Genomic DNA, 55,586 nt, shown 5'->3' with positions numbered 1-55,586 from the left:
GCGCGGCAGGCGAATTTGCCAGACGAAGAGCTGCCCGTCCGGCCCCCACCAGCTTTCAGGCCCTATCCATCGGTCTCCGGCACAGAGGCTCACGGCCGCGGCGATAATGAGCAATAGCACCAGCAAAAGCAGGCGACGCTTATCGGAACGGTGCTGGCGATGGGCATAATCAAGCATGTGTACGGTTTTAGTAGCGTGAGATGTAATTGATTTTACGGCGGGTTTGCCGGAGAGCGCAAAGAAAAAAGGCCGCGTGGGCGGCCTTTTTAGTTAGTTCATATTACTCTGCTTTGGGCGTTGCGTTTTCGACACGGCTTTTTAACTTCTGGCCGGGTCTGAAGGTCACCACGCGGCGGGCTGTAATGGGAATATCTTCCCCCGTCTTCGGGTTGCGGCCCGGACGTTGGTTTTTGTCTCGCAAATCAAAATTGCCAAAACCGGAGAGTTTTACCTGCTCACCATTTTCCAGAGCACGACGGATCTCTTCGAAAAACAGCTCTACCAGCTCTTTGGCATCCCGTTTGCTAAGCCCAAGCTTATCAAACAGATATTCTGACATTTCAGCTTTTGTAAGCGCCATAGGTTCAATCCCTCAATGATGCCTGGAATCGCTCTTTTAATGCCTCTACACATTTGGCGACGGTAGCGGCAATCTCCTCTTCTTCGAGTGTACGGCTGGTATCCTGAAGGATAAGGCTAATAGCGAGGCTCTTGAAACCTTCTGCTACGCCCTTGCCGCGGTACACGTCAAATAAGTTTACGCCAACTACCTGATTTACGCCAACTTTCTTACATTCGGCCAAAATATCTGCTGCGGGCACATTTTCCGCGACCACAACCGCGATATCACGGCGGTTTGCCGGGAAGCGGGAGACGTCCTGAGCCTGAGGAATAACGCGGTCAGCCACCGGGTTCCATTCCAGCTCAAACACGATGGTACGGCCGTTCAGGTCCAGCTTGCGCTCCAGCTCAGGGTGAACAACCCCAATAAAACCAACGCGTTTGCCGTCTAAATAGATAGCTGCGCTCTGGCCCGGATGCAGTGCCGGGATGGCTTCTGCGCGGAATTCAATTTCAGATAATTTACCGGTCAGATCCAGAATTGCTTCCAGATCGCCCTTCATATCGTAGAAATCAACCGTGCCTTTTGCCAGGTCCCAGTGCTCTTCATAGCGGTTGCCGCTGATGGCGCCAGCCAGCATGAGATCCTGACGGATGCCTAAATTTGCCTGATTATCCGGTACAAAGCGCAAACCGCTTTCGAAAATTCGCACGCGGTTTTGCTGACGATTCTGGTTATAAACGACAGTGCCCAGCAGGCCCGTCCACAGAGACAGACGCATCGCGGACATTTCGCTGGAGATTGGGCTTGGCAGGATCAGCGCCTCCTGGCCCGGGTGGATCAGCTGCTGCAGCTTTGGATCCACAAAGCTGTAGGTGATCACTTCCTGGTAGCCTTTGTCATTCAGCATGGTTTTCACACGCTTCAGGGACAGGTCGGCTTCACGGTGGGTGCCCATCACCAGACCTGCCTGGACAGGCTCATCAGGGATGTTGTTATAGCCGTAAACGCGGGCCACTTCTTCCACCAGATCTTCTTCAATTTCCATGTCGAAACGCCATGATGGCGCAACGGCTTTCCACTCGTCCTGGCCTTCGGTCACTTCGCAACCCAGACGCGTCAGGATATCGGTCACCTGCGCATCGGCAACGTGGTGACCAATCAGGCGATCCAGCTTGCTGCGGCGCAGGGTGATGGTGGCACGCTTCGGCAGGGTCGCTTCGTGGGTGACGTCGATAACCGGGCCCGCTTCACCGCCGCAGATGTCGATCAGCAGGCGAGTCGCACGTTCCATCGCTTTGTACTGCAGCGCCGGGTCAACGCCGCGCTCGTAGCGGTGAGAGGCATCGGTGTGCAGGCCGTGACGGCGTGCGCGACCGGTGATAGAGAGCGGGCTGAAGAACGCGCATTCCAGCAGGACGTTTTGCGTCTCGTCGTTCACGCCTGAATGCTCGCCCCCGAAAATACCGCCCATTGCCAGCGCTTTGCTGTGGTCAGCAATCACCAGGGTGTCGGCGTTCAGTTTCGCTTCGCTGCCGTCCAGCAGAACCAGGGTTTCACCCTCTTTCGCCATGCGCACAACGATGCCGCCGTCGATACGATCTTTATCGAACGCGTGCATTGGCTGGCCCAGCTCCAGCAGAACGTAGTTAGTCACGTCAACCACGGCGTCGATAGAGCGGATACCGCAGCGGCGCAGCTTCTCTTTCATCCACCGCGGGGTTGGCGCTTTTACGTTAATGCCTTTCACCACGCGACCGAGGTAGCGCGGGCAGGCATCCGCAGCGTCAACCTGAATAGGCAGCACGTCACTGATGGTCGCTTCAACCGGCACAATGTCTGGCGCGTTCAGTTCGGTCTGGTTCAGCACGGCAACATCGCGCGCCACGCCGATGATCCCTAAGCAGTCGGCACGGTTTGGCGTGACGCTGATTTCGATGGTGTTGTCATCAAGCTTCAGGTACTCACGGATATCGGTGCCAATTGGCGCATCCAGCGGCAGCTCAATGATGCCGTTGTGGTCGTCAGAAATACCCAGCTCGGAGAAGGAGCACAGCATGCCTTCAGACGGCTCGCCGCGCAGCTTAGCCGCTTTAATTTTGAAATCGCCCGGCAGCACCGCACCGACGGTCGCCACCGCCACCTTCAGGCCCTGACGGCAGTTTGGCGCACCGCAGACGATATCCAGCAGACGGTCACCGCCCACGTTCACTTTTGTTACGCGCAGTTTGTCAGCGTTAGGGTGCTGGCCGCACTCTACCACTTCGCCGACGACCACGCCGTTGAAGGCACCGGAAACCGGCTCAACGCCGTCCACTTCCAGACCCGCCATGGTGATCTGGTTAGAAAGCGCTTCGCTGTCCAGCGTGGTGTTCACCCACTCGCGTAACCACAGTTCACTGAATTTCATTGTTCTGTCCTGCCCTTATTTAAACTGTTTGAGGAAACGCAGATCGTTTTCGAAGAATGCACGTAAGTCGGTCACGCCGTAACGCAGCATAGTCAGACGCTCCATGCCCATGCCGAAGGCAAAGCCGGAGTAAACTTCCGGATCGATACCCACGTTGCGCAGCACGTTTGGATGCACCATGCCGCAGCCCAGCACTTCCAGCCATTTGCCGTTTTTACCCATCACGTCAACTTCTGCAGACGGTTCGGTGAACGGGAAGTAGGACGGACGGAAACGAACCTGCAGATCTTCCTCAAAGAAGTTGTTCAGGAAATCGTGCAGCGTGCCCTTCAGGTTGGTGAAGCTGATGTTTTTATCAACGATCAGACCTTCCATCTGGTGGAACATTGGGGTGTGGGTCTGATCGTAGTCGTTACGATAGACGCGGCCCGGCGCGATAATGCGGATTGGCGGCTCCTGATCCTTCATGGTACGGATCTGAACGCCGGAGGTCTGGGTACGCAGCAGACGCGTAGCGTCGAACCAGAAAGTGTCGTGGTCAGCGCGTGCCGGATGATGGCCAGGAATGTTCAGGGCGTCGAAGTTATGGTAATCATCTTCGATTTCCGGGCCAGTCGCCACGGTAAAGCCGAGCTCACCGAAGAAACTTTCAATGCGATCGATGGTGCGGGTAACCGGGTGCAGACCGCCGTTTTCGATGCGGCGACCCGGCAGAGAAACGTCAATCGTCTCTGCGGCCAGACGCGCATTCAGCACCGCGCTTTCCAGCTCGGCTTTGCGCGCGTTCAGCGCCTGCTGTACCTGCTCTTTGGCTTCGTTAATCACCGCACCCGCAGCCGGGCGTTCTTCTGGCGGCAGCTCACGCAGGGTTGTCATTTGAAGGGTCAGATGCCCTTTCTTCCCAAGATATTCGACGCGGACATTGTCTAACGCGGCAACATCTGAGGCCTGATTAATGGCGGCTGTTGCACTGGCAACCAGCTCTGCGAGATGTGACATGATTTTCCTCATTATGTCGGTGCAGACACCGATTTGGTGGAGTTATTCTCTCAAATTCAGGCACAAAAAAAGCCTCCATCGGGAGGCTTATCTGGCGCTGTTTTTCGTTTCATCTTTCACGCGCTAGCCTCCTGAAGTCAGGTGCTAAAGTAAAAGAAGAAGCGGAAAATAGCAGCATTCATGCTTGCGTTACCTTGTTGGGTAAAAACCGTTAAGACCTTATTGAAAAGCCTGGACGGATAAATGTCAATCTTCTGATGGTGTTAAATGAAAAGAGGGAGCCAGGCCCCCTCTCTCAACTGGCTTATGCCAGTGCTGCTTTCGCTTTTTCGACCAGAGCGGTGAACGCTACTTTGTCGAATACTGCGATGTCAGCCAGGATCTTACGGTCGATTTCAACAGAGGCTTTTTTCAGGCCGTTGATGAATTTGCTGTAAGAAATACCGTTCTGACGTGCTGCTGCGTTGATACGCGCAATCCACAGTTGACGGAACTGACGCTTACGCTGACGACGGTCACGGTAAGCGTACTGACCTGCTTTGATAACAGCCTGGAAGGCAACGCGGTAAACGCGTGAACGCGCACCGTAGTAGCCTTTAGCTTGTTTCAAAATTTTCTTGTGACGTGCACGTGCAATTACACCACGTTTTACGCGAGCCATATGTGCTCTCCTGTATCTATATTCTTAGTAAAAAAATTAAACGTTAACGGCTTATGCGTACGGCAGGCACGCGATAACCAGACCCAGATCGCCTTTAGAAACGAGGCCTTTTGGACGCAGGTGACGTTTACGCTTAGTAGATTTTTTGGTCAGAATATGACGCAGGTTTGCGTGCTTACGCTTAAATCCACCACCACCGGTTTTTTTGAAGCGCTTAGCAGCACCGCGTACGGTCTTAATTTTTGGCATCTTAATAACTTCCACTTCGCATTGTTAAATAAACGAAACATAGGCGAACAAAACCTATGAAACCCGAAGGCTCCACAGATTTTGCTGCTTGAAGGCCTTACTGTTTCTTCTTAGGAGCGAGCACCATGATCATCTGGCGGCCTTCGATCTTCGTAGGGAAGGATTCGACTACTGCCAGTTCACTCAGATCGTCACGGACGCGGTTAAGCACTTCCATACCAATCTGTTGGTGGGCCATCTCACGACCGCGGAAACGCAGTGTGATCTTGGCCTTATCGCCATCTTCCAGAAAGCGAATCAGGCTGCGGAGTTTTACCTGATAATCGCCATCGTCGGTACCAGGACGGAATTTGATTTCCTTAACCTGGATAACTTTTTGCTTCTTCTTCTGTTCCTTAGAAGACTTACTCTTTTCATAAAGGAACTTGCCGTAGTCCATGATACGACAAACTGGCGGTTCGGCGTTAGGGCTGATTTCAACTAAATCTACTCCAGCTTCTTCAGCCTTTTCGATTGCTTCTCTCAGACTCACAATCCCCAGCTGCTCGCCTTCCAGACCTGTTAAGCGAACTTCCTGGGCGCGAATCTCGCCATTGATACGATTCGGACGTGCCGTTTGAACTCGTTTTCCGCCTTTAATACCTTATTCCTCCAGTTGTTGAAGACTGCGGCTGCGAATCTCTTGTTGCAGCTTCTCAATCACTTCACTTACGTCCAGGCTGCCCAGGTCTTTACCACGGCGGGTGCGAACGGCAACTTTGCCTGCTTCCACCTCTTTATCACCACAGACCAACATATACGGGACACGACGTAAAGTGTGCTCGCGGATTTTAAAGCCAATCTTCTCATTTCTCAAGTCTGCTTTTACGCGAATGCCCGCATTTTGTAGTTTCTGCGTCAATTCTTTAACGTAATCCGCCTGAGAATCGGTAATGTTCATCACCACGACCTGCACTGGCGCAAGCCAGGTTGGGAAGAAGCCAGCGAACTCTTCGGTCAGGATGCCGATGAAGCGCTCCAGAGAACCGAGAATTGCGCGGTGAATCATTACCGGTACCTGACGTTCGTTGTCTTCGCCAACATAAGAGGCGCTTAAACGCTGCGGCAGGGAGAAGTCCAGCTGTACAGTACCGCACTGCCATGCGCGATCGAGGCAGTCATACAGGGTAAATTCAATTTTCGGACCGTAGAATGCGCCCTCGCCCAACTGGTATTCGAACGGAATGCCGTTCTCTTCCAGCGCCACGGCGAGATCCGCTTCTGCGCGATCCCAGGTCTCATCGCTACCGATACGTTTTTCCGGACGCGTTGAGAGTTTGACCACGATCTTCTCGAAGCCAAAGGTGCTGTACATATCGTAGACCATACGAATACAGGCGTTAACTTCGTCACGGACCTGATCTTCAGTACAGAAGATATGCGCATCATCCTGCGTAAAGCCACGAACACGCATCAGACCGTGCAGCGCACCTGATGGCTCGTTACGGTGGCAGCTACCGAACTCCGCCATACGCAGCGGCAGGTCGCGGTAGGATTTCAGACCCTGGTTGAAGATCTGAACGTGGCCCGGGCAGTTCATTGGCTTGATGCAGTATTCACGGTTCTCAGACGAGGTGGTGAACATCGCATCTTTGTAGTTGTCCCAGTGGCCGGTTTTTTCCCACAGCACACGGTCCATCATGAACGGGCCTTTCACTTCCTGATACTGGTACTCTTTCAGCTTGGAGCGTACAAAAGTTTCCAGTTCACGGAAGATAGTCCACCCGTCGTTATGCCAGAACACCATACCCGGCGCTTCTTCCTGCATGTGGTACAGGTCAAGCTGCTTGCCGATTTTACGGTGGTCACGCTTCGCCGCCTCTTCCAGACGAAGCAGGTACGCGTTCAGGGCTTTTTTATCGGCCCACGCGGTACCATAAATACGCTGCAACATCTTGTTGTTGCTGTCGCCACGCCAGTAGGCGCCTGCGATCTTCATCAGCTTAAAGTGATGACAGAAGCGCATGTTCGGCACGTGCGGTCCACGGCACATGTCGACGTATTCTTCGTGATGGTACAAGCCAGGCTTGTCATCATGCGAAATGTTTTCGTCAAGAATAGAGACCTTGTAGCTCTCGCCGCGCTTCACGAAGGTTTCACGCGCTTCGTGCCAGCTGACTTTCTTCTTGATGACGTCATAGTTGGTTTCGGCGAGCTCGTGCATGCGTTTTTCGAGCGCGTCGATATCTTCCTGAGTCAGGGTGTGGTCGAGGTCAACGTCGTAGTAAAAACCGTTGTCGATAACCGGACCGATCGCCATTTTGGTGTTTGGCCACAGCTGTTTGATGGCATGGCCTAACAGGTGCGCGCAGGAGTGACGAATGATCTCCAGACCTTCTTCGTCTTTCGCGGTGATGATGGCGAGCGTCGCATCGTTTTCGATCAGATCGGAGGCATCCACCAGCTCACCGTTCACACGGCCAGCGATAGTCGCTTTCGCGAGACCAGGACCAATGTCCAGGGCAACATCCATTGGGCTAACAGCACGGTCGAAATGGCGTTGACTGCCATCAGGAAGAGTAATTACAGGCATTTTATATCCTTATTTGCAGTGATGCCCCACACATAAGAGCATATACAAAGAAAATAATCGTGATTTGACAATAGATTACGACACCATCTGACCAACAATCGTCAAATTGGTTCGTCATCATTCACCTGCCGAATTCAGATTAATGTGGATTTACGGCAAGCGACGTAATGTTAACACTAACGCAAAGGAGATTGCACCCTCTGCGGCCAGATTGATGGGCTGGCACTTTCGTACGAATTTGCGGGTTGCTTCTCCCCTGCGCTCGCATTTCGAAGATGCTGAGCTACTCTTGAACAGGTCCTTAAACCCAAAGGTGCATACCATGAACGTATCCAGCAGAACGGTTGTGATATTGAATGTCCTTTCCGCCACAGGTTTATTGTTGATTCTCGCCGAACGATTCCACTGGTTCTGAGCCGAACCCTATGCTGGCATAACCCAATCGATCCCGAGAAGGGGCATATTTCGGCCCTGTTTGGTAGACTGTGGGTATCAACGAACAAGGATTAGGTTATGCCAACAAAACGATTTGCCGTAAAACACTGGAAAATGGTGCTGGTGCTGATTGCCATCTGCGGCGCAATGCTGCTACTCCGTTGGGCGGCAATGATTTGGGGCTAGGGGCGAAGACAGGTCATCAGAAGGGACGTCAAATAGCCACAGACAATAAACGGGCCGACATCAACATCGGCCCGCTTTTATTACATTCTGTAACCCAGTGAAACCGTGGTTCTGCGGTCGGTATGATCCGGCGCGGTTTCTGGTGGTGAAGAGTTCCAGGTCACGTTGTAGGCCACTTTCAGACCAAAGTGTTCGTTGATAGCCACGTTCAGCGCCGTCTCAGAGTTCAGCGTCGTATCGTCGGCACCAAATACAGAAACACCCTGGGTAAATTTGGTGTTGTCAGTCATCTGCCAGGCATAGGTACCGGAAGCGTAACCGAGCGGTTGGGTTTTGGTATCGCCATTGGTGTACTCGTCATAACGCACACCCGGACCGAATTCAAAACGGAGGCTGTGTACCGGACCGTTCAGGAACTGGCGACCATAACCGGCGGTGAACACATCACGCTGGCGATAACCGTTGTAACGGTCGGTTAACCAGCTTGCCTGTCCAAACAGGTAGTCATAGTCGGTCATGTTGTAACGGCTACGTCCGCCTACCGCATATTTCTCGGAAGAACGTTCGTCATTAGCGGAAGTGTTGCTGGCATTACCCCACAGAGACCAGGCGGTGGTGTTGCCGTACCAGGTAAGCGTACTGTCCGCCGTCAGAGAAGAGCTTTTCGTGTTACCGGATTGTGCCAGGTACCCGGCGTTGAGGTTACCTTCAAACGGTTTTTTCGCGGTGGAAGGATCGTCCATGACAGTAAAAACGGTATCATCAGCGGTCGCGTTCATAGCCGCAAACACGCCACCCGCCAGCATCAGTGCAGCGGGCACTGTCTTTAAAAGCTTCATTTTATTAAGGAGTCCGTACAACAAAAAAAGAGACCACACGGTCCCGGAATCTTTCTTGAGGATCAATGACAAGGCGTCCAGAGAAAGGTAACAAATTATAAAAAGCCGCAAATAACATAGCAATGTTTTCTTATTTCATTTTTTGAATAAGAACGATCTCAAAAAGCGTTTTATTTTATATATCCCCCGCCTCACTTTTTGTCAGTATTCATATTTAAAATCATACTGTTATTTACATTGCCTTCCTGTCAAATGGTGCCAGGCTAATAAGAACCCATACTAAAAGGAGGTAATGATGGTTTCTATCTATACCCTGACGCTCTCCCCTTCCCTGGATTCCGCCACCCTGACGCCGCAGATTTACCCGGAAGGTAAATTGCGCTGTAGCGCCCCGGTATTTGAGCCCGGCGGCGGCGGGATCAACGTGGCGCGCGCTATTACCCACCTCGGCGGCAAAGCCACGGCAATTTTCCCCGCAGGCGGTGCCACCGGTGAACACCTGGTCTCTCTGCTGGCAGATGAACAGGTAGCCGTAGAGACCGTCGAGGCCAAAGACTGGACGCGGCAAAACCTGCATGTCCACGTGGAGTCCAGCGGCGAGCAGTACCGTTTTGTCATGCCGGGTGCGAAACTCAGCGATGACGAGTTTCGTCAGCTTGAAGAGAAAGTGCTGACGATAGAAAGCGGCGCGCTGCTGGTGGTAAGCGGCAGCCTGCCGCCCGGCGTCAGCACGGAAAAATTAACGGCGCTGATTCAGGCGGTACAGAAACGCGGCATCCGCTGCATTGTCGACAGCAGCGGCGAGGCCCTGCAGGCGGCTCTGGTGCCGGGCAATCTTGAACTGGTCAAACCCAACCAGAAAGAGTTAAGCGCGCTGGTCAACCGCGAACTGACGCAGCCTGATGATGTTCGCACCGCCGCGCAGGAGCTGGTACGCAGCGGCAAAGCGCGACGCGTAGTCGTTTCCCTTGGTCCTCAGGGGGCGCTGGCCGTCGATGAAACGTCGTCCGTTCAGGTTGTCCCACCGCCGATGAAGAGCCAGAGCACGGTTGGCGCGGGCGATAGCATGGTGGGCGCGATGACGCTTAAACTGGCGCAAGGTGCATCACTGCTTGAGATGACACGCTACGGCGTGGCGGCGGGTAGCGCCGCAACTATCAATCAGGGCACGCGTCTCTGCTCACTTGCCGATACGCAAAAAATCGTCGATTACCTGTCCCGAAATTAACGCCTTTCCCCTTCGTCTTTACGGAGGGGAATGTCCGCTCTGAGTCGCCAAACGCAAACTATCGACTATGCTAAGAAAACTTCCATGATAACAATGAGGTGAATTATGAGCAGTGGTGACATCACACGTTACGTCGTGACCATCAACCTTCATGAAGCATCGCTGACCGAGCTGAATGAGCTCAACAACGCCTTCACCCGGGCTAATTTTCTCCTCACGCTCACGGATGACGAGGGCAATATTCATGATTTAGGCACCCTGGCATTTGGTCTCATCGGCGCCCTGAGCCAGGAAGAGGTTCATGCGCTGGCCGCCAGTCTGGTAGAGAGCGTGACCGACAAGCCTGCCGAAATTGACGTGAATACCTGGGAAAGCTGGCGGAAAAAAGAACAATAAGTGCGCTGTATGAATTTAAACCGCTCAGGTGTGCGTTAGTTCGTATTTTTTTACCGCAGTTATGCGCTAACTTTATGATCTGGCAGACAACATGGGAGAGACAACATGTGGCAGGCTATCAGTCATCTTTTACGTGAGCAGCTGGGTGAAGGTGAAATTGAACTGCGTAACGAACTGCCAGGCGGTGAGATCCACGCCGCGTGGCATTTACGCTACGCAGGACGCGATCTTTTCGTTAAGTGCGATGAGCGAGAACTGCTTCCGATCTTTACCGCCGAAGCCGACCAGCTGGAGTTGCTGTCGCGCAGTAAAACGGTGACGGTCCCACAGGTGCTGGCCGTCGGTAGCGACCGCGATTACAGTTTTCTGGTCATGGAATATCTCCCCGCCCGACCGCTGGATGCCCATAATGCGTTTATCCTCGGCCAACAGCTAGCGCGCCTGCATCAATGGAGCGACCAGCCGCAGTTTGGTCTCGATTTTGACAACGATCTCTCTACCACGCCACAGCCCAATGCCTGGCAGCGTCGCTGGTCGACATTTTTTGCCGAGCAGCGCATTGGCTGGCAGCTTGAACTGGCCGCCGAGAAAGGGCTGGAATTTGGCAATATTGATGCCATCGTCGAGCACGTTCAACAGCGTCTGGCCTCCCACCAGCCCCAGGCGTCTCTGCTTCACGGCGATTTGTGGTCTGATAACTGCGCGCTGGGTCCCAACGGCCCCTACATCTTCGACCCGGCCTGCTACTGGGGTGACAGAGAGTGCGATCTTGCCATGCTGCCGCTTCATCCGGAGCAGCCGCCGCAAATATACGACGGATACCAGTCTGTTTCCCCCCTGCCGCCCGGTTTCCTCGACCGCCAGCCGGTGTATCAGCTTTATACGCTGATGAACCGTGCCATTCTTTTTGGCGGAGAACACCTGGTTAACGCCCAGCGGGCACTCGAGCGTATGCTTGCCGCCTGAGACGCGAACGGGTGGCCTTGCCGCCACCCTTATCGCTTACAGAAAACCGAGCAGTGAGAAGAAGAAGTATCCCGCCACAATGATGATCACGGGAAGGATATAGAGCGGGAAAATTTGCAGGAAAATGGTGTGACGCGGCACAACAATGCGGGATTCGATCTGCTCCCGACTCATGCCTTCCGGGCCTTTGGCCTGCTCCAGAATCAACTGATCCTCAACGCCTTCGCGTAAAAAGCGCGTCTGGCGGCTCATCCTCGCGCCAGAGGCCTGCAGTGCTAGCGCAACAAAGATCAGGGCGTATATCACCCAAAAGCCGATATTCAGCTGTTGATGAAAATCCGGGGTGGGTGAGTTAAACCAGAAAACATTCAAAAATGGCGTATTAAAACGCATCATCTCAATCATGACATGAGCGAAATCAAGCATTACCGCATTGATACCCGGCTGTTTTTCGCTGTGATCGTACATAAATTTGAGTACAGAAATCAGCGTAGAAATGACGGCAGGAATAAAAATCACCCAGCCAGCAATACGTTTTAAGACCGCAATGCGTCCAGCTTGTTGATACGTCATCAGTTCCTCTTCATAAAGACGCGTTATTTGTGCCTAAGTCTACCTGCTGGCCATCAATTTCGCCCGCTCTTTAAAAGCAATATGCTAAATTGCAGATTGTGCTTAGCACGTATCGTCTGTCGAACACCCTGGATAAGGAGACGTTGTGATGTCGACACCGCGCCAAATTCTTGCCGCAATTTTTGACATGGATGGATTACTGATCGATTCCGAACCGTTGTGGGATCGCGCCGAACTGGATGTGATGGCCAGTCTGGGCGTCGATATCAGCCGCCGTAATGAACTACCTGATACGCTGGGCCTGCGCATCGATATGGTGGTTGACCTGTGGTTTGCCCAACAGCCGTGGGTGGGTCCCGATCGCAATGAGGTGACCGCACGCATTATCAGCCGCGCCATCTCTCTGGTGGAAGAGAGCCGGCCGCTGCTGCCCGGCGTACGTGAGGCTGTCGCGCAGTGTAAAGCCCAGGGGCTGAAGGTTGGCCTGGCTTCCGCTTCACCGCTGCATATGCTGGAAAAAGTGCTCACGATGTTTGAACTGCGCGACAGTTTTGACGCGCTGGCGTCCGCTGAGAAATTGCCTTACAGCAAGCCGCACCCGCAGGTCTATCTGGACTGTGCCGCTAAGCTCGGCCTGGATCCCCTCAGCTGCGTTGCGCTGGAAGATTCCGTTAACGGCATGGTGGCCTCTAAAGCCGCGCGGATGCGCTCCATTGTGGTGCCTGCGGAAGAAGGCCGTCACGACCCCCGGTTTGCGCTTGCCGACGTGAAGCTTAATTCACTGGCAGAACTGACGGCGCATCATCTGCAGGGCGGTTAACGCCCTCCTTCGGTTTGTGACAAACAGTTACACCGTCACCTCTTCCGCCTACTGTATAAAAACCCTATACTGTATGAATTGACAGTTTCGTGGGTTTTATCATGACGGCGGAAGGCCACCTGCTTTTTTCTATTGCGTGCGCAGTATTTGCCAAAAACGCTGAACTTACCCCCGTGCTGGCACAGGGGGACTGGTGGCATATTGTCCCTTCCGCCGTATTGACCTGTCTGCTGCCCGACATCGACCACCCTAAATCCTTCCTCGGACAGCGTCTGAAATGGGTGTCGAAACCCATCGCACGCGCGTTCGGCCACCGGGGATTTACGCACAGCCTGCTGGCCGTGTTTGGCCTGCTGACGCTGTTCTATTTAAAAGTGCCTGAAAGCTGGATAGTCCCCGCCGATGCCATCCAGGGGATGGTGCTGGGCTATTTAAGCCATATTCTGGCCGATATGCTGACGCCTGCGGGCGTGCCGCTGCTATGGCCCTGCCGCTGGCGTTTCCGTTTTCCCATCCTCGCACCGCAGAAAGGTAACCAGCTTGAGCGGGTATTATGCATGGCGCTGTTTGCTTACGCCGTCTGGATGCCGCAAACCTTGCCCGAAAACAGTGCAGTTCGCTGGTCATCCCAGATGATTAATTCGCTGCAATTTCAGTTTAATCGCTTTATTCATCACCAGATTGAACAGTAAACCGACAAAATTATCCCATTTGTCATAACCCATTCCATTTGGATATAAGCGCTACATCACACTTCTGCTAACCTTCCGCCAACAGGATCGGTAAAAACCGACCCAATAATAAATCAGGAGAACGGGGATGAATTTTCCACTCATCGCGAACGTCGTTGTGTTCGTTATATTGCTATTGCTTCTCGCGCAGGCGCGCCACAAACAGTGGAGCCTGGCGAAAAAGGTGCTGGTTGGTCTGGCCATGGGTGTCGTATTTGGTCTGGCATTACAGGCAATTTATGGCTCCGATAATCCAGTTCTGAAAGATTCCATTCAGTGGTTCAACATTGTCGGTAACGGCTATGTCCAGCTGCTGCAGATGATCGTTATGCCGCTGGTGTTCGCCTCTATTCTGAGCGCCGTGGCCCGCCTGCATAACGCCACTCAGCTAGGAAAAATCAGTTTCCTGACCATTGGTACGCTGCTGTTCACCACGCTGATTGCCGCGCTGGTGGGTGTGCTGGTCACCAACCTGTTTGGCCTGACCGCAGAAGGTCTGGTTCAGGGTACCGCTGAAACGGCACGTCTTACCGCAATTCAGACCAACTATGTGGGTAAAGTAGCTGACCTGACCGTGCCGCAGATGGTGCTCTCCTTCATTCCGAAGAACCCGTTTGCTGACCTGACCGGTGCGAGCCCAACCTCGATCATCAGCGTGGTTATTTTCGCCGCGTTCCTGGGCGTCGCGGCGCTGAAGCTGCTGAAAGACGACGCGCCAAAAGGCGAACGCGTTCTGACCGCGATTGACACCCTGCAAAGCTGGGTGATGAAGCTGGTTCGTCTGGTTATGCAGCTCACCCCTTACGGCGTGCTGGCGCTGATGACCAAAGTGGTTGCCGGCTCTAACCTGCAGGACATCATTAAGCTGGGCAGCTTCGTTGTCGCCTCTTATCTGGGCCTGGGCATTATGTTCGTGGTGCACGGCATCCTGCTGGGCGTGAACGGCGTCAGCCCGCTGAAATACTTCCGTAAAGTCTGGCCGGTACTGACCTTTGCCTTCACCAGCCGTTCCAGCGCCGCGTCTATTCCGCTGAACGTTGAAGCGCAAACCCGTCGTCTGGGCGTGCCTGAATCCATCGCCAGCTTCTCTGCCTCCTTTGGTGCCACCATTGGTCAGAACGGCTGTGCGGGTCTGTACCCGGCGATGCTGGCCGTGATGGTCGCGCCGACGGTGGGTATCAACCCGCTGGATCCGGTATGGATCGCCACGCTGGTCGGGATTGTTACCGTAAGCTCCGCAGGCGTTGCGGGTGTTGGCGGTGGCGCAACCTTCGCCGCGCTGATTGTGCTGCCTGCGCTGGGTCTGCCCGTAACGCTGGTCGCCCTGCTGATCTCCGTTGAGCCGCTGATCGACATGGGTCGTACCGCGCTGAACGTGAGCGGCTCCATGACCGCCGGTACGCTGACCAGCCAGTGGCTGAAGCAGACCGACAAAACGATTCTGGAAAGTGAAGACGACGCCGAGCTGGCGCACCGTTAATCACGGTAGAAATAAAAAAACCGCCATCAGGCGGTTTTTTTATGGCTGTTATTCTTCAACCTCTTCATCCTGGCGGATCTGCATCGCCCACCGCTGTGCGGACTCCGGCACCGTAAACGTGGGAGAGCGACGGAAATGTTCGCCGATCAGCACAAAGGCCACGTATTTCCCCCGCAGCAGCCAGACATCACGAAAGCCCTCCACTTTCAGGGCATGGTCAGGCGGCGCGGGCTCAACGCGGGGCACATAGCTAATAACCTGGCGGTTTTGTTGACGAAGAGGTTTCATAAGCGACGGATTCACTAAAGCAAAATTCTTGAAGCAGGAAAATTCTATGATAGCCGATCCTGCTGCCTTCCGTCGCGCTCCGAGTGGGTGAGATGGCTCCTTTCGCTAATCACGGCATGTGAAAACTCTTAGTTCGCGAACCATGTCGCGACATTGTTCTATCCTTAATAGGGTTTTTAGCAATGGATAAAGGAGAAGCGTGCAATGTCGAACAAAGATAAAACACATCAATCACCGATTCATGGCACTGAAGAATCTCAACCGGGTATGGACTCTCTCGCCCCTGCAGACGGCTCTCACCGCCCCTCCCCTGGCCCCTCAGCACCGGGCGAACAGCCTACCGCACCGGGAAGCATGAAATCGCCGGACACGGGAAACGAGAAGCTGAAATCTCTTGAGCCACACCGTAAAGGCGGCGAGGGTTTTGCGCTCACCACCAATCAGGGCGTGCGTATTGCTGACGATCAGAACTCCCTTCGCGCAGACGTGCGCGGCCCAACCCTGCTGGAAGACTTTATCCTGCGGGAAAAAATCACCCATTTTGACCACGAGCGGATACCGGAACGCATCGTCCACGCACGCGGTTCCGCTGCGCACGGCTACTTCCAGCCCTATAAGAGTCTGAAAGCGATCACCAAAGCGGATTTCCTCTCCGACCCGGATAAAATTACCCCGGTGTTTGTGCGTTTCTCCACCGTGCAGGGCGGCGCGGGGTCGGCAGATACCGTCCGGGATATCCGCGGCTTTGCCACCAAGTTTTATACCGAAGAGGGTATTTTCGATCTGGTCGGCAATAACACCCCGGTGTTTTTCATTCAGGACGCGCATAAATTTCCTGACTTTGTCCATGCGGTAAAACCGGAGCCCCACTGGGCCATACCGCAGGGACAAAGTGCGCACGACACCTTCTGGGACTATGTTTCCCTGCAGCCTGAAACCTTACACAACGTGATGTGGGCGATGTCAGACCGCGGCATTCCGCGCAGCTATCGCACCATGGAGGGGTTTGGCATCCACACCTTCCGTCTGATCAACGCCGAGGGGAAAGCCACGTTTGTCCGCTTCCACTGGAAGCCTGTCGCGGGTAAAGCCTCGCTGGTGTGGGACGAGGCGCAGAAGCTGACGGGACGCGATCCGGACTTCCATCGTCGCGAGCTGTGGGAATCCATTGAAGCGGGCGACTTCCCGGAATACGAACTGGGCCTGCAGCTCATACCGGAAGAGGACGAATTTAAGTTCGATTTCGACCTGCTGGACCCGACGAAGCTGATCCCGGAAGAACTGGTGCCGGTGCAGCTGGTGGGTAAAATGGTGCTCAACCGCAACCCAGATAATTTCTTTGCCGAAAACGAGCAGGCCGCGTTCCACCCGGGGCATATCGTGCCGGGGCTGGACTTCACCAATGATCCGCTCCTGCAGGGACGCCTGTTCTCCTATACCGATACGCAGATTAGCCGACTCGGCGGGCCGAACTTCCACGAAATTCCGATTAACCGCCCAACCTGCCCGTATCACAACTTCCAGCGCGACGGGATGCACCGTCAGGATATTGATACCAACCCGGCAAACTATGAGCCGAACTCCATTAACGATAACTGGCCGCGTGAAACGCCTCCCGGACCGAAACGCGGTGGATTCGAATCGTATCAGGAGCGTATCGATGGCAATAAAATTCGCGAGCGCAGCCCCTCGTTCGGTGAGTATTACGCCCACCCTCGCCTGTTCTGGAACAGCCAGACGCCGATTGAGCAACAGCACATCATCGGCGGCTTCAGCTTTGAGCTGAGTAAAGTGGTGCGCACCTACATTCGCGAGCGCGTGGTCGATCAGCTGGCGCATATTGATATTCAGCTTGCCCAGAGCGTCGCGGATAACCTGGGCATTACGCTGACCGACGAGCAGCGCAACCTTGCTCCGCCGAAAGAGGTTAACGGCGTGAAGAAAGATCCGTCGCTGAGCCTGTATGCCGTGCCGGGCGGCTCGATTAAAGGCCGCGTGGTCGCCATTCTGCTGAATGACAAAACCCGCGCCAGCGACGTGCTGGGGATTATGCAGGCGCTGAAAACTCAGGGCGTGCATGCCAAACTGCTCTATTCCCGCATGGGTGAAGTGACGGCTGACGATGGCTCAGTGCTGCCGGTGGCCGCAACCTTTGCCGGGGCGCCATCGCTGACCGTCGATGCGGTGATTGTGCCGTGCGGGGATATTGCCAGCCTGCTGACCAACGGGGACGCCGTCTATTATCTGCTGGAAGCCTATAAGCACCTGAAACCGATCGCGCTGTCCGGCGACGCGCGACAATTTAAAGCGCAGCTGAAGGTGACCGATCAGGGTGAAGACGGCATTGTCGAGGGAGATAACGTTGACGATGCCTTTATGACGAAGCTGTTTGATTTGCTCGCCGCGCACCGCGTCTGGTCGCGCAGCAGCAAGATCGATCAGATTCCGGCGTAAGAAAAGCCGGGTGGCGCTTGCGCTTACCCGGCCTACATTCGATTGGTTTTGTAGGCCCGGTAAGGCGAAGCCGCCACCGGGCTTTATCTCAAAGATCCCCAAACGTCCCCAACCGATACCCGCGCTCGGCAATCGCATACTTCAGCGACGCCGACGTCAGCACGTCCAGCTCCGCCAGGCGCGGCCAGCAGTAGGCGCTTTTCCGCACGGTGTTATCGACAAAAGCCGGATGCGCCATCACTTCTACCGACTTTTCCCCCCGCGCGGCGGAATCGTCCAGCACCTTCAGGAACAGCACTTCGTCGATCTCGTCGCCGTAAAATGCGCTGCTGAACCCCTCAGTGGTTGTCACGTCGCAGTCGGGCACGCCGCGCGCCTCCCTATCCACGCGCATCGCCACGCCTTTGCGCTGGGCAAACCCGGCGACAATCGGGAAAATCGCCGGGATCATATGCACGTGGTGATGGCTGTCGATATGCGTCGGCGCCTGACCAAACACATCAACGAAGCGGTTGAACTGACAGTCCAGCTCGCGGACAATCTCTTCGAGCGGCAGAGCATCCTGCTCCGCCAGTTCCCAAATCCACTTTCCAAGCTGTCCGTCGCGCGTCAGGCCCGGCATTGGCGAAAGCGGCATCCCGAGCGTCAGCACAAAATGCATGCCGACGCCCAGCGCCGGCACCTCGCGGCTCAGCTGCGCCGCGTGTTCAACCGCCTCACCATTCACCAGTGCCGTGGTAGAGGTCACAACCCCCCGGCGACAGGCTTCAATAATGCCGTAGTTCTGGCCTTTCGAGAGACCAAAGTCATCAGCATTAACGATCAGCAGGTTTTCCATTGTGCGTCCTCTTAGTGGTGTTTGAACTTCAGCTTCTCGATCGTGGCGGCAAAATTCGGCAACCATTTTTCATGTGCCAGGATCATCTCGCTGGCCAGCTGCTCCGCATCGCGGTCTGAATGCACCAGCGGGCTGAGGTTCAGCGCCAGCAGAACATCATTGAGCTCGCCGCTCAGCGCCGCGTTGCTTGCCGCCACTTCAAAGCCCTTAATGGTGTGGATCAGGCCCATGACCTTATCATCGAAGTGGGTGATGCGTGGATGCGGTTTAGCGCCCTCGCGCCCCAGGATGCAGGTCATCTCGACGGCCCAGTCCGCCGGGATATTGTCGATATGACCGTGATGCGGCACGTTGACATAGTGTTCCGCCTGCTTGTCGTTGTAGATGGCGTTGATCACTTCACACGCCGCATCGGAGTAGTAGGCCCCGCCGCGCTGCTCCAGTTCTTTCGGTTTGACGTTCAGGTTCGGGTCTTTATACAAATCGAACAGCTGCTTCTCGACCTTCTGAACGATCTGCGCGCGCGCGCCGCCCTTATAGTACTCGCCCATTTCGATGGCCAGCATCTCTTTCTGCTTGAAGTAGTAAAGCAGGTACGAGCACGGGAGCAGGTTCAGCGAGCGGATCAGCCCTTCGCTGAACGGCAGGTCAAAGATGTTTTTCACGGATGCCGCCGTCAGGCGACCGGAAGCCACGCCGTCGAGGAGCTCGGCAAAGCGCGATTTTCCGTTCACGATGACATCTTTAATAAACACCATGTGGTTCAGGCCGAACAGATCGATGGAGAGATCGTCGCTGTCGGTCAGCGCCAGCACGTCGCGGATAAACATCTTCATGCCGATCGGAATGTTACAGACGCCGATAAAACGTTTGAAGCCGGTATGACGATAGACCGCTTCAGTGACCATCCCGGCCGGGTTGGTGAAGTTAACCACCCACGCGTTCGGGCAGATCTCCTGCACGTCTTTGACGATGTCGAAAATGACCGGGATGGTGCGCAGACCTTTAAACAGGCCGCCTGCGCCGTTGGTCTCCTGCCCCAGATAGCCATGGCTCAGCGGAATACGCTCGTCCAGCTCGCGCGCCTTCAGCTGGCCAACGCGCAGTTGGGTGGTGACGAAATCCGCATCTTTCAGCGCCAGACGACGGTCCAGGGTTTTATGCACGGTCAAAGGCACGCCCGCTTTTTCCACCATGCGCTTGCACAGGTCGAAAATAATATTCAGCTTCTCCTGACCTTCCTCAACGTCCACCAGCCATAATTCGCTGACCGGTAATTCATGATAACGTTTCAGGAAACCTTCAAGTAATTCCGGGGTATAGCTGCTGCCGCCACCAATGGTTACGACTTTTAATTTCTTCTGCATAATATCTCCCTTAGCGTATCAGGTTAATCGCCTGCAAGGTATAGCGTACTCTTCCCGCTATTTGGGCAAGCCATTAAAGCAATATTTTTGGCGGGTAATCCGCCGAAAGTTAATTCATTACCGTTAAATTCTTCCGGTAACTGTTCGGTGTGAATGACGTCAATTTTTTAAAGGTCTTAATAAACAGGCTGGGACTGCTGTATCCTGACTCGTACGCAATATCGGTGACAGAATAGTTGGTAATTTCCAGCTGTTTTTTGGCAAAGTTAATGCGGATTTCATTAATAATTTGCACGGGCGTTTTACGATAATAGCGCTGCGTTGCACGGGTCAGATATTCCTGGGATTTGCCCGACAGCGACACCATATTTTCCAGCGCATTTTCGCTGAACTGGCCTTTATCGTGCATCAGCTCAACGGTGCCGCGCAGCCATTGCGGAATATCATCCGTCACCTGCTGCTCTTCACGATGGTGGCGCAGCCGGTTCATCACGTAGAAGGTCACCGTTTCAATAAACTCATCAAATTCATTGTCGCGGAAGTTAAGCGAAGCGATAACCGTCTCAATCCAGGTCATGAACTCGTTTTTGACCCGATAGACCTGGGAGGCAACGAAGCAGAACGGCACCAACGGCAGATAGTGCTTCTCGAAGAAACGTCTGCTGACGCCCACGTTCAGAATGCGGGTGGCACCAAATTCGTAAAAGCTCTGGTGATAAGACCCCATCGGCAGGAAGACAAAATCCCCTCGCTCAAGCAGGACGCGCTTACCGTTGATCTCCTGGTAGTAGCGACCGGTCAGAACAATCGTGAACTCGTAGTAGTCATGCTGGTGCAGACCACTGGCGCTCTCCGTTTTGTTGTAGATAACCACATGAAAATTTTTGCCATTAAACAGCTGCTGTTCAAGTGCGGTTTTAATTTCCATCGTGCTGACCTCCTGCTGCTCAGTCTGACTTACTGCATCTTCTCGTGAAGCTCAATGAGCTCCGCCACCAGCTCACGCGCCAGCATCGAGGTCATCAGGTGATCCTGCGCGTGGACCAGCACCAGGCTGACCTTCATCTTCCCTTCGCCCTGATCGCTTTCAATCAGCTTTGTCTGCACCAGGTGCGCTTCATTCAGCGCCGTGCGGGACTGCTCCATCATGGTTTTCGCGGCGGCGAAATCCCCCTGCTTGGCCTGCTTCAGTGCGGCATAGGCCAGGCTGCGGGCCTGTCCGGAGTTGATGATAAGCCCCATCACCACTTCTTCGAGATCGTTCTCGGCGGCTTCGTCTGCGACAATACTATCCAAATCTAACATGTTTAAGCTCCTTGTGGCTGGCGCGGGCTTCCCCGCGCCGGTCAATCTTAGAATTTCAGTGAGAGGGCAATATCCTCTTCGCTCTCTTCTTCATCAATGATGGTGGCGGCTTTGTTGGCAATCGCCACGAATGGCATGTACAGCAGGGTGGCAATCCCGAGGTTGAATATCGCCAGCAGGAAGGCTGCGACGCTGCCGTTGGTGTTGAAGAAGGCGCCCAGACCTGCTGGCATGGTCCACGGTGCAATGTTGGTAATCGGTGGAATGATGCCCATGTAATACGCCGTCAGGGTGATAGCGGCCAGCAGCGGCTGAATCAGGATGAACGGAATGAACATTACCGGGTTCATGATGATTGGCAGACCGAACAGAATCGGTTCGTTAATCTGGAAGATGCCTGATGGCAGCGCCAGCTTCGCGACCTGACGGTAATCAGCACGACGAGAGACAATAAAGACCGCGATGATCAGACCCAAGGTCGCCCCGGTACCGCCCAGGAAGATATAGGAGTCAAGCATCGGCTTCGCCCACACATGGAAGGTTTTACCGGCTGCCAGCGCCGCGTCAACGGAGCCGTACTGCTGGTAAAGCGCAACGTTTTCCAGTGCCCAGGGGGTCATAATCCCGCTGTCCAGCGCGGCCAGTGCCAGTGAACCATGCACGCCAAAGAACCACAGCAGAGAGGTGAAAATCACATACGCCCAACCGACCACGCCCCCCATCGACGCCAGCGGCGTAGAGATAGAGTCCATGATGATCTGGTGGAAGTTTGTGCCCCAGTGGGAGAGCGCCCAGGCGATAATCCCCATGATAGAGAGAATAATGAAGCCCGGAATCAACGCGGAAAATGAACGGGAAACGGAAGCCGGTACGCTATCCGGCAGGCGGATAACCCAGTTGCGACGGATAATAAAGGTGAACATTTCTGCCACCACCAGGCCGATAACAATACCGGAGATAATGTTGGCCCCACCCAGCCAGTTGGCGCCGACGGCATAGGCTTCACCCACGCTGTAAGGCGTGACGGTCATAAAGGCAGCAACGGATAATAACCCGGCGGCCAGCGGATCGACTTTACGCTCTTCTGCCAGTGCCATCCCAATAAAGAAAGGCGCCATCAGCGACATAATCCCCAACGTACCGTTATAGACGTTGCCGCCGATGGCTTTAAAACCATTAAGGGTTTCAATAGTGGAAGCGTCTAACCTAATCCCTAATGAATAAAAGAAGGAACCTTCACCAAAGCTCAGAAAAACGTTGTTAATTAAAACGAACATGGCCCCGGCCAGCGTCAACGGCATTAATTTAATAAAACCGTTTTTGATGGCATTAACGTGAGGCTGCTTTCCTATTTTAACAGCAAAAGGAAGGAGTACCTTTTCAAGTGAAGCGATGACTTTACTCATAGGAAAATACCCTTAAATGCCGTAACGCATGTTACGGCGTATTGTGTGTGAAATAACTCTTTGACGGGAAAAATAAAAATTAATTAGCAGCTTTTTTAATTGCTGCCACAGCAGCTTTAAGAACACCTAAACCATCAATCTTGCCGTACAGCCCCGAGTCGATCACTTCGACAGGTTTATTCGGTAACAGTCGTTGAATTTCGGGCAACATATAGGCAATTTGCGGCCCCAGTAAAACGACATCGGCTGTCTGGCCTTTTTCGCCCGCCAGCGTCTCTGGAAACGCTTCAATCACCACAGGGACTTCATACTTTTCAGCCTGCGCACGCATCTTTGACACCAGAAGCGAGGTTGACATGCCCGCTGAGCAGAACAGGTAGATATGTTTCTTTTCCATCGTGTTTTCCCTCTTGTATGACTACCTGCCATCGCGCTATCACTCGACTCGCTGTCCCGGCAGACAGGTAGCTTGCGTACTGTTGTTTATCGTTGGAGTGAGTATACGCAATGGTACAGACAGGGGATAATTCTGGATAGACTCAAATTGTCTCTCATTGACCTGGCTTGTTGACTCCCTTCACATTTCGGGCAAATAATTCGCGCAAAGAAATAAGATTTACGTATGCATAAAAAAACCGGCCCCTGGGCCGGTTTGTTAACATCCTCAGGCAAGGAGGGTTACTGCGCCTTAGGCGCCTGCGGATCGGTGTCGTATTCAGCACAGGTCTGATAGCCGGAGTTGATCACATGACCGGTATCATCCAGCGCGACAAAGTAGGTTTCTGCCTTACCATCACGTTGACCCAGGATATAGGTCTGGCAGGTCCCTTTCGCATGAATCATGGTCACTTCAGAAGAAGGTTTACCGGCAATCGCGGCCACCTGCGAACGGGTCATCCCTTTTTTAACGTCTTTTACTACGGGCTGCGTAAACTGATCCTTGGTGCGATCGTAAGCCGTACACCCTGCCAGCATAGTCAGTACCGCCGCTGCGCTAAGAATTCCTGCTACGTTCTTGTTCATATTCCGTCCTCTTGTTTATCAGCGTGTTATATAAGCATGGGATAAAAAGTACTATTGTTCAACTTTGTGAGTTACGCCAGACGAATTTCGGAAAATTCTAATAAAACAACGATAACCTGCTAAATCGGCGCAAATTAGCGCACTCGAAACTGTGATCCTTGTCGTTTCTCGCCCAAAGGGTTAGTTTTAACAGCTAACACATTCTGTTTATGTACTGCATATGGAGGGCGTGATGGCTCTGCAACAAGAGATTATTCAGGCACTGGGCGCGAAGCCCACGGTAGATGCACATGAAGAGATCCGCCGCAGCGTGGATTTTTTAAAATCGTACTTAAAAAAGAACGCTTTCCTGAAATCCCTGGTGCTGGGCATCAGTGGCGGCCAGGACTCTACCCTGACCGGTAAACTCTGCCAGATGGCAATTTCAGAGCTTCGCGAAGAGACGGGCGATGAGACGCTGCAGTTTATCGCGGTGCGTCTTCCTTATGGCGTGCAGGCGGACGAGCAGGATTGCCAGGATGCCATTACCTTCATTCAGCCTGACCGCGTGCTGACCGTAAATATTAAGGGCTCGGTGCTGGCAAGCGAGCAGGCGCTTCGCGAAGCGGGCATTGAGCTGAGCGATTTTGTTCGCGGCAACGAAAAAGCCCGCGAGCGCATGAAAGCGCAGTACAGCATCGCCGGGATGACCAAAGGCGTCGTCGTCGGCACCGACCATGCGGCAGAAGCGATCACCGGTTTCTTCACCAAATACGGCGACGGCGGCACCGACATTAACCCTATCTTCCGCCTCAACAAGCGTCAGGGTAAGCAGCTGCTGGCCGCGCTGGGCTGTCCTGAGCATCTGTATAAGAAAGCGCCGACAGCGGACCTTGAAGACGATCGCCCTTCCCTGCCGGATGAAGCGGCCCTTGGCGTTACCTATGACAACATTGATGACTATCTGGAAGGCAAAAAGCTGGATGAAGGTACCGCGAAAATCATCGAAGGCTGGTATCTGAAAACCGAGCACAAGCGCCACACGCCAATTACGGTGTTTGACGACTTCTGGAAGAAATAAAAGCAAAACGGTAACCCCAGGTTACCGTTTTTAGTGTTTGCGCCCTCTCCCGTGGGAGAGGGTTGGGGTGAGGGCATCAGGCCACCCGGCTCTTTTTTAACCACCACACTCCTGCTACACTGTATACCTGAACAGTATATGGAGCAGTATGTGAGCAGGCGTCAATCCCCCCCGCGTCTTGAGTTTGAAGCGGCGGCTATCTACGAATATCCCGAGCACCTTCGCCCCTGGCTTGAAGCATTGCCTAAACAGCCGGGCGTGTACATCTTTCACGGCGAAAGCGACACCCTGCCGCTCTACATAGGCAAGAGTGTTAACATCCGCAGTCGGGTGTTATCCCATCTTCGCACCCCGGACGAGGCCGCCATGCTGCGCCAGTCGCGACGCATTACCTGGTTCCAGACGGCCGGAGAAATGGGCGCGCTGTTGCTGGAGGCGCGGTTGATAAAAGAACAGCAGCCGCTGTTCAACAAGCGCCTGCGCCGCAACCGTCAGCTCTGCTCCCTGCAGATCAGCGAGGGCAAGCCGCAGGTCGTCTACGCGCGCGACGTTGATTTTTCTCATGCCCCGAATCTCTACGGGCTGTTCGCCAATAAACGAGCCGCACTTCAGGCGCTGCAGACGCTCGCGGACGAGCTCCAGCTTTGCTACAGCCTTTTAGGCCTGGAGGCGACCACCCGCGGACGCGCCTGTTTTCGATCCGCGCTGAAGCGCTGTGCCGGTGCCTGCTGTGAGAAAGAGAGCGTTGAGGCGCACCACGCACGGCTCCTCTCCGGTCTGGGGGCCATCAGCGTGAAGTGCTGGCCCTGGGAAAGCGCCGTTGCGCTCAAAGAGGTGGGCGAGGCGATGACCCAGTATCACATCGTCAATAACTGGCTCTGGCTGGGCGCTGTCGACGATATCAACGACGCGGCAACCCTGCTGCGCACGCCTGCCGGATTTGACCACGATGGCTACAAAATTCTCTGTAAACCGGTCCTGGCCGGTAAGTTTGAGATTATTGAACTCAATGGCCTGGCAGCCATGTGATTTCGCTGAACAATAAGGTACCCTGAGCCTCCAGCAGACGCAGCGTATGGGTACCCTCCTCCCAGCTGGCGCCCTGATCGGCCGTCAGCAATTTATCACCCAGTTGCCACGCCCCGCTTAACACAAACACCACGCCCCCGCGTGTGCCAAAGGTGGTAAAGGTACGGTCAGCCACGCGCACCTTCGCCCGGCAGCAGTCGCGACGGGTCATGATGTTGAAGTCCATCGCCATCCGCCCATCGGACAGCAGCGCTTTCACCGGCAGGTCGCCGGCAAAGCTATAGGGCTGATGGTGCTTCAGGGTATGGAAGAACGCCTGACCGGCATCCAGGGTCACCTCCCCGCCTTCCAGCAAGGTAATCACCCGATCGACGCCGGGAAACGAGGAGAATTCGCCGTTGCTGGCGATAGTCGCGATACTGGCACGCCAGTGAAAATCCCTCGTCGCGGGAGGGAAGCAGCAAATCTCACGCGTTTCGCCAGCACCATTGCGCCAGAGGCTGACCGGCATCTTACGGATATCAAAGAACTCCATCACCACTCCTGAATGGCACAACCCGTGCCAGGGCAAGGATATCGCTATCGTTGCTGTCTTGATTGTTATCGTTGGGTATTCACAGAAACAGTATCGGCAGCAGAGCGGGCAGGCCTTAGCGCAACGTTAAGAAAAATGCTAACGCCATGACTCTACGAACATTCTCTGAAGCGACTACAGGAGGATACCGCGCTGGCGGCGGCAGGCAAGAGGGCAGGAAAGAAAAACCGCCGGTCCTGTCCACAGCGATTGCGCTTTTGTGGACAGGATCCCGGCGGTCTTAAGAGTGTGAACCGATTATTCGGTTGGTGCTGGCATTTTACCTTCCATCGCCGGACGTTCTGTCAGACGCTTCTCAAAATTCGCATTAAATTGTTTTTTCTGTTCCGGGGTCAGAATGTTGTAGATCTTGTTCTGAGTTTCCATGTGAGCCAGCATGCGGGCTTTGTGCTGCGCGGCCATTTTGTCAATCTGCGCTTCGGCTTTCGCCTTGTCGAAGCTGTCGCTGGCGATGATGTCATGCATCGCACGACGCTCTTCAAGCGGAGGACGTTTCATCTGGTCGCGTTCACCTTTTCTGATGTCGCGGATCTGCTGCTTCTGTGCATCCGTCAGGTTGAGATCCTTAAACATCATCTTCTCGTTGTGCATACCCGGACCTTTATGATGCATCATCATTTTGCCTTCAGCAGGCGCGGCAGTAGTGGTGGTCGCAGTATCTGCAGCGAACGCCATGCTGGTAGCGCCCAGAGCCAGGGTAGAAGCAACAAACAGTGCAGTAAACTTACGCATAATTTATTTCCTTTCTTTCAGTTATTCTTCGGCGCTATGCCGTGTTGACGAGATTAACTTTACGGGGTTTATCGTCAATTAGTCAGAGCAACGGTAAAACAATGAAAGTGTAAAAAACAAATTTTCGCCAAATGTGGAGGAAATAAGGATAAAGCGTGGAGAGTTGCAACAAAAAATATTCAATGCGATGATTTTAAAGCGATTTAGCAGAATTATAACGGAGTGAAGGTGAATAATAAAGCAATTCACCAGGAATATTCTGCAAAACAAGCGCAAGCGCTTTAATCGTTAAGAAAAGTTTTTTACCTCCCCCTCCCGAATGATGAGAGGGGTAAGGTTCAGGATATTTTTTCCAGCATCAGCCCGGCCCGCAGGCCAAACGCGACGGTGGGGTTAGGGAATAAAACATACTCGGTGGTTTTCTGCACCTCGTAACGCTCCTCACCATCCTCAGCCAGCAGCGCCCCTTTGCGGAACGGCGTGAAGTTGAGGGTATGTGCGGCCATGTGGAGCAGGAAGGCATCGCTGCGGCGCGTGATCTGCTGTACGACCCGGTACCGCTCAACGGGCTGATGCGCGTGCTCGGGAGCCTTTCCTCCCAGCCGCGCCCGAAGGGCGAGATGCGTAGGCGCAAAGCGGGTGAGATCGTTCTGGCCAAACGGCAGCGCTTTCCCCAGCTCCAGCGTACAGGACAACGCACCAAAGTTCTCACAGGTGAAGTGCGTAAAGGTTCCGCCCGGCGACTGGTGAAAGACCAGCGCCTCCAGCCCGGCGTCTCCCAGCCAGCTCAGGAAATCTTCCTCCCACGGCTGATTGCGCTGCGGCAGAACGCCAAAGCGAACATGGTAAGACGCGCGGATTGCCGTATGCAGATCCAGATGCCAGCGCACGGGCCCCGCAGCGGCAAAAAACGTGGTCACGACGCTCTCCAGCCACGCTGCCCGCGCCGTTTCGTCACTCTGCGGAAACTGCGCCCAGCGCCCGCCGAACATGCGGTTAATGTCGCTGACCAGGTACCGTTTGTTTTGCGCCAGCGCAGGCGGATTGCCGAGCACCACCAGCACGCGGCACTTCAGGGCAATTTCATTGCGATACAGCGCGCGCAGCAGCAGATCGACAATCTCAACGGGTGCCGTTTCATTCCCGTGAATGCCCGTTGAAAGCAGCAGCGAGAGATCGCTTTTTGCGGTCGGCGTCAGCTCAAGCACCCCGCGCCCCAGCCACCGCCAGCGAAATGAGGGGCCGCCCCCCTCTTTCTGTTCCGGCGTCTCATCGGCCAGGGTCAGCGCCAGTAAATTTTCCATATCCACTCCTTTAGCGCTGGAACGGGTAAACCGATCCCAACTGCAGGATTGTCGATAATGCGTCCAGCGCCTCGCGTCCTTCACGCAGAAGCTGCGGGTCAACCAGATCCGCCTGCGTTAGCCGATCGCGATAGTAGCGATCGACCCAGTCATTCAGACGGGTAAAGAGCGTATCGTTCATCATGACCGCCGGATTAACCGCCTGCATTTCGTCCTGAGTCAAGACCACGCGCAGACGTAAACAGGCTGGACCACCGCCGTTAGCCATGCTTTCGCGCAGATCAAACACGCGCAGTTCGTCAATCGGGTTATCGGCCTTCACCAGCTCGGTCAGGTAGCGCCACACGCCCTGATGATCCCGGGACTCCTGCGGCAGGACCAGCATCATGCTGCCGTCATCGCGGCTCAGCAGCTGGCTATTGAACAGATACGTTTCGACCGCATCCTGCACGCTCACCGCCTCCGTTGGCACCTGAATTGGCGTGAAGCCGCGCACGCGCTCATGCAGCGTGGCGAGCAGCTTCTCCTGATGGGCAAACGCCTGCTCGTGGCAGAACAGCACCTGGCGGTTGGAAACGGCAATCACGTCGTTGTGGAACACGCCCTGATCGATCACATGCGGGTTTTGCTGGGCAAAAATCACCTGGGAAGGATTGACCTGGTTCAGGCGGGCAACCGCCTGGCTGGCCGCCAGCGTCTGACGCGCAGGATAACGGGTTGGCGCAGCGTGCCCCCCCTCTTCTCGTCCGTAGATAAACAGCTGCAGGCCCGGGTCGCCATAATCGCCCCCCAGGCGGTTATGGTTGGCCGCGCCTTCGTCGCCAAACATCGCCACCTGCGGCAGGGCCTGATGCACCTCAAAATGGGCGTCCTGGCTGAAAATGGCGCGCAGCACGCGCTCGGTGGTTTCCGCTTCGGTGGCGCGGTGGAATTTATTGTTCAGGTTCGCCACCGTCAGATGAACTTTGCCATCCAGCGTATCGGCTGACGGCGCGACGGTCGCGGCGTTGGCCACCCACATCGAAGAGGCCGAGCTTGCCGCCGAGAGGAGGTGTGGCGTCTGCGTACCCGCTTTTTCAACCACCTGCTCATCGGTGCCGCTAAAACCGAGCTGACGTAATACCGCCACGTTCGGACGCTCCTGCGGCGGGATCACCGCCTGCGGGAAACCGGCATCCGCCAGCGCCTTCATTTTTAGCAGCCCCTGCTTCGCCGCCAGCTTCGGGTTCGAGACCTGAAAGCGGTGCTTCGTCGAGGCTTCATTACCAAAAGAGAGACCGGCATAGTGGTGCGTCAGCCCCACCAGCCCGTCAAAGTTAACTTCACGCGCTTTCATGACGATCCCCTCCGGTAAAATCCAGCCCCGGATTAAGCGTCTCCGGCAGCGTCAACGCCGGGGTTTCCAGGCTCGCCATCGGCCACGCGCAGTAATCGGCGGCATACCACGCGCTGGCGCGATGGTTGCCCGACGCGCCCACGCCGCCGAACGGCGCGGTGCTCGCGGCCCCGGTCAGCGGTTTATTCCAGTTCACAATACCGGCGCGCGCTTCCAGCAGCAGCTGTTCAAACTTCTCGCGATGCGGTGAAATCAGCCCGCTCGACAGGCCGTAGCGGGTGTTATTCGCCATCGCAATGGCCGCATCGAAATCGTCATAGCGCCAGACGCACAGCAGCGGGCCAAAGACCTCTTCATCCGGCACGTTGCTCGCGCCGCTCATCTCAACGATGCCCGGCGTCAGCAACGAGGTACCCGGCTGAACCTGCTTCGGCTCGAGCAGGGTTTTCGCGCCGCGCGCGACATGGTCCTGCCAGACCTTCAGCACGTTCAGCGCAGCCTGTTCGGAAATCAGCCCGCCGATAAACGGCTGCGGATCGGCATTCCACGCGGCAGGCACCAGACGCGCGCTCACCTCTACCAGACGTTTGAGGAAGGTATCTCCCTGCGCGCCGCGCTTGACCAGCAGGCGGCGAGCACAGGTGCAGCGCTGTCCGGCGGTAATAAAAGCGGACTGAATCGTCAGGTGCACCGCAGCGTCGATATCATCAGGATCTTCCACAATCAGCGGGTTGTTGCCGCCCATCTCCAGCGCCAGAATTTTTTCCGGCTGCCCCGCCAGCTGGCGGTGCAGCTGATAGCCCGTCCCGGCGCTGCCGGTAAACAGCAGGCCGTCGATATCGCTCAGCGCGCTCAGCGCCTGGCCGGTTTCACGTCCGCCCTGCACCAGGTTCAGCACGCCCGGCGGCAGGCCGGCCTGTTCCCACAGCTTAACCACCGCCTCGCCGGTTAATGGCGTGAGCTCGCTCGGTTTGAAAATAACGGTATTGCCCGCCAGCAGCGCGGGCACAATGTGGCCATTCGGCAGATGCCCCGGGAAGTTGTACGGACCAAACACCGCCAGCACGCCGTGCGGACGGTGGCGCAGCGTGGCCGCGCCGTCCGGCATGTCGGTGCGCTGTTCGCCGGTACGGGTATGGTACGCCTTGACCGAAATGGCGATTTTATTGATCATCGCCGTCACTTCGGTTGTCGCTTCCCAGCGCGGTTTACTGGTTTCAGACGCGATGATGCGCGTCAGTTCAGCCTTGTTTGCCTCCAGCAGCCCGGCAAACTTTTCAACAATTGCCTGGCGCACGGCGAAAGGCTGTTTTGCCCACGCCGGAAACGCACGGCGAGCGGCATGGCAGGCCTGATCTACCTGCGCGGCGCTGGCGTCATGCCCCTTCCAGAGCACCTCTTTTCCAACCGGATTGGTCTTTACGCGCTGTTCGCCTTCACCCGTGACCCAGTCACCGTTAATCCATAATGTCATGCTGTTTTCTCCTCAGGGCAGAGACGCACCAGGCGAACCGTATCGCCGGCGTTACATTTCAGGGCATCGAGCTCAGCAGCCGTCAGCACCAGACGTTCACATTTCGGGTTGGTTCGCACCAGCATGGCGCGGAAGTTGGCGTAATTTTCGTTCGCCACCAGGCATGCGGGCCAGTCGCCCGGCGCGGGCTGGCCTTCAGAGACCTCAACCAGCCGGCTCTTACGGATCGCGCGCACGCGGTCGATATCGCACTCAAGCGTAGGCCCGCCGTCAAAGATGTCGACATAGTTGCGGTAGCGGAAGCCTTCTTTCTCCAGCACCGCGCGGGCGGGGGCGGTTTGCGGATGCACTTCGCCGATCACCGCCTGCGCTTCCGGACTGAGGAAATGGGTATAGATAGGATGCTTCGGCATCAGTTCGGCAATAAAGGCTTTCTGGCCGGTACCGCACAGGTAGTCCGCCCGGCTGAACTCCATCGAGAAGAAGCGCTCGCCCAGGCTCTCCCAGAACGGCGAGTAGCCGGTGTCGTCGATCACGCCGCGCATCTCTGCGACCACTTTTTCGTTAAAGCGATCGCGGAAGGCGGCCATAAACATAAAGCGCGATTTGGAGAGCAGATAGCCGTTGCCCTCTTTGCGCCACGCCGGATCGAGGAACAGCGTGCACAGCTCGCTGGCCCCCGTGTGGTCATTGCAGAGAAACAGCGTGGGCAGCGCGTTATAGACGTTCAGCTCTTTCGAGGCGTGAACCATGGTGCCGACGCGGTAGTTGTACCACGGGTCGTTAAGCCCGACGGCCACTTCAATGGCGCAGATCCCGGCCACGGTCCCCGTGTCGGTGTCTTCCAGCACGAACACATACCCCTGTTCGCTTTTTGGCAACGTCCCCTGCCAGGTATGCAGGGCGCGCTCGATGCGCGCCGACAGCGTTTTTTCATCGGCCGGAAGCGAGGTCAGCCCGCCTCCCGTCTTACCGGCAAGCTGCATGAGCCCGGCGAGATCGCCACGCTCAACGGGACGGATGACCATCATGATGACACCCCGGATTTCACTTTTTCACACGCCTGCGCAAAACGGTCCAGACCGGTTTGCACCTCTTCCTCGCTGACGATCAGCGCAGGCGCAAAACGCACCACGTTGGCACCGGCAATCAGCACCATCACGCCCACTTTTGCCGCTTCCTGTGAAATAAGTTTAGCTTTCCCGGCAAACTCAGCGGTGAGTTCGCAGCCGATTAACAGCCCCAGACCGCGAATTTCTTTAAACAGCCCCGTTTTGCTGTTGATGGCATTCAGACGCTCGACAAACCAGTCGTGACGTTGCTTAACGCCTTTCAGCACCTCAGGGGTGTTAATGATATCGAGAACCTGTCCGGCAACGGCGGTAGCCAGCGGGTTGCCGCCGTAGGTGGTGCCGTGGGTGCCCACGGTCATTACGCTGGCGAATTTATCGGTGGTCAGCATCGCCCCAATCGGGAAGCCGCCACCCAGCGCTTTGGCGGTCGAAAGCACGTCCGGCGTCACGCCGTAGTGCATATAGGCATACAGCTCGCCGGTGCGGCCCACGCCGGTCTGCACTTCGTCGAAAATCAGGACCGCATCGTGACGATCGCACAGCTCGCGCAGCCCCTGCAGGAAGGCTTTTTGCGCCGGAAGCACGCCGCCTTCGCCCTGCATCGGCTCGACGATCACCGCGCAGGTGGTGTCGTTAATCAGCTCGCTGGCGGACTGCAGATCGTTATAGATGCCGTGACGAATATCCGGCGGCAGCGGTGCGAAATCCTGCGAGTAGGAAGGCTGACCGCCCGCGCTGACGGTAAAGAGCGTGCGCCCGTGGAAGGCATTTTTAAACGCCACGATGCCGCTCTTGTGGGTACCAAATTTATCGTGCGCATATTTGCGCGCCAGCTTCAGCGCCGCCTCGTTGGCTTCCGCCCCCGAGTTACAGAAAAAGACTTTTTCGGCGAACGTCGCGTCGATCAGTTTTTTGGCCAGGCGCAGCGCAGGCTCGTTGGTAAAGCCGTTGCCGGTATGCCAGAACTTCGCCGCCTGGTCGTTCAGCGCCTGACGCAGCGCCGGGTGCGCATGACCCAGCGCGTTGACCGCAATCCCACCTGCAAAGTCGATATACTCTTTACCCTGCTGATCCCACAGGCGCGAGCCTTCCCCACGAACCGGAATAAAAGCCGCCGGAGCGTAAACCGGCATCATCCATTCATCGAAATTTTCACGCGTAATTGACAGAGACATAGCGACCTCATCCGGTAAATAAAAGGTTATTTGAATGTTAAATAATTGAGTGTTTGCACTGTGAATGTAGATTGCAGCCTTCGTGCCAGCCAGCGATAAAAATGCATAAACGGGTTGAGGTAACAGAATATCAACAAGTTACGACATGGAGTTATTCACTGTTAGTGCATAAAAAGTGAATATTTTTACGACAAGCGGCGCTTTGCCGCATGAAAATCAGAAAGAGTATGCACAGGCCAAATATAATTCTGGAATTGTGATCGCTCACGAAATTTATCGGTCATTTACGCCCTGTTTGGGGGCGAAGCGCGTCAGAATGGTGCAAATATTGCACCACCGGCATTATCTGTCGCAGTTATTGGTCGAACCCGGTAACAGTTGACGCAAATTCTGCTACCATCCATGCACTATTCACCTTGCACTGGCAGCGACTATGAAATTTGTCTCTTTTAATATCAACGGCCTGCGTGCCCGCCCTCATCAGCTTGAAGCTATCGTTGAGCAACATCAGCCAGATGTGATCGGCCTGCAGGAGACAAAGGTTCACGACGACATGTTCCCCCTCGAAGAGGTGGCGAAACTCGGCTACAACGTCTTCTATCACGGTCAGAAAGGACACTATGGGGTCGCGCTGCTCACCAAAGCACCGCCGGTTTCCGTGCGTCGCGGCTTCCCTGGCGACGGTGAAGAAGCGCAGCGCCGCATCATCATGGCGGAAGTGCCTTCTGCGCTCGGGAATATCACGGTCATTAACGGGTATTTCCCGCAGGGTGAAAGCCGTGACCATGAAACCAAATTCCCGGCCAAAGCGAAGTTTTATCAGGATCTGCAGGACTTCCTGACAACTGAACTCAAAAAAGAGAATCCGGTGCTGATCATGGGCGACATGAACATTAGCCCGACGGATCTCGATATCGGTATTGGCGAAGAGAACCGCAAACGCTGGCTGCGTACCGGCAAATGCTCCTTCCTGCCGGAAGAGCGTGAGTGGATGGAGCGCCTGCTGGGCTGGGGCCTGGTGGATACCTTCCGCAATGCCAACCCGGAAACGCAGGATCGCTTCTCCTGGTTTGACTACCGCTCAAAAGGCTTTGACGACAACCGTGGCCTGCGTATAGACCTGCTGCTGGCCAGTTCGCCGCTGGCCGAGCGCTGCATCGAAACCGGGATCGACTACGATATCCGCAGCATGGAAAAACCGTCTGACCACGCGCCGGTATGGGCTAAATTCAAGCTGTAATGACGCGTGAACATTCGAAAAATCGCTTTCCTGTGCGCCCTTCTGGGCGCATTTATTCTGACGTTTGTCATGCTTCCCCCGGGAACCCTCTCCCTGGAAGGGATTAAAACTCACCAGCAGGCGTTACTTTCCCATGTCAACCACGCGCCGCTGCGCAGCGCGCTGATCTTTTTTGCGCTCTATGTCGCGGTCTCCGCCCTGTCGATACCCGGCGCGGCGATCCTCACCCTGCTGGGCGGGGCGTTATTTCCCCTGTGGGAAGGCACCGCGCTGGTCTCGTTCGCCTCCACGCTCGGGGCCACGCTGGCCATGCTCGCCAGTCGTTATCTGCTGCGCGACGGGGTCCAGCGGCGGTTTGCTCAGCAGATGAAAACGGTGAACGCCGGTATGTCGCATGACGGCGCGGGCTATCTTTTTGCCCTGCGCCTGATGCCGCTGTTCCCGTTTTTTCTGGTGAATTTGCTGATGGGGCTGACCCGGATTGGCGTATTTCGCTACTGGTGGGTCAGCCAGGTCGCCATGCTGCCCGCGACGGTTGTCTTTCTGAACGCCGGGCGCGAGCTGGGAAAAGTGACCTCGCTGCGCGATATTTTGTCGCCGGGCATGATATTCGCCTTTACACTACTGGGGTTATTACCGCTGGTCACCCGCCGGCTGTTTTCCCGTTATCTCCCGTCTGCTAAAAAGTGAGGCATTATGCGCCGTGTGCGTTTTTGCGCGTTTCTGACCGGTCTGCTGCTGGCAGCCCCCCTCTCTGCCGCCGAAAGCTGGCACGCTATCCAACAACAGGCCAAAGGCCAGACCGTCTGGTTTAACGCCTGGGGCGGCGATCCGGCGGTCAACCGCTACCTTGAGTGGGTAAGCGGTGAGATGCAAACGCACTATGCCATTACCCTCAAAATCGTCCCGCTGGCGGATGCCGCCGACGCGGTAAAACGTATTCAGACCGAAGCCGCCGCGGGGCGTAAGGCCAACGGCTCGGTTGACCTGCTGTGGGTTAACGGCGAAAACTTCCGCACGTTAAAAGAAGCGAACCTGCTGCAAACCAGATGGGCGCAGACGCTGCCAAACTGGCGCTATGTCGATACCCGCAAGCCCGTTACGGAGGATTTTGCAATTCCCACAGACGGCGCGGAATCCCCGTGGGGCGGTGCGCAGCTGACCTTTATCGCCCGCAAAGCCAGCATGCCGACGCCGCCGGAGGATCCTCAGGCGCTGCTGGCTTACGCGCAGCAGCACCCGGGCAAGGTCAGCTATCCTCGCCCGCCCGATTTTACCGGCACGGCATTTCTTGAGCAGTTGCTTCTGACGCTCACCGATCGCCCTGAGGCGTTACAAAAAGCACCCGATGAAACGTTTGACCACGTTACCGCGCCGCTCTGGGCCTACCTCGATAAGCTGCACCCGCTGCTGTGGCGCGAAGGCAAAGACTTCCCCCCTTCACCCGCGCGCATGGACACCCTGCTTGCCCGCGGCAGTCTGAACCTGTCGCTGACCTTTAACCCGGCCCATGTGCAGCAGAAAGTGGCGAGCAGCGAACTGCCCGCCGACAGCTACAGCTTTGGTTTCCAGAGCGGGATGCTCGGCAACGTCCATTTTGTGGCGATTCCGGCCAATGCCAGCGCGAGCGCGGGGGCGAAAGTGGTCGCTAATTTCCTGCTGTCACCGCGGGCGCAAATCCGCAAGGCCGACCCGGTCATATGGGGAGACCCAAGCGTACTGGATGTGAAAACGCTGCCCGAGGGTGAAGCCAAACAGCTGCTCGCCCACACGCCGCAGGGGCTGCCGAAGGTGCTTGCAGAGCCGCAGTCCGCCTGGGTGAACGCGCTGGAGCAGGAATGGCTGCGTCGTTACGGCACCCGCTGAGCGGACTTGTCTGGCTGGCGATGGCGGTGATTTATCTGCCGGTCCTGCCCGCCGGCGCCATGCTGCTTGCCCCGGCGTTTTCGGTGACAAACTGGCAGCGGCTGCTGAACGATCCGCAGCTACCTCAGGCGACCGTTGCCACGCTGGTCTCAACGCTCATCGCCACGCTGGGGGCGTTGCTGATTGCCCTTTTCCTCGTCAGCCTTCTGTGGCCTGGTAAGCGCTGGCGACGTCTTACGACCCGCCTGCCGTGGCTACTGGCAATCCCCCATGTGGCGTTCGCCACCGGCGCGTTACTGCTGTTTGCCGAGGGCGGTCTGTATTATCAGATCTGCACCGTCTGTTCTCCGCCGTTTGACCGCTACGGCGTCGGTCTGGGCCTGACGCTCGCGGTCAAAGAGAGCGCGTTTGTCCTGTGGGCCATTTACGCCGTCCTGCCGGAAAAACGGCTCGCACTGCAGAAGATCGTCCTGCAAACCTTTGGCTATGGGCGTTTTCAGACGCTCAGCTGGCTGATCCTTCCGGCGATTGCGCCCGTTCTCGGCGCGGTGATGCTGGCGGTGCTGGCGTGGTCGCTGTCGGTCGTGGACGTGGCGATCGTGCTCGGGCCCGGAAACCCGCCTACCCTGGCCGTGTTGGCCTGGCAGTGGCTGAGCCAGGGCGACGCGCAGCAGCAGGCAAAAGGGACGCTGCTGTGCCTGCTTCTCCTCGTGCTGCTGGCCGCGCTTGCCGCACTTGGGTACGGTTTATGGAAGGCATGGCGCCGCAGGGTTCCGGACCTCAGCGGGACACGCCGCAGGTCTGAGCGCGTTCTGCCTGAACGTACACTCAGCGGCTTTCTGCCCGCATGTGGCATCCTGTGCGCCGCGGTGCTGCTGATACTGGCACAGCGGGACGACGTGGGTCCCGTGGGGACCAGCCTTTCCTTCGGGCTGCTTTCGAGCCTGATCGCCCTGCTCATCAGCGTTCTCTGGCTGGAATGGGGCCCGCAGCGCGGCACACTGTGGGTATGGTTACCGCTCGCCCTTCCGGCGCTGCCGCTCGTCACCGGGCAATACTTTATTGCTTTGCATCTGGGACTCGACGGGAACTATGCCGCCGTGCTCTGGAGCCACCTTCTGTGGGTATTACCGTGGACGCTGCTGGTGCTGCAACCCGCCTGGCGGCGGATCGATCCCCGACTTGTTCTTACCGCCAGAACGCTCGGCTGGCGACGGGAAAAAATATTCTTGCTGCTGAAATGCCCCCTGCTGGTGCGCCCTGCGCTGCTGGCCTTTGCCACCGGCTTTTCCGTCAGCATGGCACAATACATGCCGACGTTGTGGCTGGGCGCGGGGCGTTTCGCCACGCTGACCACCGAAACCGTCGCGCTCAGCAGCGGAGGCAGCATCCCGATTCTCGCTAACCGGGCGCTGGGATTACTGCTGGTCACGGGCACGGTGTTTGGTCTTGCCGCCCTGTTATCCCGGCTCGTGGGCCGCTACCGTCAAGGATTACGATAATGCTGAAGGTAAAAGATCTCACCATCGAACCGCTTTTCCGCGAGGTCAGTTTTTGCGTGCCTCGCGGGGAGATCGTCACCCTGATGGGGCCGTCCGGCAGCGGAAAATCGACCCTATTTGCGTGGATGGTCGGCGCGCTGTCAGACGATTTCCAGGCACGGGGCGAACTGTGGCTCGACGCGCGTCGCTGCGACGGACTTCCCGTGGAGTCCCGCGGGCTGGGTATTCTCTTTCAGGACGCGCTGCTGTTCGACCCGTTCAGCGTCGGGCAAAATTTGCTGCTGGCGCTGCCTGAGCGGATCGCCGGGCGCGCGCGTCGGGAAGCGGTCGAGCAGGCGCTGGATTCCGCCGGGCTGAGCGGTCATTACGCCAGCGATCCGGCCACTCTTTCCGGCGGGGAGCGCGCCCGGGTCAGCCTGCTGCGGGCCCTGCTCGCGGAGCCGCAGGCGCTGCTGCTGGACGAACCGTTCAGCCGCCTCGATAAAGCGTTGCGGGCCTCATTTCGGGCATGGGTGTTTGACGCCGTCCGCGCGCGCAATATTCCGGTGGTGCTGGTCACGCACGATGAAGACGATATTCCGCCCGGCGGCGAGCTGATTGAGATTTCTCGCTGGCAATAATGTGCTAACGCAATGTTTTCCGATTCGGGAGAGACGACAATGCCCCCTCTTTTACTGACGTCAGGTTATTCGATGAAACGTGTTTCTCAACTGACCGCGCTGGCCCTGCTCTGCGGCCTCGCTTCTTTTTCCTCGCTGGCGGCTGATATGCCCAACGCCATCACGCTGTCTCAGCTTCAGGCGCAGCACGGCACGCCTGTCGACACCCGCGCCAGCGCGTTTTACAACGGCTGGCCGCAGACGCTCAGCGGCCCCTCCGGGCATGAACCCGCCGCACTCAACCTTGCTGCCGCCTGGCTTAGCGCCATGAGCGACGAGCAGATTGCGCTTTGGGCAAAACAACATCAGCTTACACCTGCAACGGCCATCGCCCTGTACGGCGACGAGAACGATAACCAGGCGGTGAAAGCCCGCCTGGAGAAAGCAGGTTACCGCCACGTTTCGCTGCTCAGCGACGCACTGCAGACCCCAGACCGCCTTCAGCGCCTGCCTCATTTTGAACAGCTGGTTTACCCGCAGTGGATCCACCGCCTCCAGCAGGGTAAACCCGTGACCGCCGCGCCGTCGGGTGACTGGAAAGTGATCGAAGCCGCATGGGGCGCACCGAAGTTTTACCTGCTGAACCACATTCCCGGCGCGGGCTACATCGATACTAACGAAGTGGAAAGCGAGCCGCTGTGGAATAAAGTCTCCGACGACAAGCTGAAAGCGATGCTGGCGAAGCACGGGATCCGCCACGACACCACCGTCATCTTGTATGGTCGTGACGTTTACGCCGCCGCGCGCGTGGCGCAGATTATGCTGTATGCGGGCGTGAAGGATGTGCGTATTCTCGACGGCGGCTGGAAGGCGTGGTCAGATGCAGGCCTCCCGGTTGAGCGCGGCACGCCCGGCAAAGTGACGCCAGCCCCCGATTTCGGCGCGCCAATCCCCGGCCAGCCGCAGCTGATGGTCGATATGGAACAGGCGCGCGGGATGCTGCACCGTCAGGATGCCTCCCTGGTCAGCATTCGTTCGTGGCCGGAGTTCATCGGCGAAACAAGCGGCTACAGCTACATCAAGCCAAAAGGTGAAATAGCCGGTGCCCGCTGGGGTCATGCGGGCAGCGATGCTACCCACATGGAGGATTTCCATAACCCGGATGGCACCATGCGCAGTGCGGACGACATCGCCGCCCAGTGGAAGCGCTGGAATATTCTGCCGGAACAGCACGTCGCGTTTTACTGCGGCACCGGCTGGCGGGCGTCCGAAACCTTTATGTACGCCCGGTCGATGGGCTGGAAGAATATCGCCGTCTATGACGGCGGCTGGTACGAATGGAGCAGTCACCCGCAGAACCCGGTGACAACCGGTGAGCGCGGGCCAGAAAGCGCTCTCTAAGGGTTGAGTGACTTCAGCGTCACGTAGCCGCTCCAGACGCGCGTTGTGGTGGTCAGCCAGCACAGCGCGCCAAATACCCACGCGAAAAGCGTGAAGTGCGCCGGGAAAAGGCAGCACAGCACAAACAGCGCGATGGTCTCCGTCCCTTCCGTTAACCCGCCGATGTAATAAAACGACTTGTGCGCATAGCCGGGGTTGTCGATGTCGTGCTTCGCGGCCAGCGCCGCAAACGCCAGAAAACTGCTGCCGGTACCAATAAACGCAAACAGCAGCCAGGCGGCCGCCAGCGCATTCTCTGCGGGAGCAGCGAGCGCAAAGCCAAACGGCACCAGAGCGTAGAACAGAAAGTCGAGCGCGATATCGAGAAATCCTCCCGCATCGGTCAGCCCTCTGCGGCGCGCCAGCGCCCCGTCCAGACCGTCCAGCAGGCGGTTAAGCACGATGGCGACCAGCGCAGCAGGATACCAGCCGAGGGCCAGAAACGGCAGCGCCAGCACGCCAATCGCAAACCCGGAAAGGGTTAATCCGTCGGGCGTAATGCCCGGCCTGTCCAGCACGGAAACCAGACGATTCAGAACGGGCTTTACCCGCGGGTGCAGATGACGGTCAAGCATGTGGCGTCTCATTAAACGTGGCGCACAGCCCCTGAGCCGGAATATCCAGCGCGGCGTTAAAGCGGGCGGAGAGATTCTGAAAGGCAATGAGCGCCGTCATCTCGGTGATGGCGTCATCCGTAAAGTGGCGCTTCAGCGCCGTTCTGATGGCCTCATCCGCCCGGGGCGGCGTGGCGGTCACCGCCTCGGCGTAGGCCAGCGCCGCGCGCTCCTGCTCGGAGAACAAAGTGGAATCATGCCAGTTGCCCACAGCCTGAACCTTATCCAGCGCGCCGCAGCGCTCGGCCAGCCGCAGGCTGTTGGCATCAATACAGAAAGCGCAGTGGCAGAGCTGGGACACCCGCGTCATGAGCAGCGAACGAAGCACGGGCGTCAGGCGCGCGCGACGACGCTCCAGAAAACCGACGAACAGCGCTACCAGCCAGAACAGACGCGGCATGCGCCCCCACCAGCGCGTGGGATTCAGCACGGCGCCAAAATGCTTTTTCTGCATCACGGCAATGGGTTTAAGGCTGGCGGGAAGGGATTCGATAGGGGCAACCCAGGCGGTAGTCTCTTTCACCTGATTCTCCTGATAGCTGGACTCTGAGAAAGGGCACGATAATATGTCTTTTTTCGCTATCAATTATTGACGACCATGCTGAAAACACTCGATGTCGTTGCCGCCATCATCGAAAAAGACGACAAAATTTTACTTGCGCAGCGCCCTGCCCACGCCGACCAGCCGGGCATGTGGGAATTTGCAGGCGGTAAAGTCGAGGCCGGAGAAACCCAGACCGAGGCGCTTATCCGCGAGCTGCGTGAAGAGTTGGGTATTGAAGCGCTGCCTGCGCAATATGTAGCAAGCCACCAGCGCGAAGTCTCGCAGCGGTTAATCAACCTGCACGCCTGGCACGTTCCTGCGTTTAGCGGCGAGCTCACGGCGCACTACCACAGCGCGCTGGCGTGGTGTACGCCGGAAGAGGCGTTTGGCTACGCCCTGGCCCCCGCGGATATTCCGCTGCTGGAAGCGTTTATTGTTTTACGCGACGCCAGACCAGCGGATTCGTGCCGATAACGCGCTCGTCGCGCTGGCACTGCAACAGCACGCCGTCCGCTTTCACCACGGCCCCTTCCGAGTAGTTCTGATTCTGATAGATACAGCACTGATTGCAGGGCTGCACCGTTTGATTCTGACCGCTGGAGCTAAACACTTCCGGCGGCACATTCACCTCCACATCCGGACGAATGCGGTCAGCCTGCGCGCCAGCAGTGAAGATCAGACATAACGCGGTGAGTAGATAACGGTTCATAGACACATCTTCCTGTTGTTCCTTGATAATGACTATAACGGTAAACCAGAGCGGAACCTTTAATTTATCTCTTCATCGCTTTTGGTTATGACGCCTGCGCTCTCATTAATTTCCCTTTCGCCCTACATTTCTGCTTGCCACACAAAGCGGTACGGGTGATATAGTCAAAAAAACAACACAAATCGCATAAGTAATACACATAAAATACAATAAGAGGTTCTTATATCTATGGATCAGACACGCTCTCTGGAAAGTTTCCTTGCCCATGTTCAGCAGCGCGACCCGCACCAGAGCGAGTTCGCGCAGGCCGTGCGTGAAGTGATGACCACCCTGTGGCCCTTCCTTGAACAAAACCCGCGCTATCGCCAGATGTCTCTGCTTGAACGCCTTGTCGAGCCAGAGCGCGTGATCCAGTTCCGCGTGACGTGGGTGGACGATCGCAATCAGGTGCAGGTCAACCGCGCGTGGCGCGTGCAGTTTAACTCGGCCATTGGCCCGTTTAAGGGTGGCATGCGCTTCCACCCGTCCGTAAACCTGTCAATTCTGAAGTTCCTCGGCTTCGAGCAGACCTTTAAAAACGCCCTCACCACGCTCCCGATGGGCGGCGGGAAAGGCGGCAGTGATTTCGATCCGAAAGGCAAAAGCGAAGGCGAAGTGATGCGCTTCTGCCAGGCGCTGATGACCGAGCTCTACCGTCACCTCGGCCCGGATACCGACGTACCTGCCGGTGATATCGGCGTCGGCGGACGTGAAGTAGGCTTTATGGCCGGGATGATGAAAAAGCTCTCCAACAACAGCGCCTGCGTCTTTACCGGTAAAGGGCTGTCGTTTGGCGGGAGCCTGATCCGCCCGGAAGCGACCGGGTACGGCCTGGTTTACTTCACCGAGGCCATGCTCAAGCGCCACGGTTTAGGCTTTGAAGGCATGCGCGTCGCGGTGTCCGGCTCCGGTAACGTGGCGCAGTACGCGATTGAGAAAGCGATGCAGTTTGGCGCTCGCGTGGTAACCGCCTCTGACTCCAGCGGCACGGTGGTGGATGAAGCGGGCTTTACGGCAGAGAAGCTGGCGCGCCTGTGTGAAATCAAAGCCAGCCGCGATGGCCGCGTGGCGGATTACGCCCGGGAGTTTGGCCTGACCTACCTGGAAGGAAAACAGCCGTGGGGTGTGCCGGTGGATATCGCCCTGCCGTGCGCCACGCAGAACGAGCTGGACGTTGAAGCCGCGCGCACGTTGATTAGCAACGGCGTAAAAGCGGTGGCCGAAGGGGCGAACATGCCGACCACCATCGACGCCACGAACCTGTTCCTTGAGGCAGGCGTGCTGTTTGCACCGGGCAAGGCCGCTAACGCCGGTGGCGTGGCAACCTCCGGCCTCGAGATGGCACAAAACGCCGCACGTCTCGGCTGGAAGGCAGAAAAAGTGGATGCGCGCCTGCACCATATCATGCTGGATATTCACCACGCCTGCGTGGAGTACGGCGGTGAAGCGTCGCAAACCAACTACGTGCGCGGGGCGAATATCGCCGGGTTCGTGAAGGTGGCAGATGCCATGATTGGGCAGGGTGTGATTTAAGGTTTATATCGTGCGGCCGGGTGCCCTCACCCCAGCCCTCTCCCACAGGGAGAGGGAGAAAACCGGGCGTATCAGGCCGCGCTCTTCTTCTTTTTAAACGGTTTCTTCGCCCCCGCGCCTGGTGCAACCATCCCTCTGAAGCGCTTCACCGGCGTGCTGCGCGCCTGATCGATCAGCTGGTAAAGCGTCCCCACCAGCGGCTGCATAAAGTCCTGATAGCGGCACTGCTTCTCGCTGATCTGCGTCAGCACCGATTCCCAGTGCGCGGTCATGTCCGGCCTGGCGGCCAGCTCCGGCAGGGAATGAATCAGCGCGCGTCCCGGCTCGGTCGAATGGATATAGCGCCCCTTTTTCTCAAGAAAACCGCGCTTAAAGAGCAGCTCGATGATACCCGCGCGGGTTGCTTCCGTACCCAGACCGTCGGTGGCGCGCAGGATCTTCTTCAGATCTTTATCCTGCACAAAGCGGGCGATCCCGGTCATCGCCGACAGCAGCGTCGCATCGGTGAAATGGCGCGGCGGCTGAGTCTGACGCTCAACCACTTCGCCCTTCTCGCACAGCAGTTCGTCATCTTTAGCAACTACCGGCAGCGGCGTGCCGTCGTTCTCCTCGTCACGCTCTTTGTTCCCCAGCAGCGTGCGCCAGCCTGCTTCTGCAAGGAAACGGGCTTTCGCAATGAATTTCCCTTTCGCGATTTCCAGTTCGATTACGCATTTGCGGAACACCGCGTCCGGGCAGAACTGCATCAGGTACTGACGGGCGATCAGGTTATAGACCTTCGCTTCGTTATCGGTCAGGTTGACGCTGCTGGCACGCGCCGTCGGGATAATCGCGTGGTGGGCGTCCACCTTTTTATCGTCCCAGCAGCGGTTATGGGTGTCCGGGTTCACCACCGGCTGCGGCAGGAGATCCGGCGCGTGCACGCTAATGGCGTTCATCACAGAATGGCGTCCGGCAAAGTGCTCTTCCGGCAGATAACGGCTATCCGAACGCGGATAAGTGATCAGCTTGTGGGTTTCATAGAGCTTCTGGCAGATATCCAGCACGTTCTGCGCGCTGAGGCCAAAGCGCTTCGCGGCCTCAATCTGCAGGGCCGACAGCGAGAACGGCAGCGGCGCGGGTTCTGATTCCCGTTTATCGTTATAGCTGGTGACGATGGCCGGCTGTCCGGTAATACGGTTAACCACATGATCCGCCAGCGGGCGGTGCAGCAAACGCCCCTCTTCATCCTGATATGACTCGCAGGCATCGCTCGGCTGCCAGACGGCGGTAAAGCGCTCGTCTTTAGGCGTGACGATATGCGCTTTCACCTCAAAGAAATCTTTAGCGACGAAATTCTCAATCTCTTCGTCACGACGCACGACCAGCCCCAGCACCGGCGTCTGCACGCGCCCCACGGAGAGCACGCCCTGATAGCCCGCGTTGCGCCCGAGGATGGTGTAGGCGCGGGTCATGTTGATACCGTACAGCCAGTCGGCGCGGGCACGCGCGAGCGCCGAGACGCACAGCGGAATAAACTCGCTGTTGGCGCGCAGGCGCGAAATGGCTCGCTCCACCGCCTGCGGGTTAAGGTCGTTGATCAGGCAGCGCTGCACCTGCTGGCGCTTTTCCGGCGCCAGCTCCAGATAGTCCAGCACCTCATCCACCAGCAGTTGCCCTTCCCTGTCCGGGTCACCCGCGTGCACGATTTCAGCGGCTTCATGCAGGAAGCGCTTGATAACGTTCAGCTGTTTGGTGACCGAAGGCCGGGGCTGCAGGCGCCATTTTTCCGGCACGATGGGCAGATCGTTTAAATTCCAGCGGGCATAGCGGCTGTCATAGACATCCGGCTGCGCCTGCTCAAGCAGGTGACCGATACACCAGGTGACCACCTGCCCGTTACCGCATTCGATAAAGCCGTCGCCTTTGCGATGCGGCTTAGGCAGCACGTCGGCGATGGCACGGGCCAGGCTCGGCTTTTCGGCAATAAACAACCGCATCGAATTAACGGATCTCAATCATCGGTCGGCCACCGCGCGCGGTCACCAGCTCGCCGAGCGCCGTCAGGGTGATGCCGAACTCGGCGGCCGTAGCCTGAACCTCGGCTTCTGACTCCGGCGTCACCGCCAGCAGCAGGCCGCCGGAGGTTTGCGGATCGCACAGCAGGTTGCGCCACTCCTCAGGCATTTCGCCCATCAGGTGACCGTAGCTGGCGAAGTTGCGCTGGGTACCGCCCGGGACCGCGCCCTGAGCAATATACTCCTCCACGCCCGGCAGCTTCGGCACGTCCTGATACCAGATCTGCGCCTGCACGCCCGCGCCCTGACAGACCTCAGAGAGGTGTCCCAGCAGACCAAAACCGGTGACGTCGGTCATCGCCTTCACGCCGTCGATATTGGCGAACGCCGCACCGGCGAGGTTCATCTGGCACATCACTTCCGTTGCCAGACCTTTGTGCTCGGGCTTCAGCAGGGACTTTTTCTCGGCGGTGGTCAGCACGCCAATGCCCAGCGGCTTGGTGAGGAACAGCTTGCAGCCCGCCTGCGCGGTGCTGTTGCGCTTCACGCGTTCGGTCGGCACCACGCCGGTGACGGCCAGGCCGAAGATCGGTTCAGGTGCATCAATAGAGTGACCACCGGCCAGCGCAATCCCCGCCTGCTGGCAGGCAAAACGGCCGCCATCAATCACTTCACGTGCCACTTCCGGCGGGATGGTGTTGATCGGCCAGCCCAGAATGGCAATCGCCATGATCGGCTTCCCCCCCATGGCGAAGATATCGCTGATGGCGTTGGTGGCCGCAATGCGACCGAAGTCGAACGGGTTGTCGACAATCGGCATAAAGAAGTCGGTGGTGCTGATAATGCTGGTGCCGTTACCTAAGTCATAAACTGCAGCATCGTCACGCGTTTCGTTGCCGACAAGCAGGTTCGGGTCGACAAACTTCGCCTGTTCACTGTGCAGGATGGTCTCCAGCACTTTCGGGGAAATTTTACAACCGCAACCGGCTCCGTGGCTGTACTGCGTTAAACGAATGGTTTGCTCGCTCATGGACGTCTCCTGTCATCTCAATCGCGCTATGGTAGCGCTCATTCCATAAAGAGGTAAGTATGACTGTCTGAATTCTGCGGCAGATGCTCAGAATCCAGACAGTTTAGCGTGCGTTATCAGAAACGGCTGACGAAAGGCGTGGTGTCCGGCACGCTGATGGTGCTGGAGGCTTTAAGCTGCGGGGTACCGAGGTAGAGGAAGCCGACAATTTTGTCATGCTCACCGCAGCCAAAACCGTCCCGGACCGCCGGGCTTTCGGTCAGCGGGCCGGTGCGCCAGATACCGTTGAAGCCTTGTGCGACAGCGGCCATTTGCATCGCCATCACCGCACAGCCTGCGGACATTTCCTGCTCCCAAACCGGCACCTTATGGTCGGCCTGGCATTTTGCCACGACGGTGACGATCATCGGCGCGCGGAACGGAGCATTGCGCGCCTTGTCGATCCCTTTCTCATCCTGCCCGGCGGCCACCGCCCCCTGCTCCAGCAGCAGACTGAAACGATCGCGGCCTTCGCCTTCAATTACAAAGAAGTGCCATGGCTGCAGTGTGCCATGATCGGGGGCACGCATGCCGGCACGCAGAATGTTCTCCAGCTGCTCGCCTGCCGGGGCAGGTTCGGCCAGACGGGAAGCGCTACGGCGGTTAACAAGCAGTTCGAGTGCGTCCATTGGTTAACTCCTTTCTTGAAATTTACTCACAAAATTAACACGGCGGCAGATTTTGTTACAGCCTGGCAGGCGATTCCTGCTGACAAGTGGCGGTTGGGTCATTACGATAACCCAACATTACCGTCCAGTGGCGACGGAAACAGTCATTTTCTGGTTAGGGAGAATACATGCGAACCCTTTGGCGAATCATTGCCGGTTTCTTTAAATGGACGTGGAGACTGCTCAACTTCGTCCGCAACCTGGTGATGAACATCTTCTTCATCTTCCTGGTTCTGGTTTGCGCGGGCATCTGGATGCATATCAGTAATGCGAATCAGGCGCAGCATTCAACGCGCGGCGCGCTATTACTCGATATCACCGGCGTTATCGTTGATAAGCCGTCCACCAGCAGTCGCCTGAGCGTGATTGGTCGCCAGCTGTTTGGCGCAACCTCAGATCGTCTGCAGGAAAACTCCCTGTTTGATATCGTCGATACCATCCGCCAGGCCAAAAACGACCGTAACATCACCGGGATCGTGCTGGATCTGAAAGATTTTGCCGGAGGCGATCAGCCTTCAATGCAGTACATCGGTAAAGCGCTGCGCGAATTCCGCGACAGCGGCAAGCCGGTGATTGCCGTGGGCGACAGCTACAGCCAGGGGCAATATTATCTGGCGAGCTTCGCCAATAAGATCTGGCTCTCCCCGCAGGGTACGGTAGATCTGCACGGCTTTGCCACCAACGGCCTGTACTACAAATCGCTGCTCGACAAGCTGAAGGTCACCACCCACGTCTTCCGCGTCGGTACCTATAAATCCGCCGTTGAGCCGTTTATCCGCGATGATATGTCCCCTGCCGCCCGCGAAGCGGACAGCCGCTGGATTGGCGAGCTGTGGCAGAACTATCTGGGCACCGTTGCCGCGAACCGTCAGATTACGCCTGAGCAGGCGTTCCCTGGCGCGCAGGGCGTGCTGGAAGGCCTGCGTAAGGTTGACGGCGATACCGCGAAATATGCGCTGGATAACAAACTGGTTGATGCCCTGGGCACCAGCGCCGAGATTGAAAAATCCCTGAGCAAGCAGTTTGGCTGGAGCAAAGAGGATAAAAACTACAGCGCCATCAGCATGTATGATTACTCGACGAAAAAGCCGGATGACAGCGGTGACAGCGTCGCGGTGGTCTTTGCCAACGGTGCGATCATGGACGGTCAGGAGACCCCGGGGAACGTGGGCGGCGATACTACCGCGTCACAAATCCGCGATGCGCGCCTGGATCCGAAAGTGAAAGCGATTGTCCTGCGGGTCAACAGCCCTGGCGGCAGCGTGAGCGCCTCCGAGGTGATCCGCGCTGAACTGGCTGCGGCGCGCGCCGCCGGTAAGCCGGTCGTCGTCTCAATGGGCGGAATGGCCGCCTCCGGAGGTTACTGGATCTCAACGCCAGCCAACTACATCGTGGCTAACCCAAGCACGCTGACCGGTTCGATTGGCATCTTCGGGGTGATCAACACCGTGGAGAACAGCCTGGATTCCCTGGGCGTGCATACCGATGGCGTAGCGACCTCTCCGCTGGCGGATGTGTCGGTGACCAAATCCCTGCCGCCGGAAGTCTCTGAGATGATGCAGCTCAGCATTGAGAACGGCTATAAACGCTTTATCACCCTGGTCGCAGACTCGCGTAAAAAGACGCCTGAGCAGATCGACCAGATTGCGCAGGGCCACGTCTGGACCGGTCAGGATGCGAAGAGCAACGGACTGGTGGACAGTCTGGGTGACTTCGATGACGCGGTGAAGAAAGCCGCCGAACTGGCGAAGCTGAAGCAGTGGCATATCGAGTATTACCAGGACGAACCGTCGTTCTTCGATATGGTCATGGACAGCATGTCCGGCTCGGTACGCGCCATGCTGCCGGAGGCGCTGCAGGCTTACCTGCCTGCGCCAGTCGCCACGGCGGCAAAAGCGATGAAGGCAGAAAGCGATAAGCTTGCGGCCTTTAACGATCCACAGAGTCGTTACGCGTTTTGCCTGACCTGCGCTAACGTCCGTTAAAAACCGTCCCCTCTTCCCGCGAAGAGGGGATTTTTTTCTTTTGAAGAACAAGAACTCACTACCATGCAGAAGAAATCGATTTATGTAGCCTACACTGGCGGTACCATCGGTATGCAGCGCTCCGAAAACGGCTATATCCCCGTCTCCGGCCACCTTCAGCGTCAGCTTGCGCTGATGCCTGAATTCCACCGTCCGGAAATGCCTGACTTCACCATCCACGAATACGAGCCGCTGATGGACTCCTCCGACATGACGCCGGAAGACTGGCAGCACATCGCGGATGACATTAAAGCCCATTACGACCAGTACGACGGCTTCGTGATCCTGCACGGTACCGACACCATGGCGTTTACCGCCTCGGCGCTCTCCTTCATGCTGGAGAACCTGAGCAAGCCGGTTATCGTCACCGGGTCGCAAATCCCGCTGGCGGAGCTGCGCTCCGACGGGCAGATCAACCTGCTGAACTCCCTGTACGTGGCGGCGAATTACCCGATCAACGAAGTGTCGCTGTTCTTTAATAACCGTCTGTATCGCGGCAACCGCACCACCAAAGCCCACGCAGACGGCTTTGACGCCTTTGCCTCCCCTAACCTGCAGCCGCTGCTGGAGGCCGGTATTCATATCCGTCGTCTGGGAACCCCTCCGGCGCCGAACACCGCCGGCGAGCTGATTGTGCATCCGATTACTCCGCAACCGATTGGCGTGGTCACCATCTATCCGGGCATCTCTGCCGACGTGGTGCGTAACTTCCTGCGCCAGCCGGTGAAGGCGCTGATCCTGCGCTCCTACGGCGTGGGCAATGCGCCGCAGAACGGTGAATTCCTGAAAGAGCTTCAGGAAGCCAGCGAGCGCGGAATTGTGGTGGTGAACCTGACCCAGTGCATGTCCGGTAAAGTGAATATGGGCGGCTATGCCACCGGCAACGCGCTGGCGCATGCGGGGGTCATCAGCGGCTTCGATATGACCGTTGAGGCAACGCTGACTAAACTTCACTATTTACTGAGTCAGGATCTGGACATTCAGTCCATTCGCAGCGCGATGATGCAAAACCTGCGCGGCGAGCTGACCCCGGACGAATAAGGAGTGCTCATGAAGCAACGCGCCCTGCTACTGGTCGATTTGCAAAATGATTTCTGCGCGGGCGGTGCGCTGGCCGTCGCCGAAGGTGACAGCACCGTTGACGTAGCAAACACGCTGATTGACTGGTGCAAAGCCCGCGGCGAAGCGGTTGTCGCAAGCCAGGACTGGCACCCGGCGAACCACGGCAGCTTTGCCAGCCAGCATAACGTCGAGCCCTTCACTCAGGGAGAGCTCGACGGGCTGGCGCAAACCTTCTGGCCGGATCACTGCGTACAGCAGACGGAAGGCGCGGCGCTGCATCCGCTCCTGAATCAGAGAGCCATCGACGCGGTGTTCCATAAAGGTGAAAACCCGGCTATCGACAGCTATAGCGCGTTTTTTGATAACGGGCATCGCCAGAAAACGGCGCTGGACGCGTGGTTACGTCATCACGAAATCACGGAGCTGATTGTGCTGGGGCTGGCGACGGACTACTGCGTGAAGTTCACCGTGCTGGATGCGCTCCAGTTAGGTTATACCGTCAGCGTCATCACCGACGGCTGCCGCGGGGTGAACATTCACCCGCAGGACAGCGCTCAGGCGTTTATGGATATGGCTGCGGAAGGCGCGACGCTGTATACGCTCGAAGACTGGCTGGAGACGCAGGCGTAAGCCTTTTAAGCCGGGTGGCGCTGACGCTTACCCGGCAATCCCCCCTCTCCGATCCCCCATAAAGTGAACTCCCTCGCATCCTCAGCGAAGCGGCAATGCTATTCTCTTTAGGCTGTTTTTTCGCCACGCCTTTTCCGTGGCGTGGTTAATTTTATTAAGTCAAAGAGGAACTTGTATGAAACGTTTGCCCTTGCTGGCAGCATTACCCTTGCTTTGCGCGTCAGTTGCCTCCGCCAGTTCCATGATGTCCGTGGGCTACTTTAACGGGGGTGGCGATGTCACCGCCGGACCGGGTGGCGATATCAATAAACTGGACGTTCGCCAGATCACCCATCTGAACTACTCGTTTGGTCTGGTCTATAACGACGAAAAAGACGAAACCAATGCCGCGCTGAAAGATCCGGCGAAGCTGCATCAAATCTGGCTATCGCCAAAAGTGGCGTCCGATCTGGCCTTAATCCCCACTCTGCGTAAGCAAAACCCGAACCTCAAAGTGCTGCTTTCCATCGGCGGCTGGGGGGGGCGCGGCTTCTCCGGCGCAGCGGCAACCCAAGAGACGCGCGCGGTGTTTATCCGCTCCGCGCAGGAGATTGTCGACAAATACGGCCTGGACGGGATCGATCTTGACTGGGAGTATCCGGTCAACGGCGCCTGGGGGCTGGTGGCAAGCCAGCCTGCCGACCGGGGTAACTTTACCGCCCTGCTGAAAGAGTTGCGCGACGCGTTCGGGCATAAAAAGCTGGTCACCATTGCGGTAGGCGCGAATGCGGAAAGTCCGAAAAGCTGGGTGGATGTGAAAGCCATTGCGCCCCTGCTCGACTACATCAACCTGATGACCTACGACATGGCGTACGGTACGCAGTATTTTAACGCCAACCTGTATGACTCCAGCGCCTGGCCGACGGTGGCCGCCGCGGACAAATACAGCGTGGACTTTGTGGTGAACAACTATCTGGCCGCCGGGCTGAAGCCGCAGCAGATGAATCTCGGGATTGGTTTCTATGGCCGCGTACCCAAACGCGCCGTAGAGCCGGGGATCGACTGGACCAAACCGGATGCGCAAAAAAATCCGGTTACCCAGCCCTACTTCGGGCCGCAGGAGATCGGGTTGTTCAAGTCACTCGGCTATGACCTGACCAAAGATACCTACGTGAAGTACAACGATATCGTGAAAAAGCTGTTGAACGATCCGCAGAAGCGCTTTACCGAGCACTGGGACGACCAGGCAAAGGTGCCGTGGCTCTCGGTGAAGGGTGCCGATGGCAACGCGCTGTTTGCGATTTCGTATGAGAACCCACGATCCGTGGCGATCAAAGCGGACTACATCAAAGAGAAAGGTCTTGCCGGGGCGATGTTCTGGGAGTACGGGGCTGATGACAACAATCAGTTAGCGAAACAGCTGGCGGAGTCGCTCGGGATCCCGCATAAGTAGTAAGACAATCAAGCCCTCTCCCCGTGGGAGAGGGTTGGGTGAGGGCATCAACCCGCACCGTTATTGCATTTTAATCGTCGCAATCGGCTTCGGCGTGATGCCAAAGTCTTCTTTCAGCTCACGCTTGCTCTTCATCACCATCTGGCCACGGGTGTCGATCGTCATGTGCTGTGCGTCGGTGTTATTGCGCGCCTGCCACAGCATCACCAGCTGCAGGCTGTTCTCTTTTTGCTCCGGGGTCAGCGCGACGCCATCGGGCCATTTTCCCAGCTCTACGGCGGTCACCAGACGCTGATAAATCTCCGGCGTCATACCGCTAATCATGTCATCAATATTCACAATCCCGCCCTTTTAAAGGAATAATTTGCTGAATCGTTTTTTCAACCCTTCACCTGGTCGCCGTTTTCGTCGTCAGTGAAGCTCATTGAGGCTGAATTCACGCAGAAACGCTCGCCCGTGGGCTGAGGGCCATCCGGGAAGACGTGCCCAAGGTGCGCATCGCAGTTGCCGCAGCGAATTTCCGTGCGCACCATGCCGTGCGACGAGTCGGTCAGGTAGCGGATGGCCTCATCGCTCACCGGCTCGTAAAAGCTCGGCCAGCCGCAGCCAGAATCAAATTTCGTTTGTGAATTAAACAGCGGCGCATCACAGACCAGGCAGTGGTAGACGCCGTCCCGCTTGTTGTGCAGTAAACGCCCGGTGAACGGCGGTTCCGTCCCGTGATTCTGCGTCACGTAAAACTGCATTTCTGTGAGGTTTTTTTTCAAATCTTCAGGGTTACGTTGGTTCGACATATGCTTACATCTCGCTGTAGAAACAGACATCTTTTAACCCGGATTCTAACAAAACATTAACACCCTTGCGTGCACTTTTGATCTAAACTTATGTGTCGCGAAAAGGCGGTCAGGCAATTGTGACCATGCTCACATTTTTATCCTGCGAGGCCTTTAAAATCCCGGCGCAGCCCCCATATGGGTGCAAGCTCAAAGGGAAAGTGAGGCGAGTCAGTCGCACAAACGTTAGTCACAGGATTGATTTGTCGCAATGATTGACACGATTCCGCTTGACGCTGCGTAAGGTTTTTGTAATTTTACAGGCAACCTTTTATTCACTAACAAATAGCTGGTGGAATATATGACTATCAAAGTAGGTATCAACGGTTTTGGCCGTATCGGCCGTATTGTTTTCCGTGCTGCTCAGAAACGTTCTGACATCGAAATCGTTGGTATCAACGATCTCCTGGACGCTGAATACATGGCGTACATGCTGAAGTACGACTCAACTCACGGTCGTTTCGACGGCACCGTTGAAGTGAAAGACGGCCACCTGGTTGTTAATGGCAAAACCATCCGCGTTACTGCTGAAAAAGACCCAGCTAACCTGAAATGGAACGAAATCGGTGTTGACGTTGTTGCTGAAGCAACCGGTATCTTCCTGACCGACGAAACTGCACGTAAACACATCACTGCGGGTGCGAAGAAAGTTGTTCTGACTGGTCCTTCCAAAGACAACACCCCAATGTTCGTTCGTGGTGCAAACTTCGAAACTTACGCTGGCCAGGATATCGTGTCTAACGCATCCTGCACCACCAACTGCCTGGCACCGCTGGCTAAAGTTATCAACGACAACTTCGGCATCATCGAAGGTCTGATGACTACCGTTCACGCAACCACCGCTACTCAGAAAACCGTTGATGGCCCGTCTCACAAAGACTGGCGCGGCGGCCGTGGCGCGGCTCAGAACATCATCCCATCCTCTACCGGTGCTGCTAAAGCTGTAGGTAAAGTACTGCCAGAACTGAATGGCAAACTGACTGGTATGGCGTTCCGCGTTCCAACTCCTAACGTATCCGTTGTTGACCTGACCGTTCGTCTGGAAAAAGCTGCTTCTTATGAAGAAATTAAGAAAGCAATCAAAGCTGCTTCCGAAGGCGCAATGAAAGGCGTTCTGGGCTACACCGAAGACGACGTTGTATCTACCGATTTCAACGGCGAAGTGTGCACTTCCGTGTTCGATGCTAAAGCGGGTATCGCACTGAACGACAACTTCGTTAAACTGGTATCCTGGTACGACAACGAAACTGGCTACTCTAACAAAGTACTGGACCTGATCGCTCACATCTCTAAATAAGTTGAGATGAGTGCTTGATCCAAAAAGGCGACTTCGGTCGCCTTTTTTATTTATAAGACAGAGGATTGCTTAATGATTAATAAAATTTTTGCACTTCCGGTAGTCGAACAACTTACCCCTGTGCTTTCCCGCCGTCAGATTGACGGTGCCGACGTTATCGTCGTTGACCATCCACGCGTTAAAGCCTCCGTGGCGCTGAACGGCGCCCACCTGCTCTCCTGGAAACCGGAAGGTGAAGCCGAAGGCTTATGGCTGAGCGATGCGACCTCCTTCAAAAAAGGGGCGGCTATTCGCGGTGGCGTACCGATCTGCTGGCCGTGGTTCGGCCCGTCCGCCCAGCAGGGTTTGCCTTCTCACGGTTTTGCCCGTAACCAGCAGTGGACGCTGAAAGCGCACAACGAAGACGACAACGGCGCCGTGCTGACCTTTGAGCTGCAGGCTAATGATGAAACCCGCGCCCTCTGGCCGCACGATTTCACCCTGTACGCCCGCTTTAAGCTGGGTAAAACCTGTGAAATCGAACTGGAAGCCCACGGTGAGTTTGAAACCACCGCAGCCCTGCACACCTACTTCAACGTGGGTGATATCGGCGCAGTGAAGGTGAGCGGCCTTGGCGATACCTTTATCGACAAAGTGGATAACGCCAAAGAAGGTAAACTGAGCGACGGCGTACAGACGTTCCCTGACCGTACCGACCGCGTCTACCTGCACCCGGAAGCGTGCAGCGTGATCCACGACGGCGCGCTGAACCGCGGCATTGAAGTGGTCCATCATCATCACAGCGACGTGGTGGGCTGGAACCCGGGCCCGGCGCTGTCCGTCAGCATGGCCGACATGACGGATGAAGGGTATAAAACGTTTGTCTGCGTGGAAACCGCCTGCGTGAGCACCCCGCAAAAAGCGAGCGACGAAAAACCGTCTC

Annotated in this window: 58 protein-coding genes, 1 pseudogene and 1 other annotated feature (2 of these 60 cut by a window edge); of the genes and pseudogenes, 25 read left to right on the top strand and 34 right to left on the bottom strand. The window is 56.5% G+C overall.

Annotated features, from left to right (window positions below):
• From btuC to thrS, 9 genes are all read right to left on the bottom strand, one after another.
• Positions 1-177 carry the 5' end (the start) of a vitamin B12 ABC transporter permease BtuC gene (gene btuC, locus AC0TN7_RS20700; RefSeq protein WP_024909430.1) on the bottom strand. 804 nt of this gene lie to the left of the window's left edge, so only the first 177 of its 981 coding nucleotides appear in the window; the start codon lies at positions 175-177; the stop codon falls past the left edge of the window.
• A 103-nt stretch (positions 178-280) separates the two neighbouring features.
• Positions 281-580 (bottom strand): integration host factor subunit alpha, encoded by a 300-nt coding sequence (gene ihfA / locus AC0TN7_RS20695; protein ID WP_003857805.1) that lies wholly within the window; start codon positions 578-580, stop codon positions 281-283.
• A 4-nt stretch (positions 581-584) separates the two neighbouring features.
• A complete protein-coding gene (gene pheT, locus AC0TN7_RS20690; protein ID WP_473702387.1) occupies positions 585-2,972 on the bottom strand; it encodes a phenylalanine--tRNA ligase subunit beta in 2,388 nt (795 codons plus the stop codon).
• 15 nt (positions 2,973-2,987) lie between these two features.
• Positions 2,988-3,971 (bottom strand): phenylalanine--tRNA ligase subunit alpha, encoded by a 984-nt coding sequence (gene pheS / locus AC0TN7_RS20685; protein WP_010426091.1) that lies wholly within the window; start codon positions 3,969-3,971, stop codon positions 2,988-2,990.
• Between the two features lie 62 nt (positions 3,972-4,033).
• Positions 4,034-4,158, bottom strand: a sequence feature (Phe leader region).
• Positions 4,109-4,153 (bottom strand): pheST operon leader peptide PheM, encoded by a 45-nt coding sequence (gene pheM, locus AC0TN7_RS20680; RefSeq protein WP_001386830.1) that lies wholly within the window; start codon positions 4,151-4,153, stop codon positions 4,109-4,111. Its footprint overlaps the feature before it by 45 nt.
• Before the next feature lie 117 nt (positions 4,159-4,275).
• The gene (gene rplT / locus AC0TN7_RS20675) at positions 4,276-4,632 is read right to left on the bottom strand and encodes a 50S ribosomal protein L20 (RefSeq protein ID WP_000124850.1); all 357 of its coding nucleotides are present in this window, start codon (positions 4,630-4,632) and stop codon (positions 4,276-4,278) included.
• Between the two features lie 51 nt (positions 4,633-4,683).
• Positions 4,684-4,881 (bottom strand): 50S ribosomal protein L35, encoded by a 198-nt coding sequence (rpmI, locus tag AC0TN7_RS20670; RefSeq protein WP_003030583.1) that lies wholly within the window; start codon positions 4,879-4,881, stop codon positions 4,684-4,686.
• Positions 4,882-4,978: 97 nt separating this feature from the next.
• Positions 4,979-5,521, bottom strand: a complete 543-nt coding sequence (gene infC / locus AC0TN7_RS20665; RefSeq protein WP_023616141.1) for a translation initiation factor IF-3 — start codon at positions 5,519-5,521, stop codon at positions 4,979-4,981.
• A gap of 3 nt (positions 5,522-5,524) precedes the next feature.
• Positions 5,525-7,453 carry a threonine--tRNA ligase gene (thrS, locus tag AC0TN7_RS20660; protein ID WP_008500657.1) on the bottom strand — a complete coding sequence of 643 codons (1,929 nt, stop codon included), beginning with the start codon at positions 7,451-7,453 and terminating at the stop codon, positions 5,525-5,527.
• Between the two features lie 142 nt (positions 7,454-7,595).
• Here thrS and yncL point away from each other — a divergent pair, with 142 nt between their 5' ends.
• Complete coding sequence (gene yncL / locus AC0TN7_RS20655; RefSeq protein WP_080350507.1) at positions 7,596-7,868, top strand: stress response membrane protein YncL; 273 nt, start codon at positions 7,596-7,598, stop codon at positions 7,866-7,868.
• Between the two features lie 98 nt (positions 7,869-7,966).
• Positions 7,967-8,074, top strand: a complete 108-nt coding sequence (gene yniD / locus AC0TN7_RS20650; RefSeq protein ID WP_008500658.1) for a small membrane protein YniD — start codon at positions 7,967-7,969, stop codon at positions 8,072-8,074.
• Between the two features lie 80 nt (positions 8,075-8,154).
• On the opposite strand, the gene AC0TN7_RS20645 is transcribed toward yniD, so the two are convergent.
• The gene (locus AC0TN7_RS20645) at positions 8,155-8,913 is read right to left on the bottom strand and encodes a DUF481 domain-containing protein (protein WP_024909432.1); all 759 of its coding nucleotides are present in this window, start codon (positions 8,911-8,913) and stop codon (positions 8,155-8,157) included.
• Positions 8,914-9,208: 295 nt separating this feature from the next.
• Between AC0TN7_RS20645 and pfkB the strand changes: the two genes are divergently transcribed.
• The 3 genes from pfkB (at position 9,209) to AC0TN7_RS20630 (ending at position 11,503) form a co-directional block, all read left to right on the top strand.
• On the top strand, positions 9,209-10,141 hold the full coding sequence (pfkB, locus tag AC0TN7_RS20640; RefSeq protein ID WP_024909433.1) for a 6-phosphofructokinase II: 933 nt from the start codon (positions 9,209-9,211) through the stop codon (positions 10,139-10,141).
• Positions 10,142-10,246: 105 nt separating this feature from the next.
• Complete coding sequence (ghoS, locus tag AC0TN7_RS20635; protein WP_024909434.1) at positions 10,247-10,537, top strand: type V toxin-antitoxin system endoribonuclease antitoxin GhoS; 291 nt, start codon at positions 10,247-10,249, stop codon at positions 10,535-10,537.
• 105 nt (positions 10,538-10,642) lie between these two features.
• Complete coding sequence (locus AC0TN7_RS20630; RefSeq protein WP_024909435.1) at positions 10,643-11,503, top strand: fructosamine kinase family protein; 861 nt, start codon at positions 10,643-10,645, stop codon at positions 11,501-11,503.
• Between the two features lie 36 nt (positions 11,504-11,539).
• On the opposite strand, the gene AC0TN7_RS20625 is transcribed toward AC0TN7_RS20630, so the two are convergent.
• Positions 11,540-12,076: a YniB family protein gene (locus tag AC0TN7_RS20625; protein WP_023311291.1), complete on the bottom strand. Its 537-nt coding sequence runs from the start codon at positions 12,074-12,076 to the stop codon at positions 11,540-11,542.
• A gap of 148 nt (positions 12,077-12,224) precedes the next feature.
• On the opposite strand from AC0TN7_RS20625, the gene hxpB reads away from it, so the two are divergent.
• The 3 genes from hxpB (at position 12,225) to AC0TN7_RS20610 (ending at position 15,107) form a co-directional block, all read left to right on the top strand.
• Positions 12,225-12,896, top strand: a complete 672-nt coding sequence (gene hxpB / locus AC0TN7_RS20620; protein ID WP_248272208.1) for a hexitol phosphatase HxpB — start codon at positions 12,225-12,227, stop codon at positions 12,894-12,896.
• A 101-nt stretch (positions 12,897-12,997) separates the two neighbouring features.
• Positions 12,998-13,588, top strand: coding sequence for a metal-dependent hydrolase (locus tag AC0TN7_RS20615; protein WP_014883483.1), 591 nt, complete (start codon positions 12,998-13,000; stop codon positions 13,586-13,588).
• Positions 13,589-13,715: 127 nt separating this feature from the next.
• On the top strand, positions 13,716-15,107 hold the full coding sequence (locus AC0TN7_RS20610; protein ID WP_267214674.1) for an L-cystine transporter: 1,392 nt from the start codon (positions 13,716-13,718) through the stop codon (positions 15,105-15,107).
• 48 nt (positions 15,108-15,155) lie between these two features.
• Here the strand turns inward: AC0TN7_RS20610 and cedA are convergent, their stop codons facing one another.
• Positions 15,156-15,443: a cell division activator CedA gene (gene cedA, locus AC0TN7_RS20605; protein ID WP_370884122.1), complete on the bottom strand. Its 288-nt coding sequence runs from the start codon at positions 15,441-15,443 to the stop codon at positions 15,156-15,158.
• Positions 15,444-15,599: 156 nt separating this feature from the next.
• On the opposite strand from cedA, the gene katE reads away from it, so the two are divergent.
• Positions 15,600-17,849: a catalase HPII gene (gene katE / locus AC0TN7_RS20600; protein WP_473702386.1), complete on the top strand. Its 2,250-nt coding sequence runs from the start codon at positions 15,600-15,602 to the stop codon at positions 17,847-17,849.
• Positions 17,850-17,937: 88 nt separating this feature from the next.
• Here katE and chbG read toward each other — a convergent pair whose 3' ends face one another.
• From chbG to osmE, 7 genes and pseudogenes are all read right to left on the bottom strand, one after another.
• Positions 17,938-18,687 (bottom strand): chitin disaccharide deacetylase, encoded by a 750-nt coding sequence (gene chbG / locus AC0TN7_RS20595; protein WP_473702385.1) that lies wholly within the window; start codon positions 18,685-18,687, stop codon positions 17,938-17,940.
• An 11-nt stretch (positions 18,688-18,698) separates the two neighbouring features.
• Complete coding sequence (locus AC0TN7_RS20590) at positions 18,699-20,054, bottom strand: 6-phospho-beta-glucosidase (RefSeq protein ID WP_417927239.1); 1,356 nt, start codon at positions 20,052-20,054, stop codon at positions 18,699-18,701.
• Positions 20,055-20,163: 109 nt separating this feature from the next.
• Positions 20,164-21,000 (bottom strand): annotated as a pseudogene (gene chbR / locus AC0TN7_RS20585) (transcriptional regulator ChbR); the annotation flags it as partial.
• An 11-nt stretch (positions 21,001-21,011) separates the two neighbouring features.
• Positions 21,012-21,359: a PTS N,N'-diacetylchitobiose transporter subunit IIA gene (gene chbA, locus AC0TN7_RS20580; RefSeq protein WP_024909443.1), complete on the bottom strand. Its 348-nt coding sequence runs from the start codon at positions 21,357-21,359 to the stop codon at positions 21,012-21,014.
• A gap of 47 nt (positions 21,360-21,406) precedes the next feature.
• The gene (gene chbC / locus AC0TN7_RS20575) at positions 21,407-22,765 is read right to left on the bottom strand and encodes a PTS N,N'-diacetylchitobiose transporter subunit IIC (RefSeq protein WP_028017210.1); all 1,359 of its coding nucleotides are present in this window, start codon (positions 22,763-22,765) and stop codon (positions 21,407-21,409) included.
• A gap of 79 nt (positions 22,766-22,844) precedes the next feature.
• A complete protein-coding gene (gene chbB, locus AC0TN7_RS20570) occupies positions 22,845-23,162 on the bottom strand; it encodes a PTS N,N'-diacetylchitobiose transporter subunit IIB (RefSeq protein ID WP_008500676.1) in 318 nt (105 codons plus the stop codon).
• 281 nt (positions 23,163-23,443) lie between these two features.
• Positions 23,444-23,788, bottom strand: a complete 345-nt coding sequence (osmE, locus tag AC0TN7_RS20565; RefSeq protein ID WP_010430142.1) for an osmotically-inducible lipoprotein OsmE — start codon at positions 23,786-23,788, stop codon at positions 23,444-23,446.
• 232 nt (positions 23,789-24,020) lie between these two features.
• Between osmE and nadE the strand changes: the two genes are divergently transcribed.
• Positions 24,021-24,848, top strand: coding sequence for an ammonia-dependent NAD(+) synthetase (gene nadE, locus AC0TN7_RS20560; protein ID WP_023335358.1), 828 nt, complete (start codon positions 24,021-24,023; stop codon positions 24,846-24,848).
• Between the two features lie 150 nt (positions 24,849-24,998).
• A complete protein-coding gene (gene cho / locus AC0TN7_RS20555) occupies positions 24,999-25,877 on the top strand; it encodes an excinuclease Cho (RefSeq protein WP_473702384.1) in 879 nt (292 codons plus the stop codon).
• Here cho and ves read toward each other — a convergent pair.
• From ves to astC, 7 genes are all read right to left on the bottom strand, one after another.
• The gene (ves, locus tag AC0TN7_RS20550; protein WP_021241069.1) at positions 25,855-26,412 is read right to left on the bottom strand and encodes an environmental stress-induced protein Ves; all 558 of its coding nucleotides are present in this window, start codon (positions 26,410-26,412) and stop codon (positions 25,855-25,857) included. The genes cho and ves overlap by 23 nt on opposite strands.
• A gap of 297 nt (positions 26,413-26,709) precedes the next feature.
• On the bottom strand, positions 26,710-27,204 hold the full coding sequence (spy, locus tag AC0TN7_RS20545; protein WP_473702383.1) for an ATP-independent periplasmic protein-refolding chaperone Spy: 495 nt from the start codon (positions 27,202-27,204) through the stop codon (positions 26,710-26,712).
• 338 nt (positions 27,205-27,542) lie between these two features.
• A complete protein-coding gene (gene astE / locus AC0TN7_RS20540; RefSeq protein WP_473702382.1) occupies positions 27,543-28,508 on the bottom strand; it encodes a succinylglutamate desuccinylase in 966 nt (321 codons plus the stop codon).
• A 10-nt stretch (positions 28,509-28,518) separates the two neighbouring features.
• The gene (gene astB / locus AC0TN7_RS20535; RefSeq protein ID WP_024908551.1) at positions 28,519-29,844 is read right to left on the bottom strand and encodes an N-succinylarginine dihydrolase; all 1,326 of its coding nucleotides are present in this window, start codon (positions 29,842-29,844) and stop codon (positions 28,519-28,521) included.
• Positions 29,831-31,318 (bottom strand): succinylglutamate-semialdehyde dehydrogenase, encoded by a 1,488-nt coding sequence (gene astD, locus AC0TN7_RS20530; protein ID WP_248164118.1) that lies wholly within the window; start codon positions 31,316-31,318, stop codon positions 29,831-29,833. Before astD ends, astB begins: the two co-directional genes overlap by 14 nt.
• Positions 31,315-32,349, bottom strand: coding sequence for an arginine N-succinyltransferase (gene astA, locus AC0TN7_RS20525; protein WP_061715461.1), 1,035 nt, complete (start codon positions 32,347-32,349; stop codon positions 31,315-31,317). Before astA ends, astD begins: the two co-directional genes overlap by 4 nt.
• Complete coding sequence (gene astC, locus AC0TN7_RS20520; protein WP_024908554.1) at positions 32,346-33,566, bottom strand: succinylornithine/acetylornithine transaminase; 1,221 nt, start codon at positions 33,564-33,566, stop codon at positions 32,346-32,348. Before astC ends, astA begins: the two co-directional genes overlap by 4 nt.
• Positions 33,567-33,999: 433 nt before the next feature.
• Here astC and xthA point away from each other — a divergent pair, with 433 nt between their 5' ends.
• The 6 genes from xthA (at position 34,000) to AC0TN7_RS20490 (ending at position 40,174) form a co-directional block, all read left to right on the top strand.
• Positions 34,000-34,806, top strand: a complete 807-nt coding sequence (xthA, locus tag AC0TN7_RS20515; RefSeq protein ID WP_032645347.1) for an exodeoxyribonuclease III — start codon at positions 34,000-34,002, stop codon at positions 34,804-34,806.
• Positions 34,807-34,812: 6 nt separating this feature from the next.
• The gene (locus AC0TN7_RS20510; protein WP_048991593.1) at positions 34,813-35,496 is read left to right on the top strand and encodes a TVP38/TMEM64 family protein; all 684 of its coding nucleotides are present in this window, start codon (positions 34,813-34,815) and stop codon (positions 35,494-35,496) included.
• A 15-nt stretch (positions 35,497-35,511) separates the two neighbouring features.
• Positions 35,512-36,672 carry an ABC transporter substrate-binding protein gene (locus tag AC0TN7_RS20505; RefSeq protein WP_473702526.1) on the top strand — a complete coding sequence of 387 codons (1,161 nt, stop codon included), beginning with the start codon at positions 35,512-35,514 and terminating at the stop codon, positions 36,670-36,672.
• Complete coding sequence (locus tag AC0TN7_RS20500) at positions 36,645-38,174, top strand: ABC transporter permease family protein (RefSeq protein WP_473702381.1); 1,530 nt, start codon at positions 36,645-36,647, stop codon at positions 38,172-38,174. The genes AC0TN7_RS20505 and AC0TN7_RS20500 overlap by 28 nt, the downstream gene beginning before the upstream one ends.
• Positions 38,174-38,794, top strand: coding sequence for an ATP-binding cassette domain-containing protein (locus AC0TN7_RS20495; protein WP_024908559.1), 621 nt, complete (start codon positions 38,174-38,176; stop codon positions 38,792-38,794). The genes AC0TN7_RS20500 and AC0TN7_RS20495 overlap by 1 nt, the downstream gene beginning before the upstream one ends.
• A 72-nt stretch (positions 38,795-38,866) precedes the next feature.
• Positions 38,867-40,174: a sulfurtransferase gene (locus AC0TN7_RS20490; protein ID WP_473702380.1), complete on the top strand. Its 1,308-nt coding sequence runs from the start codon at positions 38,867-38,869 to the stop codon at positions 40,172-40,174.
• On the opposite strand, the gene AC0TN7_RS20485 is transcribed toward AC0TN7_RS20490, so the two are convergent.
• Both AC0TN7_RS20485 and AC0TN7_RS20480 read right to left on the bottom strand, forming a co-directional pair.
• Positions 40,171-40,788, bottom strand: a complete 618-nt coding sequence (locus AC0TN7_RS20485) for a CDP-alcohol phosphatidyltransferase family protein (protein ID WP_048991598.1) — start codon at positions 40,786-40,788, stop codon at positions 40,171-40,173. The two genes, AC0TN7_RS20490 and AC0TN7_RS20485, sit on opposite strands and share 4 nt — an antisense overlap.
• Positions 40,781-41,350, bottom strand: coding sequence for a carboxymuconolactone decarboxylase family protein (locus tag AC0TN7_RS20480; RefSeq protein WP_473702379.1), 570 nt, complete (start codon positions 41,348-41,350; stop codon positions 40,781-40,783). Before AC0TN7_RS20480 ends, AC0TN7_RS20485 begins: the two co-directional genes overlap by 8 nt.
• Positions 41,351-41,425: 75 nt before the next feature.
• Between AC0TN7_RS20480 and AC0TN7_RS20475 the strand changes: the two genes are divergently transcribed.
• Entirely contained in the window at positions 41,426-41,845 is a 420-nt protein-coding gene (locus tag AC0TN7_RS20475; RefSeq protein ID WP_473702378.1) for a pyrimidine (deoxy)nucleoside triphosphate diphosphatase, read from the top strand.
• On the opposite strand, the gene AC0TN7_RS20470 is transcribed toward AC0TN7_RS20475, so the two are convergent.
• Complete coding sequence (locus tag AC0TN7_RS20470) at positions 41,802-42,080, bottom strand: YnjH family protein (protein ID WP_024908564.1); 279 nt, start codon at positions 42,078-42,080, stop codon at positions 41,802-41,804. The two genes, AC0TN7_RS20475 and AC0TN7_RS20470, sit on opposite strands and share 44 nt — an antisense overlap.
• Positions 42,081-42,308: 228 nt before the next feature.
• On the opposite strand from AC0TN7_RS20470, the gene gdhA reads away from it, so the two are divergent.
• A complete protein-coding gene (gdhA, locus tag AC0TN7_RS20465) occupies positions 42,309-43,652 on the top strand; it encodes an NADP-specific glutamate dehydrogenase (protein ID WP_024908565.1) in 1,344 nt (447 codons plus the stop codon).
• A 71-nt stretch (positions 43,653-43,723) separates the two neighbouring features.
• Here the strand turns inward: gdhA and AC0TN7_RS20460 are convergent, their stop codons facing one another.
• From AC0TN7_RS20460 to AC0TN7_RS20450, 3 genes are all read right to left on the bottom strand, one after another.
• Positions 43,724-45,631 (bottom strand): DNA topoisomerase III, encoded by a 1,908-nt coding sequence (locus AC0TN7_RS20460; RefSeq protein ID WP_024908566.1) that lies wholly within the window; start codon positions 45,629-45,631, stop codon positions 43,724-43,726.
• A gap of 4 nt (positions 45,632-45,635) precedes the next feature.
• Complete coding sequence (gene selD / locus AC0TN7_RS20455; protein WP_473702377.1) at positions 45,636-46,679, bottom strand: selenide, water dikinase SelD; 1,044 nt, start codon at positions 46,677-46,679, stop codon at positions 45,636-45,638.
• Between the two features lie 116 nt (positions 46,680-46,795).
• Complete coding sequence (locus AC0TN7_RS20450) at positions 46,796-47,347, bottom strand: NAD(P)H nitroreductase (RefSeq protein ID WP_267214659.1); 552 nt, start codon at positions 47,345-47,347, stop codon at positions 46,796-46,798.
• Between the two features lie 167 nt (positions 47,348-47,514).
• On the opposite strand from AC0TN7_RS20450, the gene sppA reads away from it, so the two are divergent.
• The 4 genes from sppA to chiD all read left to right on the top strand — a co-directional run bounded on the left by sppA (position 47,515) and on the right by chiD (position 52,534).
• Complete coding sequence (gene sppA, locus AC0TN7_RS20445; RefSeq protein ID WP_024908569.1) at positions 47,515-49,371, top strand: signal peptide peptidase SppA; 1,857 nt, start codon at positions 47,515-47,517, stop codon at positions 49,369-49,371.
• Positions 49,372-49,434: 63 nt separating this feature from the next.
• Positions 49,435-50,451 carry an asparaginase gene (gene ansA / locus AC0TN7_RS20440; protein ID WP_008500705.1) on the top strand — a complete coding sequence of 339 codons (1,017 nt, stop codon included), beginning with the start codon at positions 49,435-49,437 and terminating at the stop codon, positions 50,449-50,451.
• 9 nt (positions 50,452-50,460) lie between these two features.
• Positions 50,461-51,102 carry a bifunctional nicotinamidase/pyrazinamidase gene (gene pncA / locus AC0TN7_RS20435; protein ID WP_148769061.1) on the top strand — a complete coding sequence of 214 codons (642 nt, stop codon included), beginning with the start codon at positions 50,461-50,463 and terminating at the stop codon, positions 51,100-51,102.
• 175 nt (positions 51,103-51,277) lie between these two features.
• Entirely contained in the window at positions 51,278-52,534 is a 1,257-nt protein-coding gene (gene chiD / locus AC0TN7_RS20430; protein ID WP_473702376.1) for a chitinase ChiD, read from the top strand.
• Positions 52,535-52,594: 60 nt separating this feature from the next.
• Here chiD and AC0TN7_RS20425 read toward each other — a convergent pair whose 3' ends face one another.
• A complete protein-coding gene (locus tag AC0TN7_RS20425) occupies positions 52,595-52,858 on the bottom strand; it encodes a YeaC family protein (RefSeq protein WP_463727032.1) in 264 nt (87 codons plus the stop codon).
• Positions 52,859-52,914: 56 nt separating this feature from the next.
• The gene (gene msrB, locus AC0TN7_RS20420) at positions 52,915-53,328 is read right to left on the bottom strand and encodes a peptide-methionine (R)-S-oxide reductase MsrB (RefSeq protein WP_024908573.1); all 414 of its coding nucleotides are present in this window, start codon (positions 53,326-53,328) and stop codon (positions 52,915-52,917) included.
• Between the two features lie 340 nt (positions 53,329-53,668).
• On the opposite strand from msrB, the gene gapA reads away from it, so the two are divergent.
• Both gapA and AC0TN7_RS20410 read left to right on the top strand, forming a co-directional pair.
• Positions 53,669-54,664, top strand: coding sequence for a glyceraldehyde-3-phosphate dehydrogenase (gene gapA / locus AC0TN7_RS20415; RefSeq protein WP_014831506.1), 996 nt, complete (start codon positions 53,669-53,671; stop codon positions 54,662-54,664).
• Positions 54,665-54,736: 72 nt separating this feature from the next.
• Positions 54,737-55,586 carry the 5' portion of a D-hexose-6-phosphate mutarotase gene (locus tag AC0TN7_RS20410; RefSeq protein WP_473702375.1) on the top strand. The gene runs 35 nt beyond the window's last position, so the window shows 850 of its 885 coding nt (coding positions 1-850); its start codon is at positions 54,737-54,739; its stop codon lies off the right edge, out of view.

The sequence above is a fragment of the Enterobacter sp. PL_is511 genome (assembly GCF_055816065.1).
The sequence above is the reverse complement of the archived record's forward strand: the minus strand, read 5'-3'. Positions and strand labels throughout refer to the sequence as shown.

Bases quoted from the DNA above. Each gene is read 5' to 3' on its own strand.
- AC0TN7_RS20495 (WP_024908559.1), top strand. From the start codon at position 38,174: ATGCTGAAGGTAAAAGATCTCACCATCGAACCGCTTTTCCGCGAGGTC.
- osmE (WP_010430142.1), bottom strand. From the start codon at position 23,788: ATGAACAAGAACGTAGCAGGAATTCTTAGCGCAGCGGCGGTACTGACT.
- AC0TN7_RS20490 (WP_473702380.1), top strand. From the start codon at position 38,867: ATGAAACGTGTTTCTCAACTGACCGCGCTGGCCCTGCTCTGCGGCCTC.
- AC0TN7_RS20450 (WP_267214659.1), bottom strand. From the start codon at position 47,347: ATGGACGCACTCGAACTGCTTGTTAACCGCCGTAGCGCTTCCCGTCTG.
- rpmI (WP_003030583.1), bottom strand. From the start codon at position 4,881: ATGCCAAAAATTAAGACCGTACGCGGTGCTGCTAAGCGCTTCAAAAAA.
- astD (WP_248164118.1), bottom strand. From the start codon at position 31,318: ATGACATTATGGATTAACGGTGACTGGGTCACGGGTGAAGGCGAACAG.
- chbA (WP_024909443.1), bottom strand. From the start codon at position 21,359: ATGTTAGATTTGGATAGTATTGTCGCAGACGAAGCCGCCGAGAACGAT.
- pheS (WP_010426091.1), bottom strand. From the start codon at position 3,971: ATGTCACATCTCGCAGAGCTGGTTGCCAGTGCAACAGCCGCCATTAAT.
- AC0TN7_RS20485 (WP_048991598.1), bottom strand. From the start codon at position 40,788: ATGCTTGACCGTCATCTGCACCCGCGGGTAAAGCCCGTTCTGAATCGT.
- ansA (WP_008500705.1), top strand. From the start codon at position 49,435: ATGCAGAAGAAATCGATTTATGTAGCCTACACTGGCGGTACCATCGGT.
- ihfA (WP_003857805.1), bottom strand. From the start codon at position 580: ATGGCGCTTACAAAAGCTGAAATGTCAGAATATCTGTTTGATAAGCTT.
- AC0TN7_RS20475 (WP_473702378.1), top strand. From the start codon at position 41,426: ATGCTGAAAACACTCGATGTCGTTGCCGCCATCATCGAAAAAGACGAC.
- sppA (WP_024908569.1), top strand. From the start codon at position 47,515: ATGCGAACCCTTTGGCGAATCATTGCCGGTTTCTTTAAATGGACGTGG.
- katE (WP_473702386.1), top strand. From the start codon at position 15,600: ATGTCGAACAAAGATAAAACACATCAATCACCGATTCATGGCACTGAA.
- astB (WP_024908551.1), bottom strand. From the start codon at position 29,844: ATGAAAGCGCGTGAAGTTAACTTTGACGGGCTGGTGGGGCTGACGCAC.
- msrB (WP_024908573.1), bottom strand. From the start codon at position 53,328: ATGTCGAACCAACGTAACCCTGAAGATTTGAAAAAAAACCTCACAGAA.
- AC0TN7_RS20470 (WP_024908564.1), bottom strand. From the start codon at position 42,080: ATGAACCGTTATCTACTCACCGCGTTATGTCTGATCTTCACTGCTGGC.
- gdhA (WP_024908565.1), top strand. From the start codon at position 42,309: ATGGATCAGACACGCTCTCTGGAAAGTTTCCTTGCCCATGTTCAGCAG.
- chbB (WP_008500676.1), bottom strand. From the start codon at position 23,162: ATGGAAAAGAAACATATCTACCTGTTCTGCTCAGCGGGCATGTCAACC.
- AC0TN7_RS20610 (WP_267214674.1), top strand. From the start codon at position 13,716: ATGAATTTTCCACTCATCGCGAACGTCGTTGTGTTCGTTATATTGCTA.
- thrS (WP_008500657.1), bottom strand. From the start codon at position 7,453: ATGCCTGTAATTACTCTTCCTGATGGCAGTCAACGCCATTTCGACCGT.
- AC0TN7_RS20590 (WP_417927239.1), bottom strand. From the start codon at position 20,054: ATGCAGAAGAAATTAAAAGTCGTAACCATTGGTGGCGGCAGCAGCTAT.
- astC (WP_024908554.1), bottom strand. From the start codon at position 33,566: ATGTCTCTGTCAATTACGCGTGAAAATTTCGATGAATGGATGATGCCG.
- AC0TN7_RS20425 (WP_463727032.1), bottom strand. From the start codon at position 52,858: ATGATTAGCGGTATGACGCCGGAGATTTATCAGCGTCTGGTGACCGCC.
- spy (WP_473702383.1), bottom strand. From the start codon at position 27,204: ATGCGTAAGTTTACTGCACTGTTTGTTGCTTCTACCCTGGCTCTGGGC.
- astE (WP_473702382.1), bottom strand. From the start codon at position 28,508: ATGGAAAATTTACTGGCGCTGACCCTGGCCGATGAGACGCCGGAACAG.
- yncL (WP_080350507.1), top strand. From the start codon at position 7,596: ATGTGGATTTACGGCAAGCGACGTAATGTTAACACTAACGCAAAGGAG.
- rplT (WP_000124850.1), bottom strand. From the start codon at position 4,632: ATGGCTCGCGTAAAACGTGGTGTAATTGCACGTGCACGTCACAAGAAA.
- AC0TN7_RS20630 (WP_024909435.1), top strand. From the start codon at position 10,643: ATGTGGCAGGCTATCAGTCATCTTTTACGTGAGCAGCTGGGTGAAGGT.
- AC0TN7_RS20645 (WP_024909432.1), bottom strand. From the start codon at position 8,913: ATGAAGCTTTTAAAGACAGTGCCCGCTGCACTGATGCTGGCGGGTGGC.
- nadE (WP_023335358.1), top strand. From the start codon at position 24,021: ATGGCTCTGCAACAAGAGATTATTCAGGCACTGGGCGCGAAGCCCACG.
- AC0TN7_RS20460 (WP_024908566.1), bottom strand. From the start codon at position 45,631: ATGCGGTTGTTTATTGCCGAAAAGCCGAGCCTGGCCCGTGCCATCGCC.
- pncA (WP_148769061.1), top strand. From the start codon at position 50,461: ATGAAGCAACGCGCCCTGCTACTGGTCGATTTGCAAAATGATTTCTGC.
- hxpB (WP_248272208.1), top strand. From the start codon at position 12,225: ATGTCGACACCGCGCCAAATTCTTGCCGCAATTTTTGACATGGATGGA.
- AC0TN7_RS20500 (WP_473702381.1), top strand. From the start codon at position 36,645: ATGGCTGCGTCGTTACGGCACCCGCTGAGCGGACTTGTCTGGCTGGCG.
- chbC (WP_028017210.1), bottom strand. From the start codon at position 22,765: ATGAGTAAAGTCATCGCTTCACTTGAAAAGGTACTCCTTCCTTTTGCT.
- pfkB (WP_024909433.1), top strand. From the start codon at position 9,209: ATGGTTTCTATCTATACCCTGACGCTCTCCCCTTCCCTGGATTCCGCC.
- pheT (WP_473702387.1), bottom strand. From the start codon at position 2,972: ATGAAATTCAGTGAACTGTGGTTACGCGAGTGGGTGAACACCACGCTG.
- xthA (WP_032645347.1), top strand. From the start codon at position 34,000: ATGAAATTTGTCTCTTTTAATATCAACGGCCTGCGTGCCCGCCCTCAT.
- AC0TN7_RS20615 (WP_014883483.1), top strand. From the start codon at position 12,998: ATGACGGCGGAAGGCCACCTGCTTTTTTCTATTGCGTGCGCAGTATTT.
- selD (WP_473702377.1), bottom strand. From the start codon at position 46,679: ATGAGCGAGCAAACCATTCGTTTAACGCAGTACAGCCACGGAGCCGGT.
- astA (WP_061715461.1), bottom strand. From the start codon at position 32,349: ATGATGGTCATCCGTCCCGTTGAGCGTGGCGATCTCGCCGGGCTCATG.
- gapA (WP_014831506.1), top strand. From the start codon at position 53,669: ATGACTATCAAAGTAGGTATCAACGGTTTTGGCCGTATCGGCCGTATT.
- chbG (WP_473702385.1), bottom strand. From the start codon at position 18,687: ATGGAAAACCTGCTGATCGTTAATGCTGATGACTTTGGTCTCTCGAAA.
- ves (WP_021241069.1), bottom strand. From the start codon at position 26,412: ATGGAGTTCTTTGATATCCGTAAGATGCCGGTCAGCCTCTGGCGCAAT.
- AC0TN7_RS20625 (WP_023311291.1), bottom strand. From the start codon at position 12,076: ATGACGTATCAACAAGCTGGACGCATTGCGGTCTTAAAACGTATTGCT.
- yniD (WP_008500658.1), top strand. From the start codon at position 7,967: ATGCCAACAAAACGATTTGCCGTAAAACACTGGAAAATGGTGCTGGTG.
- chiD (WP_473702376.1), top strand. From the start codon at position 51,278: ATGAAACGTTTGCCCTTGCTGGCAGCATTACCCTTGCTTTGCGCGTCA.
- ghoS (WP_024909434.1), top strand. From the start codon at position 10,247: ATGAGCAGTGGTGACATCACACGTTACGTCGTGACCATCAACCTTCAT.